54 protein-coding genes and 1 pseudogene (1 of these 55 only partly in view) are annotated in these 56835 nt (G+C 73.8%); 25 read left to right on the plus strand and 30 right to left on the minus strand.

Going from position 1 to position 56835, the window contains the following annotated elements; translation table 11 throughout:
• The first annotated feature begins 643 nt into the window (after positions 1 to 643).
• Positions 644 to 1300 carry a maleylpyruvate isomerase N-terminal domain-containing protein gene (locus F8568_RS00005; RefSeq protein WP_151589865.1) on the plus strand — a complete coding sequence of 219 codons (657 nt, stop codon included), beginning with the start codon at positions 644 to 646 and terminating at the stop codon, positions 1298 to 1300.
• A gap of 149 nt (positions 1301 to 1449) precedes the next feature.
• On the opposite strand, the gene F8568_RS00010 is transcribed toward F8568_RS00005, so the two are convergent.
• Both F8568_RS00010 and F8568_RS00015 read right to left on the minus strand, forming a co-directional pair.
• On the minus strand, positions 1450 to 1743 hold the full coding sequence (locus F8568_RS00010) for a winged helix-turn-helix transcriptional regulator (protein WP_151589867.1): 294 nt from the start codon (positions 1741 to 1743) through the stop codon (positions 1450 to 1452).
• 10 nt (positions 1744 to 1753) lie between these two features.
• Positions 1754 to 2662, minus strand: a complete 909-nt coding sequence (locus F8568_RS00015; RefSeq protein ID WP_151589869.1) for a LysR substrate-binding domain-containing protein — start codon at positions 2660 to 2662, stop codon at positions 1754 to 1756.
• 71 nt (positions 2663 to 2733) lie between these two features.
• On the opposite strand from F8568_RS00015, the gene F8568_RS00020 reads away from it, so the two are divergent.
• Complete coding sequence (locus F8568_RS00020) at positions 2734 to 3753, plus strand: YeiH family protein (RefSeq protein WP_151589871.1); 1020 nt, start codon at positions 2734 to 2736, stop codon at positions 3751 to 3753.
• A gap of 9 nt (positions 3754 to 3762) precedes the next feature.
• Here F8568_RS00020 and F8568_RS00025 read toward each other — a convergent pair whose 3' ends face one another.
• From F8568_RS00025 to F8568_RS00050, 6 genes are all read right to left on the minus strand, one after another.
• Positions 3763 to 4848, minus strand: coding sequence for a DUF5937 family protein (locus F8568_RS00025; protein WP_151589873.1), 1086 nt, complete (start codon positions 4846 to 4848; stop codon positions 3763 to 3765).
• Positions 4849 to 4858: 10 nt separating this feature from the next.
• A complete protein-coding gene (locus F8568_RS00030) occupies positions 4859 to 6790 on the minus strand; it encodes a CocE/NonD family hydrolase (RefSeq protein WP_202124329.1) in 1932 nt (643 codons plus the stop codon).
• Positions 6787 to 7683 carry a substrate-binding periplasmic protein gene (locus F8568_RS00035; protein WP_151589875.1) on the minus strand — a complete coding sequence of 299 codons (897 nt, stop codon included), beginning with the start codon at positions 7681 to 7683 and terminating at the stop codon, positions 6787 to 6789. Before F8568_RS00035 ends, F8568_RS00030 begins: the two co-directional genes overlap by 4 nt.
• A 27-nt stretch (positions 7684 to 7710) precedes the next feature.
• Entirely contained in the window at positions 7711 to 8460 is a 750-nt protein-coding gene (locus F8568_RS00040; protein ID WP_151589877.1) for an amino acid ABC transporter ATP-binding protein, read from the minus strand.
• Complete coding sequence (locus F8568_RS00045) at positions 8457 to 9257, minus strand: amino acid ABC transporter permease (RefSeq protein ID WP_328600647.1); 801 nt, start codon at positions 9255 to 9257, stop codon at positions 8457 to 8459. Before F8568_RS00045 ends, F8568_RS00040 begins: the two co-directional genes overlap by 4 nt.
• A gap of 198 nt (positions 9258 to 9455) precedes the next feature.
• Positions 9456 to 10367, minus strand: coding sequence for an NmrA family NAD(P)-binding protein (locus tag F8568_RS00050; RefSeq protein WP_151589881.1), 912 nt, complete (start codon positions 10365 to 10367; stop codon positions 9456 to 9458).
• 48 nt (positions 10368 to 10415) lie between these two features.
• On the opposite strand from F8568_RS00050, the gene F8568_RS49285 reads away from it, so the two are divergent.
• On the plus strand, positions 10416 to 10787 hold the full coding sequence (locus tag F8568_RS49285; RefSeq protein WP_202124330.1) for a MerR family transcriptional regulator: 372 nt from the start codon (positions 10416 to 10418) through the stop codon (positions 10785 to 10787).
• Positions 10788 to 10797: 10 nt separating this feature from the next.
• Here F8568_RS49285 and F8568_RS47540 read toward each other — a convergent pair whose 3' ends face one another.
• The 3 genes from F8568_RS47540 to F8568_RS00065 form a co-directional block, all read right to left on the minus strand.
• Positions 10798 to 11136: a beta-lactamase family protein gene (locus F8568_RS47540; protein WP_236008215.1), complete on the minus strand. Its 339-nt coding sequence runs from the start codon at positions 11134 to 11136 to the stop codon at positions 10798 to 10800.
• A complete protein-coding gene (locus F8568_RS47545; protein WP_236008217.1) occupies positions 11079 to 11384 on the minus strand; it encodes a serine hydrolase in 306 nt (101 codons plus the stop codon). The genes F8568_RS47540 and F8568_RS47545 overlap by 58 nt, the downstream gene beginning before the upstream one ends.
• Positions 11385 to 11487: 103 nt before the next feature.
• Complete coding sequence (locus F8568_RS00065) at positions 11488 to 13371, minus strand: ABC transporter ATP-binding protein (protein WP_151589883.1); 1884 nt, start codon at positions 13369 to 13371, stop codon at positions 11488 to 11490.
• A gap of 158 nt (positions 13372 to 13529) precedes the next feature.
• On the opposite strand from F8568_RS00065, the gene F8568_RS00070 reads away from it, so the two are divergent.
• The gene (locus tag F8568_RS00070; RefSeq protein ID WP_328600648.1) at positions 13530 to 14705 is read left to right on the plus strand and encodes an aminotransferase class V-fold PLP-dependent enzyme; all 1176 of its coding nucleotides are present in this window, start codon (positions 13530 to 13532) and stop codon (positions 14703 to 14705) included.
• A gap of 12 nt (positions 14706 to 14717) precedes the next feature.
• On the opposite strand, the gene F8568_RS00075 is transcribed toward F8568_RS00070, so the two are convergent.
• From F8568_RS00075 to F8568_RS00085, 3 genes are all read right to left on the minus strand, one after another.
• A complete protein-coding gene (locus F8568_RS00075; RefSeq protein WP_151589885.1) occupies positions 14718 to 15137 on the minus strand; it encodes a CBS domain-containing protein in 420 nt (139 codons plus the stop codon).
• Positions 15138 to 15226: 89 nt separating this feature from the next.
• A complete protein-coding gene (locus F8568_RS00080) occupies positions 15227 to 16243 on the minus strand; it encodes an LCP family protein (RefSeq protein WP_151589887.1) in 1017 nt (338 codons plus the stop codon).
• A gap of 2 nt (positions 16244 to 16245) precedes the next feature.
• A complete protein-coding gene (locus F8568_RS00085; protein WP_151589889.1) occupies positions 16246 to 16827 on the minus strand; it encodes an RNA polymerase sigma factor in 582 nt (193 codons plus the stop codon).
• A gap of 254 nt (positions 16828 to 17081) precedes the next feature.
• On the opposite strand from F8568_RS00085, the gene F8568_RS50100 reads away from it, so the two are divergent.
• Positions 17082 to 19220 carry a D-alanyl-D-alanine carboxypeptidase gene (locus tag F8568_RS50100; RefSeq protein ID WP_328600649.1) on the plus strand — a complete coding sequence of 713 codons (2139 nt, stop codon included), beginning with the start codon at positions 17082 to 17084 and terminating at the stop codon, positions 19218 to 19220.
• Here F8568_RS50100 and F8568_RS00095 read toward each other — a convergent pair.
• From F8568_RS00095 to F8568_RS00130, 8 genes are all read right to left on the minus strand, one after another.
• Positions 19217 to 20692 (minus strand): pyridoxal phosphate-dependent decarboxylase family protein, encoded by a 1476-nt coding sequence (locus tag F8568_RS00095; RefSeq protein WP_151589891.1) that lies wholly within the window; start codon positions 20690 to 20692, stop codon positions 19217 to 19219. The two genes, F8568_RS50100 and F8568_RS00095, sit on opposite strands and share 4 nt — an antisense overlap.
• Positions 20682 to 22049 carry an MFS transporter gene (locus F8568_RS00100; protein WP_151589893.1) on the minus strand — a complete coding sequence of 456 codons (1368 nt, stop codon included), beginning with the start codon at positions 22047 to 22049 and terminating at the stop codon, positions 20682 to 20684. Before F8568_RS00100 ends, F8568_RS00095 begins: the two co-directional genes overlap by 11 nt.
• A complete protein-coding gene (locus F8568_RS00105) occupies positions 22046 to 22651 on the minus strand; it encodes a TetR/AcrR family transcriptional regulator (protein WP_151589895.1) in 606 nt (201 codons plus the stop codon). Before F8568_RS00105 ends, F8568_RS00100 begins: the two co-directional genes overlap by 4 nt.
• A 91-nt stretch (positions 22652 to 22742) precedes the next feature.
• Positions 22743 to 24104, minus strand: coding sequence for a PucR family transcriptional regulator (locus F8568_RS00110; RefSeq protein ID WP_328600650.1), 1362 nt, complete (start codon positions 24102 to 24104; stop codon positions 22743 to 22745).
• A 128-nt stretch (positions 24105 to 24232) separates the two neighbouring features.
• Entirely contained in the window at positions 24233 to 24862 is a 630-nt protein-coding gene (locus F8568_RS00115; RefSeq protein ID WP_151589897.1) for a LysE family translocator, read from the minus strand.
• A gap of 77 nt (positions 24863 to 24939) precedes the next feature.
• Positions 24940 to 25551 carry a TetR/AcrR family transcriptional regulator gene (locus tag F8568_RS00120; RefSeq protein ID WP_151589899.1) on the minus strand — a complete coding sequence of 204 codons (612 nt, stop codon included), beginning with the start codon at positions 25549 to 25551 and terminating at the stop codon, positions 24940 to 24942.
• 160 nt (positions 25552 to 25711) lie between these two features.
• Positions 25712 to 26497 (minus strand): alpha/beta fold hydrolase, encoded by a 786-nt coding sequence (locus tag F8568_RS00125; protein WP_151589901.1) that lies wholly within the window; start codon positions 26495 to 26497, stop codon positions 25712 to 25714.
• 7 nt (positions 26498 to 26504) lie between these two features.
• Positions 26505 to 26966: a cupin domain-containing protein gene (locus F8568_RS00130; protein WP_151589903.1), complete on the minus strand. Its 462-nt coding sequence runs from the start codon at positions 26964 to 26966 to the stop codon at positions 26505 to 26507.
• 110 nt (positions 26967 to 27076) lie between these two features.
• On the opposite strand from F8568_RS00130, the gene F8568_RS00135 reads away from it, so the two are divergent.
• Positions 27077 to 27670: a TetR/AcrR family transcriptional regulator gene (locus F8568_RS00135; protein ID WP_151589905.1), complete on the plus strand. Its 594-nt coding sequence runs from the start codon at positions 27077 to 27079 to the stop codon at positions 27668 to 27670.
• 37 nt (positions 27671 to 27707) lie between these two features.
• Positions 27708 to 28781 carry a hypothetical protein gene (locus F8568_RS00140; protein ID WP_151589907.1) on the plus strand — a complete coding sequence of 358 codons (1074 nt, stop codon included), beginning with the start codon at positions 27708 to 27710 and terminating at the stop codon, positions 28779 to 28781.
• Here F8568_RS00140 and F8568_RS00145 read toward each other — a convergent pair.
• Entirely contained in the window at positions 28750 to 29226 is a 477-nt protein-coding gene (locus F8568_RS00145; protein WP_202124331.1) for a hypothetical protein, read from the minus strand. The two genes, F8568_RS00140 and F8568_RS00145, sit on opposite strands and share 32 nt — an antisense overlap.
• A 354-nt stretch (positions 29227 to 29580) precedes the next feature.
• On the opposite strand from F8568_RS00145, the gene F8568_RS00150 reads away from it, so the two are divergent.
• Positions 29581 to 30147 carry a DUF2752 domain-containing protein gene (locus F8568_RS00150; RefSeq protein WP_151589909.1) on the plus strand — a complete coding sequence of 189 codons (567 nt, stop codon included), beginning with the start codon at positions 29581 to 29583 and terminating at the stop codon, positions 30145 to 30147.
• An 89-nt stretch (positions 30148 to 30236) separates the two neighbouring features.
• Here F8568_RS00150 and galE read toward each other — a convergent pair whose 3' ends face one another.
• Complete coding sequence (gene galE / locus F8568_RS00155) at positions 30237 to 31250, minus strand: UDP-glucose 4-epimerase GalE (RefSeq protein ID WP_151589911.1); 1014 nt, start codon at positions 31248 to 31250, stop codon at positions 30237 to 30239.
• Between the two features lie 292 nt (positions 31251 to 31542).
• Between galE and F8568_RS00160 the strand changes: the two genes are divergently transcribed.
• The 9 genes from F8568_RS00160 to F8568_RS00200 all read left to right on the plus strand — a co-directional run bounded on the left by F8568_RS00160 (position 31543) and on the right by F8568_RS00200 (position 42124).
• Positions 31543 to 32208: a response regulator transcription factor gene (locus F8568_RS00160; protein ID WP_160573443.1), complete on the plus strand. Its 666-nt coding sequence runs from the start codon at positions 31543 to 31545 to the stop codon at positions 32206 to 32208.
• Positions 32209 to 32393: 185 nt separating this feature from the next.
• Positions 32394 to 33845: a YveK family protein gene (locus F8568_RS00165; protein WP_151589915.1), complete on the plus strand. Its 1452-nt coding sequence runs from the start codon at positions 32394 to 32396 to the stop codon at positions 33843 to 33845.
• A 3-nt stretch (positions 33846 to 33848) separates the two neighbouring features.
• Positions 33849 to 35006, plus strand: a complete 1158-nt coding sequence (locus F8568_RS00170) for a DegT/DnrJ/EryC1/StrS family aminotransferase (protein ID WP_151589917.1) — start codon at positions 33849 to 33851, stop codon at positions 35004 to 35006.
• Between the two features lie 2 nt (positions 35007 to 35008).
• On the plus strand, positions 35009 to 36220 hold the full coding sequence (locus tag F8568_RS00175) for an SDR family NAD(P)-dependent oxidoreductase (RefSeq protein WP_151589919.1): 1212 nt from the start codon (positions 35009 to 35011) through the stop codon (positions 36218 to 36220).
• Between the two features lie 8 nt (positions 36221 to 36228).
• Positions 36229 to 37449 carry a glycosyltransferase gene (locus F8568_RS00180; RefSeq protein ID WP_160573444.1) on the plus strand — a complete coding sequence of 407 codons (1221 nt, stop codon included), beginning with the start codon at positions 36229 to 36231 and terminating at the stop codon, positions 37447 to 37449.
• Positions 37446 to 38813, plus strand: coding sequence for an O-antigen ligase family protein (locus F8568_RS00185; protein WP_151589923.1), 1368 nt, complete (start codon positions 37446 to 37448; stop codon positions 38811 to 38813). The genes F8568_RS00180 and F8568_RS00185 overlap by 4 nt, the downstream gene beginning before the upstream one ends.
• Before the next feature lie 200 nt (positions 38814 to 39013).
• On the plus strand, positions 39014 to 40381 hold the full coding sequence (locus tag F8568_RS00190) for a lipopolysaccharide biosynthesis protein (RefSeq protein ID WP_160573445.1): 1368 nt from the start codon (positions 39014 to 39016) through the stop codon (positions 40379 to 40381).
• A 2-nt stretch (positions 40382 to 40383) separates the two neighbouring features.
• Positions 40384 to 41172, plus strand: coding sequence for a sugar transferase (locus F8568_RS00195; protein WP_151589927.1), 789 nt, complete (start codon positions 40384 to 40386; stop codon positions 41170 to 41172).
• Positions 41173 to 41197: 25 nt separating this feature from the next.
• Entirely contained in the window at positions 41198 to 42124 is a 927-nt protein-coding gene (locus tag F8568_RS00200) for a hypothetical protein (RefSeq protein WP_151589929.1), read from the plus strand.
• 43 nt (positions 42125 to 42167) lie between these two features.
• Here F8568_RS00200 and F8568_RS00205 read toward each other — a convergent pair whose 3' ends face one another.
• On the minus strand, positions 42168 to 42377 hold the full coding sequence (locus F8568_RS00205; RefSeq protein WP_151589931.1) for a hypothetical protein: 210 nt from the start codon (positions 42375 to 42377) through the stop codon (positions 42168 to 42170).
• A 116-nt stretch (positions 42378 to 42493) separates the two neighbouring features.
• Positions 42494 to 43669 carry a Rieske (2Fe-2S) protein gene (locus F8568_RS00210; RefSeq protein ID WP_236008218.1) on the minus strand — a complete coding sequence of 392 codons (1176 nt, stop codon included), beginning with the start codon at positions 43667 to 43669 and terminating at the stop codon, positions 42494 to 42496.
• Between the two features lie 651 nt (positions 43670 to 44320).
• On the opposite strand from F8568_RS00210, the gene F8568_RS00215 reads away from it, so the two are divergent.
• The 3 genes from F8568_RS00215 (at position 44321) to F8568_RS00225 (ending at position 46866) form a co-directional block, all read left to right on the plus strand.
• Positions 44321 to 45169, plus strand: a complete 849-nt coding sequence (locus F8568_RS00215; RefSeq protein WP_151589935.1) for a sensor histidine kinase — start codon at positions 44321 to 44323, stop codon at positions 45167 to 45169.
• Positions 45166 to 45813 (plus strand): response regulator, encoded by a 648-nt coding sequence (locus F8568_RS00220; protein WP_151589937.1) that lies wholly within the window; start codon positions 45166 to 45168, stop codon positions 45811 to 45813. Before F8568_RS00215 ends, F8568_RS00220 begins: the two co-directional genes overlap by 4 nt.
• Before the next feature lie 81 nt (positions 45814 to 45894).
• A complete protein-coding gene (locus F8568_RS00225) occupies positions 45895 to 46866 on the plus strand; it encodes a cytochrome P450 (protein ID WP_151589939.1) in 972 nt (323 codons plus the stop codon).
• A gap of 300 nt (positions 46867 to 47166) precedes the next feature.
• Here F8568_RS00225 and F8568_RS00230 read toward each other — a convergent pair.
• A pseudogene (locus tag F8568_RS00230) lies at positions 47167 to 47358 on the minus strand (zinc ribbon domain-containing protein); the annotation flags it as partial.
• Between the two features lie 129 nt (positions 47359 to 47487).
• Between F8568_RS00230 and F8568_RS00235 the strand changes: the two are divergent.
• The 4 genes from F8568_RS00235 to F8568_RS00250 all read left to right on the plus strand — a co-directional run bounded on the left by F8568_RS00235 (position 47488) and on the right by F8568_RS00250 (position 50532).
• Positions 47488 to 48828 (plus strand): sensor histidine kinase, encoded by a 1341-nt coding sequence (locus F8568_RS00235; protein WP_151589941.1) that lies wholly within the window; start codon positions 47488 to 47490, stop codon positions 48826 to 48828.
• Positions 48825 to 49490, plus strand: a complete 666-nt coding sequence (locus F8568_RS00240) for a response regulator transcription factor (protein WP_151541099.1) — start codon at positions 48825 to 48827, stop codon at positions 49488 to 49490. The genes F8568_RS00235 and F8568_RS00240 overlap by 4 nt, the downstream gene beginning before the upstream one ends.
• 137 nt (positions 49491 to 49627) lie before the next feature.
• Positions 49628 to 50269 (plus strand): response regulator, encoded by a 642-nt coding sequence (locus tag F8568_RS00245; RefSeq protein WP_151589943.1) that lies wholly within the window; start codon positions 49628 to 49630, stop codon positions 50267 to 50269.
• Between the two features lie 92 nt (positions 50270 to 50361).
• On the plus strand, positions 50362 to 50532 hold the full coding sequence (locus tag F8568_RS00250; protein WP_160573446.1) for a DUF397 domain-containing protein: 171 nt from the start codon (positions 50362 to 50364) through the stop codon (positions 50530 to 50532).
• An 18-nt stretch (positions 50533 to 50550) separates the two neighbouring features.
• On the opposite strand, the gene F8568_RS00255 is transcribed toward F8568_RS00250, so the two are convergent.
• The 3 genes from F8568_RS00255 to F8568_RS47550 are packed head-to-tail and all read right to left on the minus strand — an operon-like array spanning position 50551 to position 55524.
• A complete protein-coding gene (locus F8568_RS00255) occupies positions 50551 to 51885 on the minus strand; it encodes a serine/threonine-protein kinase (RefSeq protein WP_151589947.1) in 1335 nt (444 codons plus the stop codon).
• Between the two features lie 22 nt (positions 51886 to 51907).
• Complete coding sequence (locus F8568_RS00260; RefSeq protein WP_328600651.1) at positions 51908 to 53599, minus strand: serine/threonine-protein kinase; 1692 nt, start codon at positions 53597 to 53599, stop codon at positions 51908 to 51910.
• Positions 53600 to 53601: 2 nt separating this feature from the next.
• On the minus strand, positions 53602 to 55524 hold the full coding sequence (locus tag F8568_RS47550) for a serine/threonine-protein kinase (protein WP_236008220.1): 1923 nt from the start codon (positions 55522 to 55524) through the stop codon (positions 53602 to 53604).
• Positions 55525 to 55718: 194 nt separating this feature from the next.
• On the opposite strand from F8568_RS47550, the gene lysX reads away from it, so the two are divergent.
• Positions 55719 to 56835 carry the 5' end (the start) of a bifunctional lysylphosphatidylglycerol synthetase/lysine--tRNA ligase LysX gene (lysX, locus tag F8568_RS00270; protein ID WP_202124332.1) on the plus strand. Its footprint extends 2171 nt past the window's final position, so only the first 1117 of its 3288 coding nucleotides appear in the window; its start codon is at positions 55719 to 55721; its stop codon lies off the right edge, out of view.

Consider the following 56835-nt stretch of genomic DNA (forward strand, 5'->3'; position numbering starts at 1 on the left):
AGGGTGGACGAAGTCCATCGCGTAGCGACGCCGAAGGCGCCCTTGACTTTGGAGGGGCGGCCCCGTACGCAAGCGCCACCCCACCACCCGAACACCCCTCCCACCGACGCATCCGAACACCCCTCCCACCGACGCGCCCGATACGCCCGATGCGCCCGATTGATGCGCCTGATGCTTCCGATGCGCCTGATACCGATGCCCCTGATGCGCCCGATGCGCCTGCGCGCCCGAACACCCACCCGCCGACGCGCCCTGAACACCCCCTCCTACCGACGCGCCCGAACGCCCCTCCCACCGACGCGCGCGAACACCCCTCCCACCGACGCGCGCGAACACCACTCCCACCGACGCGCGCGAACACCCCTCCCACCGGCGCACCCGAATACCCTCCTGCCGACGCGCCCGAACAGCCTGAAGAGCATCCGAGCGCCCCTGAAAAAGAGCACCCGAACGCTCCTCTTGCAGGGCACCAGGATCATGCAGAGCGACCGCAACGCCTCCTAAGACCATTCGATCACCCCTGAAGACCACCCCGCGGCTCACCGGCATGAAGCCTGGCCCCCGCCCCTCTTCCTCTTGAGCGCCTGGGTTCTCCTGGTTGAGGGTTTGGTCGAGGGTGACGGGCGGGGCTAGCGTGCGGCGGGTGGATCTTTTCGAGAGCTCGTGGACGGCATTGCTCGCGGCGGTGGACGGTCTTTCCGACGAGGACTTCGAGCGGCCGTCGGGGTGTGCCGGGTGGCTCGTGCGGGACCTCGCGTGCCACCTGGTGATCGACGCGCAGGACGTCCTGATCACGCTGGTCACGCCCGCCGCGGCGGAGCCGACCGCGGACGCGGTGTCCTACTGGGACGTCGCCGATGAGCCGCCGACGGGCGACGATCCGCTCGACGCGCTGATTCCGCGGCTTGCCGCGGCGTACAGCGAGCCGCGGTGGCTGAAGTTCCATCTCGACGACGTCGGGTCCGCGGCGGGGCGGGCGGCGGGGCTGGCCGATCGGGCGGCGCGGGTGAGCACGCAGGACAAGGTGCTGACGGTCGCGGACTACCTGTCGGCGTACGTCCTGGAATGGACGCTGCATCACCTCGATCTCGTTGCGTACCTGCCGTCCGTTGCGGGGCCTCCGGCGGAGGCGCTCGCGGCGGCGCGGGCGTTGCTGGAGGGGATCGCCGGGGCGGCTTTCCCCGCATCGTTCTCCGACACGGACGCGCTGCTGGTCGGTACGGGACGGCGGGCGGCGTCGGGGGCGGAGAAGGACGCGCTGGGCGGGCTCGCCGCGAAGGTGCCGTTCATCCTCGGCTGAGCGGCCGCCCGCTCAGCGCGAGGTGGTGCGGGCCGGGCGAGCGCCTCGGCGTGCGGCCGCCGGTCATGACGTCGTCGGATCCGGTCGGCGGCGAGGGATCAGCGATCTTCGTGGCGGCCTGCTGTCGGGTTCCGCGGGCCGTGGGGTTTCTAGGCGGAGCGGGCGGCGAGCAGTGCGTCGGTGTTCTCCTCCGCCCAGCGGGACAGCGCGCCGATTGCGTCCGAGGTCGGTGGGGCGGTGCGCAGCTCGCGCCGCTCGACGAGGCCGTTGCCGGCGAGGCGGCGCAGGGTCCGGGCGAGCATCTTGTTGCTGATCCCGCCGATCTTCGCGCGGAGCTCGCCGTACCGGGCGGGGCCGGAGCCGAGGGCGGTGATCACGACGACGGACCAGGTGTCGGAGATCGGCGCGGGACAGTCGGCGAGGAACACGTCGTAGGCGACCACGTCCGGGAGGTTACGCCTTCCCGGCGGGGCGGCGGGCGCGGGCGAGGAGCGCGGCGGCGGGGCCGCTGAGGTCGGTGCCGGTCCGCCAGACGGCGCGCAGGGACCGTTCCACCGTCATGCCGGCGATCTCGATCTCGGTGAGGGTGCCGGCGGCGAGGTCGGCGGCCACGACGAGCTCGCTGATCAGGGCGGGCCCGGCGGCGGCGGCGACCGCGTTGCGGACGGCGATGCTCGACCCGAGTTCCAGCAGCGGCGGGACGGGCTGCAGGCCGTGCGCGGCGAACGCCTGCGCGGCGGCCTGCCGGGTGCCGGAGCCGGCCTCCCGGCTGATCAGCGGGGTGGCGGCGACCTCGGCCGGGTCGACGGGGCGGTGGCGCCGCGTCCAGCGGTGGTCGGGCGGCGCGACGAGGACGAGCCGGTCGCCCGCGACGGCGCGGGAGCGGAGCCCGGACGGCCGGCCGGGCGACTCGATGAAGCCGAGGTCGACCTCGCCGTGCCGGGCGAGGTCGCAGACCCGGGCGGAGTTGGTGACCTGGAGGCCGACGTGCAGGCCGGGGTCGGCGCGGCGGAGGTCGCCGAGCCAGCCGGGCAGCAGGTACTCGGCGACGGTGAGGCTGGCCGCGACGGACAGCTGCGCGGTGCGGGCGCGGTGGAGCGCGGCGGCGCCGTCGGTGAGGGCGGTGAGGTCGTCGAGGACACGGCGCGCCCAGCCGGTGACGAGGGCGCCGTCGGGGGTGAGGGCGGAGCCGCGGCGGGTGCGGTCGAGGAGGCGCAGCCCGAGCCGGCGCTCCAGCCGGGACAGCCGCTTGCTGGCCGAGGGCTGGCTGATGCCGAGTTCGGCGGCCGCGGCGGTGAGGCTGCCCTGGTCGGCGACGTGCACGAGCAGCTGGAGCGATTCCAGGTCCGGGGGTTGTGCCATGCCCTCAGGTTATGACGTGAGGCCGGATCGCCCGCTTCCGGCGCGGCCGGGGGTGCCGGAGGGTCGGTCGCATGAGCACAACGGCGGAGGCGGTGCGGCCGGAGCGGGTGCGCCCGTGGACGAGGCGGACGGGGCCGGGGGTCGCGGTGGCGGCGGCGGGCGCGGCGGCGGCGATGGTGATCAACGGGTGGGTGCCGGCGTTGAGCGCGCTGACGATGGCGGTGCTGCTCGGCGTGCTGGTCGGCGGGGCGCTGCCGGAGGCCACGGCGTACGGGCTGCGGTGGGCGACGCGGAGGTTCCTGCGGGCCGGGGTGGTGCTGCTGGGCCTGCAGCTCAGCGTCGGGGAGGTGCTGCGGCTCGGGCCGGGGATGCTGGCGGTGGTGGCGGTCACGGTCCTGGCGGGGTTCGCGGGGACGCTGGCGCTCGGCCGGCTGGTCGGGGTGCCGGCGGGGCCGGCGCTGATGGTGGCGACGGGGTTCTCGATCTGCGGCGCTTCGGCGATCGCGGCGATGGACAGCGTGGCGCGCAGCCGCAGGGAGGACGTCGCGACCGGCGTGACGCTCGTGACCATCTACGGCAGCGCGGCGATCGTGGCCGTCCCGTTCCTCGGGACGCACGTGTTCGGGCTGGACCGGGAGACGCTCGGGATGTGGGCGGGGCTGAGCGTCCACGAGGTCGCGCAGGTGGTGGCGGCGGCGTCGCCGGCGGGTGCGGCGGCGGTCGGGACGGCGGTGGTCGTGAAGCTGACCCGGGTGGTGCTGCTGGCGCCGATGGTCGCGGGAATGGGCGTGGTGGAGCGGCGCCGGGGCGTCCAGGCGGAGGGGAGGCGGCCGCCGATCGTGCCGCTGTTCGTCGTCGGGTTCCTGGTGCTTCTGGCGCTGCGCAGCGCCGGCGTGGTCCCGGGCCCGGTGCTGACGGGTGCGAAGGACGTCTCGACGGTGCTGCTGGCGGCGGCGATGTTCGGCCTCGGCTCGGCGGTGCGCGTCAGGGAGCTGGTGCGGACGGGACGGCGCGGGCTCGTCCTCGGCGCCCTGTCGACCCTGCTGGTAGGGACGGTCTCGCTCTCCGCGCTCACCCTCGTCCCGCGCTGACCGGGCGCCTCAGCGCATGACGGTGGTCAGCACGTCGGAGCCGAGCGACAGCAGGAGCTGCGCGTGCAGCCGGTGGTAGATCATGCGGCCTTCGCGGCGGGACGTGATGAGCCCGACCTCCCGCAGCCGGCGCAGGTGCCGGGACACCTGCGGCTCGGAGATGCCCGTCCGCTGCGCCAGCTCGGAGGTGGTGATGGGTTCGCCGAGCAGGTGCCGGCACATCTCGAACCGGCCCGGCTCGGAGATCGCGGCGAGCCGGTCGCGGATGAGGGACTGCCGGGCGGACGGGCGCTGCTCCCAGTCCCCGGCGATGAAGTGGACGACGAGCGGCAGCCGGTCGTCCCCGGTCTTGAGGATGAGGTGCGGCCAGCCGTGCAGGGTCGGGACGAGGAAGCAGCCGTGCTCGGCGACCTTGCCCGTCGCCGACTGGAGCTTGTCGTAGTGGACGCGGGCGGGCTGCTCGGTGACGGTGGCGGTCGGGCTGACCGAGGTCAGCACGGTCAGCGCGGACTCCTTGCGGAGCTGCTCGCGGACGGGCGCGGCGGTGTCCTTCAGCCGCGGCCCGATGCGGCGCCATTCGGCGTCGAAGAACGCGGCGGCGCAGCGTTCGAGGGTGTCGGCGAGGCGTTCCCGGAAGCCGTCCGGGTCCTCGACGAGGGCGCGGGCGAGCTCGCCGCGCGAGAACGAGCGGCGCTCGCTGGCCTTGACGAACGCGCGCCGCGCCGCCGGGTCGTCCAGCCGGTCCGCGCCCGGGAACGTCAGCCCGCGGATCGCGAACGCCGCGAGCCGGGTGAACTCGCCGGTGTCCAGACGAGCGAGCCCGTCCAGCTCGGCGGACAGTTCGCGGTCCAGCGGCCGGCGCATCGGCAGGAGCAGCCGGCAGCGGTAGCGGGCCCACAGCGGCGCGAACCGGTTCAGCTCCTGGACGAGCGGCTCCGGCAGCGCCTCCCGGGTGCGGGCGAGCCATGCCCGCGACTCGGGATGGTGCTCGGGCTCGGCGAGGGTGTGCAGGCACGCCATCAGCTCGGCCAGCGGCGACGTCCCCACCGCGAAGTGCGACGCCTGCGCCCCGTCCACGTCGAGCGTGACGACCATGGCCCGAATCCTAGCCGCGGCCGGGCCCGGCCCCGGACCCGTCGCCGAGGACGTGCACCGACAGCCACGACGGGTGCTGCGGCGACAGGTGCACCTCGTTGACGGCCACGACGCGCCGCCGCGCCGCCGCCTCCGGCCCGCCGGTGTTCGGGTTGACGTCGAAGCGCGGGAAGTTGCTCGACGACACGTCCAGCCGGATGCGGTGGCCCTCGGCGAACAGGTTCGCGGTGTCCGGCGCCGTCACGGTGATCTCGTAGACGGTGCCGGGCCGCATCGGCTCGGGGTCGGTGAACGAGTTCCGGTACCGGCAGCGCAGGATCCCGTCGGTGAGGTTCATCGCGTAGCCGTTGGGATAGTCGGCGTTCGGCGGGTGGACGTCGATGAGCCGGACGGTGAAGTCGGTGTCCGGCGCGCTCGACGCCACCGACAGCCGCACCCGGACCGGCCCGGCGATCGCGACGTCCTCCGCCAGCGGCTCGGTCTGGAAGACCAGCACGTCGGGGCGGGCCGCCAGCGGCAGGTGCGGCGGTTCGCAGCCGAAGGTGCCGTCGGTCGGGCACTGGTCGAACGCGCCGCCGTGCATGACGGGCTCGCCGGAGGTGATCTGCCCGCCGATCGTCGGGACGGGGTTCGCCGGGTCGAAGTCGTACTCGAGCCGGTCGTCGGCGCCGTCCTGCGGCGGGCTCGCGGTGAGGGACCCGTCCTGCCGCAGGTAGAGGCGGACGGCGGTCGCGTCCTGCGGCGGCCAGGTGGCGGCGGTGCGCCACCGCCCGCCGTGTTCGAGGCGCCCGTCCTCGTTGCGCCGGCCGCTGCCGCCGCCCATCAGGAAGTACTGGACGCGCGGGAAGTCCTCCTCCGCACCGCCATCACCGGACGCGTCGCCGAGGTGGCGGGCGAGCCAGCGGGCGCGGAACTCCCAGTAGTCGGGGGCGAGGTTACCGTCCAGGACGGCGCGGGGCCCGAAGTCGACGTCGCCGGAGTACCGGACGCTGCGGGCGCCGTGCGTCCACGGCCCGACGACCAGGTACGCGGGGCTGGACTTCGCCTCGGTCAGCGCGCGGAAGTTCTCCACGGCGGTCAGGACGTACGGGTCGTACCAGCTGACCATGTGCAGGCTCGGCACGTCCGGGAACCGGTCGTAGGAGCCGCGCCCGAACAGGCCGAGCCGCTGCCAGAACTCGCCGAACGCGCCGTGCTCCCACTGCTCGAGCAGGTACTCCTCGTACTCGGGGACGGCGCGCAGCGGGGACGCGCCGCGCCGCCACGGCATCGCGCGGAACCAGGCGGGCAGGTCCTGCGACTGCAGCGACGCCCGGACGACGGGGTCGCGGTGCGCGGCGGGGCTGTTCAGCGCGTGCCGGTACGCCCACGTCGCCTGCTTCAGCTCGAACGCGCCGCCCATCCGGATGCCCGCCTCGTACGCGCTGGCGAAGCCGCCGGAGTCGACGAACATCGCGGCGAGGTGGCGCGGCGACAGCGCGGCCAGCGCGGTCTGCACGTGCGCGGAGTACGACACGCCGGTGGTGGCGACGCGGCCGTCGCACCAGGGCTGCGCGCCGATCCACTCGACGGTGTCGTAGCCGTCCTCGGCCTCGCCGAGGTACTTGACGAACCGGCCCTCGGAGTCGCCCCTCCCCCGGCAGTCCTGGCGGACGACGTTGTACCCGTGCCCGACGAAGATCGCCGCGGACCGGTCCGGGAACACCGGCTCGCCGCGGCGGTCCAGGCCGTCGGACTCGCGCCGCGCCCGCCGCCCGTACGGGGTGCGTTCCAGCAGGACGGGCCGCGCCGCCGGCTCGCGGTCGGCGCTGTACAGGTCGGCCACCAGGACGGCGCCGTCGCGCATGGCGGTGCGCACGACGCGCCGCCACACCGACCCGCCGTCCGGCAGCGTGATCTCCTCCGCCTCCTCGGCGACGGCCCCCGATTCCATCACCGTCATGAAGAGGAGCCGCCCTGCCCGTTCCCGCCGTCCTGGGCGCCCGCGGCGGCCTGGCCGTTCCCGCCGGTCTGGGAGCCGAGCGCGGGCCAGATCTTCACCAGCTCCGGACGCGGCGCCTCGACGAACCACTTCTTGTAGATCTTCAGGAAGGTGCCGTCCTGGACCATCGCGCCGAGCTGCGCGTCGAAGGCCTGCTGGAACTTGGTGTTCTTCTTCTGCACGGCCATGGCGGTGGGGTGGTCGACGGGCGCCGACACCGCGGGCTTGAGGGTGCCGTACTTCTTCAGGTAGGCGTCGGCGTCCGGGCCGCCGACGACGAACGCGTCAAGGTTGCCCGACAGCAGCTGCGAGACCGCCGAGTTCTGGTTCTGGAACTGGACCTGCTTCGCGCCCGGCATCTTCGACTTCACGAACTCCTGCTGGACGGCGCCGGTGATGTCGCCGACCCGCTTTCCGGAGAAGTCGGTGAGCTTGGTGGCGGTGGAGTCCTTGCGGGTCAGGACGGTCGTGGTGCTCCAGTAGACGCCCTTGGTGAACGACACCTGCTTCTGCCGCTCCGCCGTGACGCCGAGCCCGCTCGCCGCCAGGTCGTACTGGCCGGACGACAGGCCCTGCAGCGCCGCCGGGACCGTGCTCGCCTTGTACTGCACCTTCAGCTTCAGCCGCTTGGCGACCTCGTCGGTGAGGTCGATGATGAAGCCCTGCGGCTTGCCGCCCTTGTCGGCGGTCGCGAACGGCGGCTGGTCGGTGGAGACCGCCGCGAGGACGGTGCCGGACTCCTCCAGCCCGTACTTGCCGTCCGTGCCGGAGCCGCCGCCGCAGCCGGCGAGCGTCAGGGCCGCCGCGGCGACCGCGCCGCCCGCCGCGAAGCGGACGCCGAAAGCCTTGTTCATCTGCTGTCCTGCCTTCTCGTGGGGGTGTCAGAGGACCTTGGAAAGGAACTCGCGGAACCGCGGGCTGGACGGGGCGTCGAGCACGGCGCGGGCCTCGCCCTCCTCGGCGATCAGCCCGTCGTCCATGAACATCACGCGGTCGGCGGCCTCGCGGGCGAACCCGATCTCGTGCGTGACGACGACCATCGTCATTCCGGTCCCGGCCAGCTCGCGCATCACCGCGAGGACGTCGCCGACCAGCTCCGGGTCGAGCGCGGAGGTCGCCTCGTCGAAGAGCATCACCTCGGGGCGCATCGCGAGGCTGCGGGCGATCGCGACGCGCTGCTGCTGCCCGCCGGACAGGTTCGCGGGCCGCTGCCGGGCCAGATGCCCGAGCCCGAGCCGCGCGAGCTGCGCGTGCCCGATCTCCTCGGCCTCCGCCCTGCCCGTCCCGCGGACGTGCCGCAGCGCGAGGGTGACGTTGTCCAGCACGTTCAGGTGCCCGAACAGGTTGAAGTGCTGGAAGACCATGCCGATCTTCGTGCGGGCGGCGTCCACGTCGACCTTGGGGTCGGTGAGGGCCGTCCCGTTCACGACCACGGTGCCGGACGTGGGGCTCTCCAGCAGGTTCAGGCACTTCAGCATCGTCGACTTGCCGGACCCGGACCGGCCGAGCACGCACAGCACCTCGCTCGGCGCCACGTCGAAGCTCACCCCGCGCAGGACCTCGGTGTCGCCGTAGGACTTGCGCAGGTCCCGGACGCTGATGGCCGTCTGCGCCTGCGTCGCCGTCGTCATGCCCGCTCCTTCACCGCGGCGCCCGCGGTCAGCTCGCCCGCGGCGCCCGCGGTACCGGTCCCGTCCTCCTGCGCGAGGGCCGCCGGCCGCCGCGCGCCGCGCCCGCCGCCCTCGCGCATCCGCCGGTCCAGCCAGTTGACGAGGTAGGTCAGCGGGATCGTGATCACGAGGTAGCAGAGCCCGGCCGCGACCAGCGCGGACGCGTTGTAGCTCGCGGCCTGCCGCTCCTGCGCGATGAAGTACAGCTCCCGCTGCCCGACGCCGAGGCCGAGCAGGTAGACCAGCGAGCTCTCCTTGATGTCGACGATGAACTGCCCGGCGAGGGCGGGCAGCACGTTCCGGATCCCCTGCGGGACCACGACCAGCCGCATCGTCTTCAGGTAGGTCATCCCGAGGCTGCGGCCCGCCTGCAGCTGCCCGGGCGGCACCGCCTGGATCCCGGACCGGAAGATCTCCGCGCAGTACGCCGCGGAGATCAGCCCGACCGCGATGACCGCGTAGCCGAGCGGGTTGCGGCCGAACGGCCGGACCCCCGCGGCGGGCAGCCCGAGCCCGATCAGGCTGACCGTCACGATCGCCGGCAGCCCGCGGAAGACGTCCACGTAGAGCCGGGCGGGCAGCCGCACCAGCCGCCGCCGCGACAGCAGCAGCACCGCCAGCAGCACGCCGGCGACCAGGCCGAACAGGATGGCCAGCACCGCGATCAGCAGCGTGTTGCGCAGCCCCTCGGTCAGCAGCGTCGGCAGGGCGCCGCGGATCTCCGACCAGTCGAAGAACGTATGCAGGAAGTCGCTCACACTCGCTCCGATCTCTCGGCGTCCACCGGCGGCCCGGCGCACCGGCCGGCCGTCCGGCGGCCCTCGGCCGACCCCGCGTCCGCCTCGGACGGGCGTCGCCGGTGCGCTCACATTAGGGGCAGGGTAGGCGACTGAACAGGATCGTTGCGCCAACGCGTTAATCATTGGCCGCACCCTCATATCGGTGCGCGGCGGCGGTCAGCCCCGCGCGCCGCCGAACTCGGCCGCGTGGTCGGCGGCCCACCTCGCGAAGGTTCCGGCGGGCCGGCCGGTCAGGCGCTCGACATGATCGGTGGTCCGGCTCGACGCCGGGCGGTGCAGCGAGGCGGCGACCAGCGCCTCCACCAGCCGCTCGGGACGTCCGTCCGCGAGCATCCGTGACCGCGCGAGGTCGGCGGCGACCGCCCGGAAGCGCAGCCGGCGCCCGAGCGCGGTGCCGAGGAGGGCGACCTGGTCGGCGCGGGTCAGTATCTCGGGCCCCGTGAGCAGGTACGGTCCGTGCCCGAGCCGGCCGCGGTGTCCGAGCAGGACGGCCACCGCCGCATCGGCGACATCGCGCTCGTCGACGACGGCCGTGCGCGCGATGTCCGGGCCCGACACCACGTCGCCCGCCCGCAGCTGAGGTGCCCAGCCACGGGCGTTGGACGCCAGCGTGTCGCTGCGCAGCACCAGGGGGCGCAGACCGGCATCGCCGAGCAGGGCTTCCATGTCCGCGTGCACCTGGACGATGGGATCACTCTGGCGGACGGCCTCGTCGTCGATGGCCGTCGAGGACAGGTAGACGACGCGGGGTGCCGCCGCGGCGAGTTCCGCGACCAGGGCCCGGGCAGGGGCGGAGTCGAGCAGCGGCCAGATCAGGAACACGGCGTCGACGCCCCGGAGAGCCGCGCGCATGGCGGCAGGGGCGGTGAGGTCGCCGACCACCCGTTCGGCTCCGGGCCGCCCGCTGCGCTGACCGCGCTGATCGCCCAGGCCGCGCACGAGGCGTTTCACGCGCGCGCCGTGTGCGGAGAGACGGCCGGCGACCTCACGGCCGAGGTTGCCGGTCGCACCGGTGACCAGGATCGTCGGACGGTGAGGGGAGCCCGTGGGGCCGGAGTTGTCAGGCATGATCGGGACGCTAGAGGTTCAGGTCGACATGAAGGCAAGGCGCGTGTGGTGAAGACGATCGGAGCGGTGGCCGCGGAACTCGGCATCGAGGCCCACGTGCTGCGGCACTGGGAGGACGTCGGGGCGCTCACCGTGCGCCGCGACCGCAACGGCTACCGCGTCTACGACGACGAGGCCGTGGAGCAGGCGCGCACGGTCCTCAAACTGCGGCGCGTCGGGCTGTCGCTGCCTGAGGTCATCGCGGCGATGGCGCCGGAGAAGTCGGCGGCGCAGGCGGTCGTGCAGGCGAAGATCGCCGATCTCGAAGGCGAGGTCGCCCGGAGACTGCAGGCGATCACCTTCCTGCGGCACACCGCCGAGTGCCGGCATCGGTATCTCGACGACTGCCCGGACTGCGCGGCCTTCGTCCGCGGAGCCTGACCGGGGGCCGCTAGTCGTCGATGGCGGCGTAGGCGGTGGTCCAGAAGTCCTGGAAGTGGTGCGGCGGCTGCGGGGAGGTCATGGCGCGCTGGGTGAAGACGGCGCCGATCATGTCCTCGCCGGGGTCGGCGTAGGCGGACGTGCCGCGCCCGCCCGTCCAGCCGAACCGGCCGGGGCGGACGAACAGGTCCTCGCGGCGGCCGTCGACGGCGAGGCCGAAGCCCCAGCCGCCCGAGCCGAGGAAGAGCCCGTTGCCCGCCTTCTGCTCCGGCGTCAGCCGGTCGGTGGTCATCAGCTCGACGGACGGCCGCGACAGCAGCCGCCCGCCCGGGCCAGGCGGAGCCGGCACTCCTCGACCAGGATCATCGCGGCGGCGGCGGTGACCGCCTTGGTGAGCGACGCGATCCGGAAGAGGGTGTCGCGCCGCATCGGGGCGCCCCCGCCCGCCTCGAGGGTGCCCGCCTCGATCACGTGCGTGTGGCCGCGCCGGTGGACGAGCGCGACCAGCCCGGGCAGCTCGCCGCGGTCGACGAAACCGGTCATCACCCGGCGCATCCGGTCCAGCCCCGGCGCGGAGAACCCGCCGTTGTCGCTCATCGTCGCTCCTCGCGTCGGCTCTTGCAGGTAGGTCGGCTCTTGCGGGTATGACCGTCCGGCGGCCCGGAACTCATCGCCGCCGCGCCGGATTCGGGCGGCGGGTTCAGCCGACGGGTTCGAGGGGCGGGCGGGTGTCGAACTGGGTCTCGTACAGGTCGGCGTAGCGGCCGCCCGCGGCGAGCAGCTCGTCGTGAGTGCCGCGCTCGACGATCCGGCCCTCCTCGACGACCAGGATCAGGTCGGCGGCGCGGACGGTGGACAGCCGGTGCGCGATCACCACGGCGGTGCGCCCGTCGAGCGCCTCGGCGAGGGCCTCCTGGACGGCGGCCTCGGACGTGGAGTCCAGGTGCGCGGTCGCCTCGTCGAGGATGACGACGCGCTGGCGGGCCAGCAGCAGCCGCGCGATGGTGAGCCGCTGCCGCTCGCCGCCCGACAGCCGGTAGCCGCGCTCGCCGACGATCGTGTCGAGGCCGTCCGGCAGGCCCTCGATCAGCGCGTCGAGGCGGGCGCGGCGCAGCACGTCCCACAGCTCGTCCTCGGTGGCCTCGGGGCGGGCGAGCAGCAGGTTGTCGCGGATCGACTCGTGGAACAGGTGCCCGTCCTGGGTGACCATGCCGAGCGTCGCGCGGATCGAGGCGAACGACAGGTCGCGGACGTCGACGCCGCCGAGCCGGACGGTGCCGGAGTCGGCGTCGTACAGGCGCGGCAGCAGCTGCGCGATCGTGGACTTGCCGGCGCCGGACGAGCCGACGAGCGCGACCATCTGCCCGGGCTCGGCGCGGAACGACACCTCGTGCAGGACGTCGACGCCGCCGCGGGTGTCGAGCGTCGCGACCTCCTCCAGCGAGGCGAGGGAGACCTTGTCGGCGGCCGGGTAGGCGAAGGTGACGCCGTCGAACTCGACCGCGACGGGACCGTCCGGGACGGCCCGCGGCTCGGGCTTCTCGGCGACGAGCGGGCGCAGGTCGAGCACCTCGAAGACGCGCTCGAAGCTGACCAGCGCGCTCATCACCTCGACGCGGGCGCTGGCGAGCGCGGTCAGCGGCGCGTACAGCCGGGTGAGCAGCAGCGCGAGGGCGACGACGGCGCCGGCGTCGAGGTGGCCGCGCAGCGACAGCCAGCCGCCGAGGCCGTAGACGAGGGCGAGGGCCAGCGCGGACACCATGGTCAGCGCGGTGATGAACACGTGCTGCACCATCGCGGTGCGGACGCCGATGTCGCGGACGCGGCGGGCGCGCGCGGCGAATTCGGCGGACTCGCGGTCGGGCCGGCCGAACAGCTTGACCAGGGTGGCGCCGGGCGCGGAGAACCGCTCGGTCATCTGGGTGCTCATCGCGGCGTCGTGCCGGGCGGCCTCGCGCTCCAGCCCGGCGAGGCGGGTGCCCATCCGGCGGGCGGGCAGCACGAAGACCGGCAGGAGCAGCAGCGCGAGCAGCGTGACCTGCCAGGAGATGCCGACCATGACGGCGAACGTCAGCAGCAGCGTCACCAGGTTGCTGACCACGCCGGACAGCGTGTCGCTGAACGCGCGCTGCGCGCCGATCACGTCGTTGTTGAGCCGGCTGACGAGCGCGCCGGTGCGGGTGCGGGTGAAGAACGCGACCGGCATCCGCTGGACGTGGTCGAAGACGGCGGTCCGCAGGTCGAGGATGAGGCCCTCGCCGATGCGGGCCGACAGCCACCGGTTGGCGAGGCCGAGCCCGCCCTCGGCGACCGCCAGGCCCGCGATCAGCACGGCCAGCCCGACCACGGTGGACGTCGCGGACCGGTCGACGATCGCGTTCACCACCCGTCCGGCGAGCACGGGGGTCGCCACGGCGAGCACCGCCATCACCACGCTGAGCAGCAGGAACGCGTACAGGGGCCGGCGGTGGGGGCGGGCGAAGGCGGCGATCCGGCGCAGCGTCGCCTTCGAGAACGGCCGGCGGTCGTCCTGGGCGTTCATGGCGTGGTGCAGCGACATCCACGCGGTGACTTCCATGTCCATGTCGGGCGGTCCTCAGTCGTCGTCGGCTCGGGAGCCCCATCCTGAAACCTCAACATTCATTGAGGTCAAGTCGTCGGCGGGGCCATCGTCGCGCGCGGGTACGACAATCCGGCGTCGGTCACCGATAATCCGAGTGATCGACGGCGGAGGGGAGCACCGTGGGGACCGGCAGCGGGATCGACGTCGAGAAGGCCCGGGCGGACACGCCCGGCTGCGCGCGGGTGGCGCACCTGAACAACGCCGGCGCCGCGCTGCCGCCCGCGCCGGTCATCGAGGCGGTCGCGGAGCACTTCGCGCTGGAGACGACGATCGGCGGCTACGAGGCGGCGGAGCTGAGGGCCGACGCCGTCGAGCACTTCTACGGCGCGGTCGCAGGGCTGATCGGCGCGCGCGCGGACGAGATCGCCTACGTCGAGAACGCGACGCGGGCCTGGGACATGGCCTTCTACGCGATCCCGTTCGCCGAGGGCGACCGCATCCTCACCACCACCAGCGAGTACTCCAGCAACGCGATCGCCTACCAGCAGGTCGCCGCCGCCAAGGGCGCGCGTGTCGAGGTGATCCCCGACGACGCGCACGGCACGCTGGCCCTGGACGCGCTCGAAGCGGAACTGGCCAAGGGCGCCGTGCGGCTCGTCTCGCTCAACCACATCCCGACCTGCAACGGGCTCGTCAACCCGGCCGCGGAGGTCGGGCGGCTGTGCCGCGAGCACGGCGTCCTCTACCTGCTGGACGCCTGCCAGTCCGTCGGGCACCTCGCCCTGGACGTCACCTTGATCGGCTGCGACATGCTGTCCGCCACGGGCCGCAAGTACCTGCGCGGGCCGCGCGGCACCGGCTTCCTGTACGTCCGGCGGGAGATCGCCCGGACGCTGGAACCGCCGTTCCTGGACCTGACCGCCGCCGAGTGGAAGGCGCCGGACGGCTACGAGATCCGTGGCGACGCGCGCCGCTTCGAGACCTGGGAGCGGTACGTCGCCGGGCAGATCGGGCTCGCCGCCGCCGCCGACTACGCCTCCGCGCTCGGCATCACCGCGATCGAGGAGCGCGTCACCTCGCTCGCCGCATCGCTGCGGCGGATGCTGGCCGGCCGGCCCGGGCTGACCGTCCTCGACCGCGGCGAGCACCCGTCCGGCATCGTCACCTTCACCGTGGACGGCCACGCGGCCGGCGCGGTCAAGGCGGCGGCACGGGCCCGCGACGTCAACGTCAGCGTGGCGCAGCCGCGTGCCCACGGGTACGACCCGCACGGCCTCGACGCCGCCGTGCGGGCCTCCGTGCACTACTACAACACCGAAGAGGACCTGGAGCGCCTGCTCGCGGCCCTCCCCTAGCAGCCCCGCCCGTCAGGTGTTGGGCCGGGCGGCGCTGATGTCGGCGAGCGCCGACGCGGAGTCCTTCTCCATCGCGAGGTCGCCGATGGAGACGATCCCGACGGGACGCCCGTCCTCCAGGACGGGCAGCCGCCGCACGGACCGCTCCCGCATGATCTGCGCGGCCTTGTCGAGCGAGTCGTCCGGCCCGATCGTCGCGGTGACGCTGCTGGCCAGACCGCCGATCGCGGCCCGCGCCGGGTCGCCGCCCGCGGCGAGCCCGCGCACCACCAGGTCGCGGTCGGTGACCACGCCCAGCAGCTCGTCGCCATCGGCGACGAGCACCGTGCCGATGTCCTCGTCGCGCATCGCCCGCGCCACCGTGACCAGGTCGAGCTCCGGGGACACCGACGTCGGCGAGCCGGTCATGACGTCGCGGATCTTCGTGGCCATTGCACACACCCCTCGTGGTCGTCCTGCCGGGAGTTGCGGCCCTACCCGGCAGGACGGCCCCCACTCATCGGGCCCCGCTGGGCCGGGCGCTACCTCCGGAACGGCGCGAACACCGTCCGGGCCCCCGACGGCGCCCACACCAGCCGGTTCGGATCGCCCGGCGCCGGACGCACCGGCACCGTCGTGTAGCCGACCCGTCCGGGGTCCAGGTCGCGCAGGCTCCGGGCGAGCGACTCCATCGCCTTCAGGTCCAGCGCCGGGGACGTCCGCAACGACCTGGCCGCCGCCGCCAGGAACCGCGCGAACCGCATCGGACTCTTGAGCTGAACGGCGTGCGCCTCGTCCAGCAGCGCCTTCATGAGCGCCTGCTGCCGCCGGACCCGCGCCAGATCCGACCCGTCGTCCCAGCCGCGGCGCGCCCGCACGTACGCCAGCGCCTCCGCCCCGCTCAGGCGCTGCCGCCCCGGCCGCACCAGCACCCGCCCCCGCGCGTCGGTGACCGCCTTCGGCAGCGTGAACGCCACCCCGCCGAGCGCGTCCACCATCGCCTTGAACCCGGAGAACTCGATCACGATCGTGCTGTCGATCGGGACGGACGCCGCCGACTCGACCGCCTTGCGCACGCACGCGGCCCCGCCGTCGGTGAAGACCGCGCCGATCACCGCGCGGCGCGGCGGAAGCGCCCGCCCGCCGGGCCCCTCGCAGGCCGGGACGCTCATCATCGAGTCCCGGGGGATGCTCACCACCGTCCCCGTCTTCCGGTCGGCGGGCAGGTGCACCATCAGCACCGTGTCCGCCCGCGCCGGGCCACCCGCACGCCGGTCGGACCCCAGCACGAGGATGTTCATCGCCTTCGCCCCGGCACCGGGCGTGCTCGACGCGACGGGCCGCGCCCCGCGCCCGTGCAGCACCAGCGCAGGCACCAGGATCGCCGCGGCGGTCACCGCCGCCACCACGCCGAGCACCGTCCAGCGCCCGCCGGGCAGTCGGAGCCCGCGGCGGCCCCGCGCCGCGTCCAGCAGCCGCCCGCGCTGCCGCGCGAGCGTCGCAGGCGGCTCGTCGCCCAGCTCGCGCCCGAGGTCGCGGAGCAGTTCCAAGTCGTCCACGGTCACTCCTCCTCGTCCATCGGGTTGGTGTCGCCGAGCGCCGCGCGCACCTTGCGCCGCGCCCGGTTCAGGCGGGACCGGACCGTGCCGACCGGTATCCCGAGGGCCCGCGCCACCTCCTCGTACGCCAAGTCACCCCACGCCACGAGCAGCAGGACGTCGAGGTCCCGGCGCGGCAGCCCGGCCAGCGCCTCGGCGAGCGCGGGACGCGACGCCCACGCCGTCACCCCGGCCGCGACCCGCTCCGCGGGGCCCTCGGCCGGGCCGTCCACGGGGCTGCGCCGCAGCGCCCGGTACCGCGCGGCCTCCGTCCGGTGGTGCCGCGCGACGAGCTTCGTCGCGATCCCGAACAGCCACGGCCGCGCGTCCCGCTGCGTCAGGTCGTAGCGGTGCCGCTTGCTGAAGGCGACGAGGAACGTCTCACCGACGACGTCCTCGGCGCCGTCCGGCCCCAGCCGGCGCGACACGTACCGGTAGAGCATCGCGGAGTAACGGTCGAACAACGCTGCGAACGCCTCGGGCTCGTCCAACGACCGCCCGATCAAATCGGCATCGCAGTCCGGAACCGTGGAGGGTGCGGTCATCGCGGACACCATGGCATGCGGACCGGCCTTCTGGTGGGGGACAGTGTCAGCGGTGTATCTCCGCAACCACGCCGCCGGGTTCACGGGCGTCCGGTGCCTTCGGTGGACGCTGCCATGCCGCCGCAGATCACCGATGCATAACAGCGCGAACCTCGCCGCTAAAGTTGGCATCTTTCTAGGTGCACGGGGGATCCACGCCTAAGGACCACCCCCGTCCGCATGCGTGATCATCGAGCCTATGAGGGGGCCGGCCCGTGAACGACGTCCCGAAGCGACCGGAGCCGGCCGACCGCCCGGAGGACGCCGAACACGAGCCCGGCCGGACCGCCACCGCCGAGTTCCGCATCCCCGCGCCCGCCCCGGCCAAGAACGCCTCGCTGACCAGGCCCGACATCCGGCGCCCGGCCAAGCCCGCCGAGGACTCGCCGGCCGAACCGGAAGGCGAGGACGCCTCCGGCGCGCAGGAGGACGAGGCTCGCGAGGAGACGTCCGAAGAGGGCACGCCGCCGGAGACGGAAACCGCGAGCGCGGACGAAGAGGAAAGCGCCGAAGAGGAAAGCGCGGAAGAGGCGCCGGAGACCGCGGACGCGCAAGCGGAAGAGCCGGGAACGGAGACCGCGGAGGCCGAGCCGGAAGATCCCGCCGAGCCCGCCGAGGCCGGGGACGAGGCGGAACCGCCTCCCGCCCCGGCGGAAGACGCCGAAGACACCGCCGAGCCGGAGGCCGCCGAGGAGGGCGAGCCGGAGAGGGGCGCGGCGGACGAGGAGCCGGCAGGCACCGAGGAGGACGAGCCGCCGGACTCCACGGAGACCGCGGCGCCGGAGCCGTGGGCGGGGGCACCGGCGGCGGTGACGCGGGTCGAGCGGCTGCCCGTCTCGTGGGAGGCTCCCGCGCCGGAAACCAGCACCGCACCGGGGCCGGCGGCGCCGGTGCGGCCGGGCGGGCAGGAGTGGCGGGAGACGCCGCGCCAAAGTCCCGCGCCCGCACCGTGGGAGGCGCCGCAGCAGGCTCAGTCGGCGCCGCAGCAAGCACCGCAGCAGGCGCCCGCGGGCGAGTTCCGGCCCGAGTCCGTCCGGTGGGACGCGCCGCAGGGCGCAGCGCCGCAGGGAGCCGCGGTGCCGGTGCGGCCTGGGCAGAGCGGGCCTTGGGAGGTCGCCGCGCCGCAGGCCTCCGCCCCGCCCGCCCCCGTGGCCGAGCGGCGTCCGAAGCGGCGGCGTCTGGCCATCGTGCTCATCGCGGCGCTGGTGCTGGTGGTGGGCGTGGTGGCCGGGCAACTGATCCGGCCCGTCCCCGACCCGGCGGTGAAGCTGAGCCTGGCGTCGAGCCACGTGTTCCAGGGCGCGGCGCCGTCGCTGCCGTGGCCGGCGGTGGGCCAGTCGGCGGTGTACGTGGACGGCCTCGGGACGATGGGGTCGTCCGGCGGGTCCGCGCCGACGCCGACGGCGAGCGTCGCGAAGGTGATGACGGCGTACGTGTACCTGCGCGACCATCCGCTGAAGACGGGCGAGGCGGGGCCGGTGCTGACGGTGTCGCCGCAGGGCGTGGCGGAGATCCCGGTGCGCAAGAAGCGCGGGGAGTCGCTGCTCGGCATCACGGCGGGTCAGCGGCTGACCGAGCGCAAGGCGCTCGAGGCGCTGCTGATCATCTCGGCGAACGACCTGGCGCACGAGCTGGCGCGCTGGGACTCGGGCGGCGACCAGCCGTTCGTCGCGAAGATGAACGCGACGGCGCGCGAGCTCGGGATGACCAGCACCCGCTACACCGACCCGAGCGGTTACGACGCGGGGACGGTGAGCACCGCTGCGGACCAGGTGAAGCTGCTGCGGGCGGCGATGCGGGTGCCGGCGTTCGCCGAGATCGTGAACCGGCGCGCGTACGTGCCGGACGACGGGAGCCCGGCGCGGCCGGGCGGGAACGTCCTGGTCGGGCAGTACGGGGTGGTCGGCGGGAAGACCGGCTACACCGACGCGGCCGGCGGGAACTTCGTGTTCGCGGCGCGGCAGAAGGTCGGGGGCGTGCCGACGCTGATCCTCGGTGCGGTGATGGCGCAGAAGTCGCCGAGCGCGCAGGGGGCGGTGGAGGCGGCCGGGCGGCTCATCCAGGCGGTGGAGGGCTCGCTGACGGCGGCGACGCTGGCGCCGAAGGGCGCGAAGGTCGGGACGGTCGACGACGGGCTCGGCGGGACGACGCCGCTGCGCGCCGCGTCCCCGGTGACGGTGGTCGGGTGGCCGGGGCTGCGGGTGCCGGTGGCGGTCCAGGGCGACCCGCCGCACCAGGGGGCCGCCGGCGAGCGGGTCGGCGAGGTGACGGCGGGCGCCGCGAAGGTGCCGCTGGTGCTCGGCTCGCAGCTGGACGAGCCGTCGTACCTGAAGCGGCTGATCCGGGTGAACTAACCGGCGTAGAGGGCGGACAGGAACCGGACGAGCAGGGCCTCGCGGGTGGCCGGCGGCAGGCCGTTGAGGACGGTGTTGACGACCGCCATCTCGGGGCCGCCGCCGTCGAGGTCGACGCCGACGGCGGCGAGCAGGCCGGTGAAGCCGGCGTCGTCGAGCGCGTCGAGGTCGAGGCCGGCGAGGGCGTCGAGGAGATCGGCGGGCACGTCGGGCGGGCCGACGGCGCGGGCGGCCTCGGCGGCGTCGGCGAGCGCGGACAGCAGCGCGTCGACGTCGCTGACGCCGGTGAGGGTGAAGTGCAGGTTCGGCGGGATGCCCTGGTAGGCGAGCTGCGGCTGGAAGAACCAGCCGCGGGCGCGGGCCTCGTCGGCGACGGTGAACACGTCGAGCGCGGGGTCGTCGGAGGCGACGGCGACCAGCGGGACGGCCGGTTCGCCGAGGACGCGCAGGCCCGGGATGGCGGCGACGCCCGCGATGAACCGTTCGGCGGTGCCCATGGCGGTCGCGGCGAGGTCGCGGTAGCCGCGCGCGCCGACGGCGTTGAGGGTGGCCCAGGCGGCGCCGAGGGGCCCGGCGCTCTTGCTGCTCTGGACGCCGGCGTTGATGACGGTGTAGCCGGGCCATTCGGCGGACGCGAAGTAGGCGGCGCGGCGGACGGACTCGTCGGCGAACAGCACGACGGACGCCCCCTTCGGCGCGTACCCGTACTTGTGCAGGTCGCAGGAGATGGACGTGACGCCGGGGACGGACAGGTCGAACGGCGGGACGGGGCGTCCGAGGTCGCGGAGCCAGGGCAGCACCCAGCCGCCGACGCACGCGTCGACGTGGCAGAGCACCCCGGCGGACGCGGCGATGGCGGCGATCTCCTCGACCGGGTCCATGACGCCCTGCGGGTAGGACGGCGCGGACGCGACGACGAGGACGGTGTCGGGGGTGATCGCGGCCGCGACGGCGGCCGGGTCGGCGCGGAAGCCGCCGTCCACGGGGACGGGGTCGACGGCGAGGCCGAGGTAGTGCGCGGCCTTGTGGAACGCGGGGTGCGCGGTGGCCGGCAGGACGATCCGGGGCCGTCCGGCGACGGGCCGGGCGTCCCGCGCGCCCTTCACCGCGAGCATGATCGACTCGGTGCCGCCGCTGGTGAAGATGCCGGTGCCGCCGCCGAGCCGGTCCGCGACGGCGGAGACGACGCGGCGCTCCAGGGCGACGATGCTGGGGAACGCGGTCGGGTCGAGGCAGTTGACCTCGAGCATCTCCCGGTAGGCGGTGGCGGCGAGGTCGTGCACGGCCTCGCGTCCGGTGTCGTAGACGTAGGCGGTGACGTGGCCGCCGCGCACGGGCAGGTCGGCGTCGCGGAGCCGGGCGAGTTCGGTGAGCAGGTCGCCGGCCGTGCGGCCGTGCTCCGGCAGGGCGGTCTCAGTAGTGCCCGAGGGGGGACCGCCCCCCGGGGCGGCTTCGGCGGGTTCAGACGGCATGGGGCTGTGCTTCCTCGGTGGTGCGGTGGGCGGCGGCGAGCCGGCGGTAGGCCAGCAGGAACGGGACGGCCAGCAGGAACAGCAGGGCCGGGACGATCGAGAACCCGACCGTCAGCCCGGTGAGGGCGGAGCCGGTCTGGCGGACCGGTTCGTCGAGGTCGGACGAGCGGAACGACGACACCGACAGGACCAGCGCGAACACGCCGGGGCCGAGGGCGAGGGCGCCGGTCTCGGCGGCCGTCCACAGCCCGGTGAAGGCGCCGGCCTGGGCCTGCCCGGTGCGTCCCTTGTCGGCGTGGACGGTCTCGGGCAGCAGCGACAGCGGGAACAGCTGGACGGCGGCGTAGCAGACGCCGGTCAGCGCGGCGAGGAGCAGCACGCCGGGCCGGGACCCGGCGGAGATCGCCGGGTAGGACGCGAAGCCGGTGGCGGCGAACATGACGAGCGCCGTGCCGTAGCAGGGGACGATCCCGTACCGCACGGACATCTTCCGCCAGAGCGGGACGGCGACCGCGCTCGGCCCGACCATGCACACGAACATCGCGGAGGTGAGGCCGTAGTCGTCGAGCCGGTAGGTCGCGACGTACGGGGCGCCCGCCAGCATGATCGCGACCGCGAGGGTGTGCGCGGCGCAGCCGCCGAGCAGCGCGAAGAACGGGCGGTTGCCGCGCGCGGCGCGCAGCGCGGCGACCAGGCCGAGGGGCCGCGGGCCCGGGGTGGACGGGATCCACCGGTTGGCCAGCGCGCTGGTGACCAGCGCGGCGCCCATGACGGCCCCGATGACGGCGCCCATCAGCGCGTATCCGCCGCGTCCTCCGCCGGCGGAGTCCGACAGGGCGGGCGCGAGGCCGCCGGCGACGAGGATGCCGAGGGTCAGGCAGACGACCCGCCACGCCATCGCCCGGCCGCGCTCGGACGGCAGGTCGGAGATCTCGGCGGGCAGCGCCACGTACGGCACCTGGAAGCAGGCGAACGCGCTCGCCGCCAGCAGGAACGCGACCGCGGCCCAGCCGGCGCCGAATCCGGGCGAGTCGACCGGGACGGCGAACATGGCGGCGAACAGCAGCGGCAGCGCCGCGCCGCCGACCAGCAGCAGCCGGGTGCGGTGGCCGGTCCGGACGGCCTCGCGGTCGCTGGCGGCGCCGACGACCGGGTTCAGCACCACGTCCCACGCCTTCGGGACGACGAGCACCGCGCCCGCGACCGCCGCCGAGACGCCTAGGACGTCGGTCAGGTAGTACAGGAGCAGCAGGCCGGGGACGGCGGAGAACACGCCGGTGCCGACGGACCCGACGCCGTAGCCGAGGAGCCGCCGCCGCGGCACCGCCGCGCTCGCGGTCGCGGTGCGCGCCGTCACAGCGCGGCCCTGGCGTCGAGGTTCAGCCCGGCGAGGACGAGCCGGTGCAGGTTGGCGCGGAAGCGGGCGAGGGCGGCGGGGTCGTCCATGCGGTGCCGGCGGCCGTCGCCGCGCAGGACGCCGCCCTGGCCGAACCCGTGGGTGGACCAGATGACGGTCCAGGCGACGTACTCGATGTCGGCGCCGTCGCCGACGGCGTCGCCGACCGCCTTGACGACCGCGTCCATCAGCGGTTTTACGTAGCGGTTCTCGAGGTCGGCGATGTCGGACGCGTCCGAGAGCCAGCGGTGCATCCACAGGGCGGGGATCTCGGGATGGGCGGCGCAGAAGTCGATGTAGCGGTCGACGAGGCCGAGGATCCCGGCGGCGTCGGGCGTGAGGTCGGCGAGGGCGGCTTCGAGGGCGGCGCGTTCGGTGCGGTGGGCGCGTTCCATCACGGCGAGGTAGAGGTCGCGCTTGCCGCCGGTGTGGTAGGCGACGGTGGCGATGTTGAGCCCGGCGGCCTCGGCGATCAGGCGGGTGGAGGTGCCGTCGTAGCCGAGTCCGGCGAACAGCCGGGTCGCGGCGACGAGGATGCGCTCCCGGCCGGAGTCGCTGGTCATGGCAGCACCGTAGGGTCCCGCCGGGCTCTTGGTCAATCGCTTGATGGAAGGGACCGGGCGACGCGGCGCGGACCCGGCGCTCGGTGCGCGGCTACTGCTCGCCGGCGGGGGCGTCCTGGCCGCGGCGGCGCGGGCCGTCCAGCGCGATCACGTCCGCGCCCTGCCGGTCGTCCGGCGGGTCGGTGAGCCAGACGGTCAGCACCATCTCCATCTCCAGCCGCGTCTCCGGGTCGTACAGCCGGTCCCCGAACAGCTCCTCCAGCTGGTGCAGCCGGTACCGGACGGTCTGCGGGTGGACGTGCAGCCGGCTCGCGACCTCGGTGGCGTTGAACCCGTTCTGCAGGCACGACAGGAGCGTGCGCATGAGCCGCTCGCGGTGCCGCGGCCGGACGGTCTTCAGCGGCGCGAGCCGCAGGTCGGCGATGGCGCGCACCAGCTCCTCGTCCTTGAACACCACCAGCGCCGGCATGTGGTCGGCGCAGCGGATCAGCCGGTCGGAGGCGAGGATGCCGCGGCGCGCGAGCGGCAGCGCCTCGCGGGCCCAGCGCAGCGACTTCGCGGCGTCCTCGGTGCGGACGGTCGGGCCGAGCGCGGCGACCCAGTCGCGCAGCGCCGACTCCAGCATCCGGCCGCGTCCGGGCCCCTCGGGGTCCGGGACGAGCAGGCACGGCTCGCGCCGGTTGACGTCGGCGAGGACGTCCGGCGGCAGCGACGGGTGCGAGAACGGCTGCTGCCCCCGCTCGTACAGGACGACCGCGGCGACCGTCCGGGGGACGCGCCACTGCGCGAGCCGGGCGAGGTCGGCGACGGCCTGCGGCGCGGCGGGCGGCTCGGCGAGCAGCATGTCCAGCAGCCGGCGGCGGCGGTGCTCCAGCTCGCCGGCCTCCTGCTCGCGGGCCTTGGTGTACCCCTCGGTGGCGGCGCGGGCGATCTCGTCGAGGAACGCGAAGATCGCCTCGGCGATGCTGGCGAGGGTGCGGCGGGAGATGTTGTACCGCTCGGACTCCGACGCGAGCCGCCGCCAGGCGACGCGGGCGCCGAGCCGCAGCGAGGTCTGCAGGATGTCGAGGTTGCGGCCCTCGCGGGCCTCGGCCCAGCCGATCTCCCGGTAGACGGCGGCGACGGACTCCCAGGAGCTCTCCGGGTCCATGATCAGGTCGACGAACTGGCGGAGCGCGCCCTCCACGGCGAGCCGGACGAGGCGGGCGTACTCCTCGTCCTGCGGGCGCGCGTACTCGGGGATCCCGGCGAGGATCTCCTCGATCATCTCCTCGGCGAGGGCCTCCAGGTGCGGCCGGAACATCTCCGACAGCTCGCTCGGCACCCCGGCCCACGGCTTCAGCGGCGAGCGGGCGCCGCCGTCCGCGGCGGGCTCCCCGCCGGCCTCCCCGGGCCCTCCGGACGCCCCGGCCCCGCCGGCCCCGCCGGCGAAAGCCTTCAGGCTCGTCGTCACCTTCGCACCTCCCGCCCCCGATTGGGTCGCTCCGGAAGTTACCGAGCCGTCGGGCGGCGGGCTGCACGGTCGGTGACGCATTGCGGTGGGACGCTTATAAGCCGACTGACAAAGCGTTCATCGGAAACCTATGGACGCCGGGCGTCCGGCCCGGCGAGCACGGCGGCGGCGCCGAGGCCGAGGCAGACGAGCCCGGTGGCGTACCGCTGCCGGCGGCGGAACCCGGGCCGGGCCCGCAGCCATCCGCCGAGGGACCCGGCGGCGACCGCGTAGACGAGATCGGCGGTCAGCCCGATCAGCGCGGTGACCAGGCCCATCACCGCGATCTGCAGCGGGACGGCACCGGCCCGCCGGTCGGCGAACTGCGGCAGGAACGCCAGAAAGAACAGCACGACCTTCGGGTTCAGCACGTTCACCAGCACGCCGTCGAGGTAGACGCGGCGCAGCGGGCGGGGGCGCAGGAGCGGCGCGTCGTGGCCGTCGCCGGCGCGGAGCGTCCGGTAGGCGAGGAAGACGAAGTAGGCGGCGCCCACGTAGCGCAGCACGCCGAACGCGGTGGCGGACGCGGCGACGAGCGCGGACAGCCCGGCCGCCGCGGCACCGATGTGCACCAGCATGCCGGACTCGACGCCGAGCGCGGACACGACGCCCGCGCGGCGCCCCTCCCCGATGCTGCGCGCGGTGATGTACAGGTGGTTGGGCCCGGGGATCGCGACGAGGGCGAGCGCGGCGAGCAGGAACAGCGGTGGGTTCGTCACCCGCCGAACGCTACGAACCCGATGGTCCTCGCAACAGGGCCAATAGGGCGCACGGAAAATGGACCAATATGGCCTGATCAGGCCGTCGTCGTGCTCGCCAGCGCGCCGGCGAGCACGAGCCGCCCGGACGTGCGGACCATGTCCCTGATCTCCTCGGTGGGCCGGCGCAGCGAGGCCAGGCTGACCAGGGCGGCGAGCAGGATGTGCCCGAGCACGACCTCCACCTCGTCGCGCGCGGGCACCGGCTCGCCGATCGCCGCCGACAGCCGGTCGCGGACGAACAGGAACAGCACCGTGCGCGCGTCGTCCACGCTGGAGTCGTCCGAGGTCACCGCCTGGATGATGGCCGAGGTCAGGGTCCGCTCCTGCGCCGCGACCTCGACGATCCGCTCCAGCAGCGCGGTGAGCCGCTCGACCGGCGTGTCCCCGACCGCGAGCGCGTCGATGTCGCCGGTGATGCGGTGCGCCCAGGTCGCGGCGACCTCGGTGAGCAGGTGGTCCTTGGTGGCGAAGTAGCGGTACACGGTCGCGCGGGCCACCCCGGCGCGGTCCGCCACGTCGTGCATGGTGACGGCCGGGTAGCCGCCCTCGCGCGCGAGATCGCGCGCCGCGTCGATCAGCCGCTCGCGCCTGGCCTGCTGGTCCTTGGTCAGCGTCCGCGTGACGGTGAACCGCACATCGCCGCTCAAAGCGCCTCCTCGCTGTGACCGTCCCCCATTCTCCCGCACCTTCGGTCTTTTCGCTCCGCCGGGCCGCCCGCGGGCGGCCCGGCGCGGCGTCGGGCGCGGCCGGTCCCTCTGGTTCTCACCTACCGCTCGCTCGGCAGGGACGCCAGCTTAGACGGCGGTCTTACGCGCTCTTCACCGCGGCCTCCGCGAACTCCTCGACCAGCGCCAGCAGGACGCCGGGCGCCTCGATCTGCGGCAGGTGCCCGGCGCGCTCGATCACGTGGAAACCGGCTCCCGGGATGGCGTCGGCGTACTCCCTGCCGTAGGCGGGCGTCACCATCCGGTCGGCCTCACCCCACACCACCAGCGCCGGCGTGGAAACGGCCGCCAGCCGTTCCTTCAGGCTCGGGTCGGCCATCGACTCCCCGCCGTAGACGCGCAACGCGTCCCGGTTCCCGGCCGCGATGCGCTTCTGCTCGTCGGGGAGCGCGGAAAGGTCGATCCGGAACGCGTCCGGATTCGCATAGCTCAGGTCGACGACCTGGTCGAACGTCAGCGAGAAGAAATCCGCGACGGGATGCTCGGCGCTTTCCAGGCCGACGGCGTCGAGCAGCACCAGCGCTTCCAAACGCTCCGGCGCGGCGAGAGCGAGCTCCGCCGCCACCCACCCGCCGACCGAACTCCCGATAACGGTCGCATTCTCGACTTCCAGATCCTCCAGCAGCCGCGCATACACCTCGGCGAGCCCCCGGACCGAATCGAGTCCCTCCGGACGCGCCGTACCGCCGAACCCGGGGTGGACGGGCGTGAGGACGCGGCGCCCCCGCCCGGCCAGCATCCCGGCGAAACCACTCACTGAAACGGGTCCGGCGCCACCGTGCAGCAGCAGAACCGGCTTTCCCTCTCCGCTTTCATCAACGGTCAGCGGAACGTCCCCGAAGGACGTGGACTGCAGGTACTCGGGCATGGGACTCCTATTCGTCGTATTCGGTCGCCGGCTCGGTGGCGTAGCGCTTCATGACCTCGACGCTCGCCTCCGGCGTGAACTCCACGCCCGACTCGATCATCGCCTTCAGGTCGCGGAAGTACTGGACGTAAAGGTCGGGGGTGAAGGTGTTCAGCAGCACGAGCGGCTCGTCACCGGGATTGGCGAACGTGTGCGGCGCGCCCGGCGGGATCATCGCGAGCGTCCCGGCCGGGACGTCGTAACTGGCCTCGCCGACCGTGAACCGCGCGGTGCCCGACACCACGTAGAAGCCCTCGTCGTGCCGCGCGTGCCGGTGCTGCGGCGGCCCCTCGGTGTGCGGGGCGACGGTGATCTCGCCGATCCCCAGGCGGTGACCGGTCGTGGTGCCGTCCTCCAGGATCCGCATCGTGGTGGTCCCCAGCCGCACGCTCTCCCCCTCGTCCGGCCGGACGATCGCGACCCTGCCCATGGCGGCTCCTTCCTTCGTGAGAGTGCTCTCTCATGACGATAGGGTGCCCGCATCAGTTCATGCAAGTACACTCTCACAAAGAAAGCCATTTCTCAGGAAGGAGCCGGACGATGGAGGCCGAGACCGCCACCGGACGCGCGAACCAGAAGGCCCGGACGCGCAAGGCGATCGTGGACGCCTGCCGCGACCTCGCCCGGTCCGGCGCCGAGGTGACGATGCCGCGGGTGGCGAAGGCCGCCCTCGTGTCCGAGGCCACCGCCTACCGCTACTTCCCCGACCTGACCTCGCTCCTGCGGGAGGCTCTCGTCGCCGTCTGGCCCGGTCCGGAACAGGCCCTCGCCCCCGTCGCCGCCTCCTCCGACCCGGTCGAGCGGGTCGCGTTCGCCACCGGCTACCTGCTCCGCCACGTCCGCGCCCACGAGGCCGCCGTCCGCGCGATGATCTCCACCACCATCACCGCGCCGGCCCGCTCCGGCGCCCGCCCCGGCATGCGGTTCGCGCTGATCGACCGCGCCCTGGCCCCCTTCGCGGACCCGTCCCCCGGCGCCCTGGCCCGCCTCAAGCACTCCCTCGCCCTGGCCTGCGGCGCCGAGGCGTTCTTCGTCCTCACCGACCTGTGCGGCCTCTCCCCCGACGACGCCGTCGCCACCGCCGTCGAAACCGCCGCGACCCTCACCCGAGCGGCGTTCGCCGCGCAGACGTAGAGTCCATCGCAAGAGATCCGCTCGTCCGGGGGCCGCCGTGGCGTTCATCATCACCTACCTGCTCGGAGCCGCCAGCGCCCTGCTCGCCCTGCTCGCCGCCCGCGCCGTCCGGCGGCGCCCGCCCGCCCTCGCCGCGCGCGACCGGCACCTGGCCGAGCTGGACGGGGTCACCACCGAACTCGGCGAGGAACTCGCCGCGCTCGCGTTCGACCCGACGGCACCGGGCGTCCCCGCCGAATCCGTGGCCGACTACCGCCGCGCGCTCGACGCCTACGGCGAGGCCACGCAGGCCCTCACCGCCGGGGACACCGAGCGCGCGAACCATGCCCTGGCCACCGCCAGAAACGCGCTGACCAGGCTCGATGCCCGCACCCACGGCCTACCGGTGCCCATCGACGTCTCCCGGGCCATCCGCGGCCGCGGCGCGCCCGCGCCGGACCCGCACCTGCACGGCCGCTTCGCCTACTCCGGCGACCTCCACCGCACCTACCTCTTCCCGATCGACTGGCCGCGCCCCGGACGGCCCGCGATCGTGGAGATGACCAGCAGCGGAGCCGGCAGCACCGAGTTCAAGGCCGTGTCCATCACCTCCCCGGAAGCGCCGGGCGATCCCCTGCACGTCTTCGTCCTGAACGACACGTCGCGGCAACGGTCCTACCTCCCCGCCACCTCCGAGACCGCCGCGCCCGGGCCGACGCATTTCGAGGTCTCCCCCTGGTCCCCGCGTACCGGAAAAGGGTCGTGGTCTCTGCGGATACGGCCGATCGACGACGCGATCGAACTGGACCGGGAATGCGCCGGACTCGGATCGGAAGTGCTCGTCCACCGCGCGGACTCCCCCGCCCTACTGGGAATCCACATCGAGACAGAGCGGGCCTGGACCGTCCGCTACCGGTGCCTGAAGAAGCATCGGCGCGGGGAGCGCTGCCCTTACACCAGCATGTCGGCGGTCATGCGGGGCTCGTCCGGCGCGCTGAAAAGCCGTCCCATCTGCGGCCCCGGATACCTTGTGGTCGACGCCCACGATCACGCGAAATGGTCCCTGTCCATTTCGGCGAGGCCTACCCCGCCAGGCCGCCTCACCGGACTACGGAAACGCCTCGGCCTCTGACGCCCGCCGTCATTCCCTCCAGGGAATCGCATCCCCGCACGCGGGACCGCAGGTTCTCGTCGAGGGTGATGATCTCGAGGCCGCCGCCGACGGCCTCGCCGGTGGCGATCGAGACCATTGACCAGCGGAACGCGATGATGTTCGGCATGAGGACGGCGGGTTCCGCGGCGGCCTGGAAGGTGTGCTCGCCGGGCTCGATGAACATCTCGTAGGCGCGGGACACGCGGGTGTTGAGGCTCTCGTGGCCGCGGACCTCGAGCGAGGGGTGCGGGATGCCCAGGTTCGCGGCGGCATCCCGGGCCTCCTGCGGCGGGTTCACCAGGACCTGGAGGCCGTCGGGCGCCCACGGTTCCCGGATGAGGGCCCACCGCGCCTCGGGGTCGGGCTCGTTCCACTGCGCCATGTATCGGTCGGTCCACCGCTTGAGTTCGAGCGTTTCGTCCATGGAGAGCAGTCAATCCGCGCGACGCAGAAGCAACTTCGCCCCATCCAAGTAAGCCATCCGCGAACGCAAAGTAGCTATTAACCTACGGAAACTGCCGGTGCGGCCGTTGCTGCTGTGGGTCTTCGCGCTCGGGCCGGAGCGGCAGGTCAGGGTCGCGGCCGGGGTTCGTCCGCACGGCGGCACCTGGTGTTACCACGTCGCCGGTCAAGGGTGCGAAAACCCTGCTCGGGGATGCGCGGTGGGCGGCGGAGCGGGTCGACGCGTTGCTCCGCGGCCGGATGTTCCCGGCCCGGGACGCCGGGAGAGGCCAGGGCAGGGTAGAACGGAGCGGTCACGGGCGGAGGGCGTGAGGGCATGCGGGAGCGCGGCGGCGGGTGGGTGCCCGTCCGGGTGAGCTGGGACCGGGACGACCGGCATCGGCGGCTTCGCGCGGTGGCGGTGGCGGGGCTGGTGGCCGGGGCGCTGATGGCGGTGTTCGGGCTGCCGCCGATCGCCGTGCACAGCCCGCTCCGGCTGATCGGCATGGTGTGCCCGCTGTGCGGCGGGACGCGGGCGGTGCAGGCGCTGATGCGCGGGGACGTCGCCACCGCGTGGCACTACAACCCGCTCGCGTTCGCGGTGGTGCCGGGCGCGCTGCTGGTGCTGGTCAGGTGGGGCGCGGGGCTGGCCACCGGACGCTGGGTGAACGTGCACGTGCTGCGCCCGGCCGCCGTCTGGGCGCTGGCCGCCCTGGCCGTCGCGGCGCTGTGGGCGTACCAGGCGTCGCACGCGGCGATGCTGCGCAGCGACGACGGGAGCCTGCGGCACCAGGTGATGGGCATGGGCCTCGCGACGGTCGTCGCGGCGGCGGCCGCGGCGGTGCAGATGCTCGTCGTGCTGCCGCTCGTCCGCCGGTTCCGTGCGGGGCGGCCCCGCGGCTGACGCCCGCCCTCGCGCTCCGGCTCGTCCGGTCCCTCCTGCGGAAGGGTGGAGGGACCGGGCGAGCCCCGGGCGGGCGGGCCGGAGGCCGATCAGGCGACGTCGAGCTCGCGGCGGCGCTCGGCCCACTGGAGGGAGTGCCGGATGGCGTCCTCGATGGTGTACTCGGGCTTCCAGCGCAGCAGCTCCCACGCCTTGGCCGGGTTCACGAAGGCGCCGACGACGTCGCCGGGACGCGCCGGCGCCTCCTCGGCGACGAACGCCTCCCCGACGACCTCGCGGAACGCGTCGACCAGCTCGCGGACGGTGGTGCCGTCGCCGGTGCCGAGGTTGATCACCTCGTAGCCGGAGCCCTCCCCGGCCGGGCGCAGCGGCGGCACGATCGCGTCGAACCGGTCCGCCGCCTCGCAGAACGCGCGGGCGATGTCCCAGACGTGGATGTAGTCGCGGATCGCGGTGCCGTCCCGGGTGTCCCAGTCCACTCCGGTGATCTTGAACGGGACGCCCAGCTCGTACGACTCGATCATCTTGCCGAGCGCGTGCGTCGGCTTGCTGCTCTGCAGGCCGGTGCGCAGCTGCGGGTCGGCGCCGATCGGGTTGAGGTAGCGCAGCGAGACGACCCGCAGCGAGGTGGCCCGGCAGACGTCCTCGAGCATCAGCTCGGCCATCATCTTCGAGCGGGTGTAGGGGTTCTGCGGCTCCAGCGCGGAGGTCTCCGTCACCGACAGGTCGGCCTCCGGCCGGTACATGCCCGCGGTCGACGCGAAGATCATCCGGTCGCAGCCGTTGCGGACGAGGTGCTCGGCGAAGTCGCGGGTGCGCCCGAGGTTGACCCGGTAGTAGCGGAGCGGGTCCTTCATCGAGTCCGGCACCACGATCAGCGCCGCACAGTGCACGGCGACGCCGATGTCCGGATGCTCCCGGAAGATCGCGTCGACGAGGTCCCCGTCCCCGATGTCGCCCTGGTAGAAGATCTTCCCGTCGGTGAACTCCTGCCGGCCCGTGACGAGGCTGTCGAGCACCACCGGCGTGATCCCGCGTTCGGCGAACGCGGACGCGATCGTGCTGCCGATGAACCCGGCTCCCCCTGTGATCAGGACTTTCATATGGCATCCCCTGCGCCGGTGCGTCCCTGCTCGGTCACGCACAGGATCAGCAGCGGGTCGCGGATGGTCAACGGGCCGCACTTCAGCTGACCGGGTCCGGACGGCGGTGAACCGCCGGCCGGTGCGGGGCGTCCGCGCACGGTATCCTCGCGCGCGCCCGCCACCTGCGGAGATCTCCGCGCGGGCGCGCGGGCCGGGTTCGGTGCCCGGTGCCACGGCCGCCGCCGCATGTCCGAAACGACTACAGCGTTTGCAGGATCCGGATCGCGTCCGCACCGGTCATCGTCGGTGGATGCAACCGATCCGGGTCCTGATCGTGGACGACCACGCGCTGTTCGCCGAGGCGCTCGCCGCCCGGCTGGGCCGCGAGCCCGATCTGGTGATCCTGCCGATCGCCGCGGACGCGCGGCGCGCGCTGGCGCTCGCCGGCGCCGAGCGCCCGCAGGTGATCGTGCTGGACATGACGCTGGGCGCGGAGAGCGGCCTGGACGTCCTGGACCGCGTCCGCGAGGACCACCCGGACGTGCGGGTGGTGGTGCTGACCGCGATGAGCGACCTGGACACGCTGGTGCAGGCGGTGCGGCGCGGCGCGGTCGGCTGGCTGTCCAAGACCGAGGGCGCGGACCTGGTCGCGCGGGTGATCCGGTCGGCGGCGCGGCAGGGCGGGTGGATCCCGCCGGACGTGCTCGGCGAGGTGCTGCGCCGGCTCGTCGCGGGCGACCCGCGGGACGCCGGCGGCGCGCGGCTGCTCGCGGAGCTGACGCCGCGCGAGCGCGAGGTGCTGCAGTGCATGGTCGACGGCCTCGGCCGCGCGGAGATCGCCGAGCGGCTGGGGCTGTCGGCCAACACCGTCCGCACGCACACGCAGAACCTGCTGGCCAAGCTCGACCTGCACTCGGCGCTGGAGGCGATCACGCTCGCGATGCGCGCCGGCATGCGCCCCGGCGCCGGCCCCTGACCGGCGATGCGTTGACTTGCGGCGAGTCGTCGTTATCCGACCGCCCATAACGACGACTCGCCGCAAGTCAACGGGTCGGGTCTGGTGCAAACGGCGTAGTGGGGGGTCGTCGTTTGGGCGATTCGGGCGGCATCGGGCCTTCCTACGCTCGGCCGTACGAAGCCGGAGGCCCGGAGGGGAGACCCGTGGAGATCGATGAGGTCGCGGCGCGCGTCGCCCGCAGCTACTGGGCGCTCCTGCTGCTCATGACGGTCGTCCCGCTGGTGCTGGTGGGCGGGGTGATGAGCCGGCAGGACCCGCCCGCGGTCGCCAAGACGCGCCTGCAGGCCACCGCGAAGGCCGCGGACGCGGCGGCCGGGGACGCGGGCGTCAGCACCGAGGTCAGCCAGGTGAAGGCGTTCGCGACCAGCGACAACCTGCTCGCCGGGGTGCTGGGGCAGCTGCACCTGCACCGGTCGACGACCAAGCTCGCGAAGGACATCGGGGTCGCCGGCCTCGGCACCTCGACGGTGGTGGAGCTGTCGGTGAAGGACAAGGACCCGCAGGCCGCCCGGAAGCTGACCGACGCGATCGGCGCGGCCGTGGTGAAGGAGATCAACGACTCCAACCAGGGCGCGATCGACCAGCAGCTCGCCGACATCGACAAGCGGATGCACGACCTGGAGAAGAAGCTCGGGCCGCTGTCGCGGCGGGCCGGCGCGCAGCCGAACCCCGACATCGGCGCCGCGAACGAGCGGGAGCGGGTGCAGGCGGAGCTGACCGACCTGCGGTCCAACCGGTCGGACCTGCAGGCGCAGCTGCTGGCGGCGGGGAACGCCTCGGTGGTGCAGCCGGCGGTGCTCGCGCCGAAGAGCGACCCGGCGGTCATGATGGCGGTCGTCGCGGGCCTGGTCGGGCTGGTCGCCGGGATCCTGATCGCGGTCGTGAACGAGATGGCCCGGCCGACGATCCCCGGGCAGCGGCGGGTCGCGCGGCGGCTCGGCGTCCCGCTGCTCGGCTGGGCGGACCGGGGCCCGGCGGAGCTCGCCGACCTCGGCCGGCGGGTCCGGCTCGCCGCCCGCAAGGAGGAGGTCGGGCAGGTCACGCTGGTCGGCGCGCCCGGCCCGCTGCCCGCCGACCTGGTGTCGTCGGTGGCGTCGGCGGTGTACGGGGACCGGACGAAGGTGGTCGGCGCCCGTCCCGTCCGGCAGCGTCCGGGCGACGGAGACGGCGGCGGCACCGTCACGGCCGCGGCGAAGCCGAAGAGCGGCGAGCCCAAGCCCGGCAAGCCGGACAAGGACGGCGGGTCCGGCGACGAGCCGGGCGACGGCCCGTCGCTGAACAGCTCCGGCCCCGGCACGGGCAAGAGCACGTCGCTGGTCCGCGCCGGGGGCGGCACCGCCGTGATGACGAAGAAGTCCGGCGAGGCGGTCTCCCCCTCGGAGATCACCCAGCCGGTCCCGGTGCCCGCGCGCGCGGTGTGCCACGTGCACGCCTTCGAGGACATCGATCCGGGCTCCGACGACGAGGTCGGGGTGGTCGTGGTGGTCGGTCCGGTGACGCGGGTGTCGGGACTGGAGACGGTCCGGGACCTGGTCGCCGCGTCCGGCTGGCCGCTCCTCGGTGTCATCGCCACGTCCCGCAAGATCAAGGGGTAGCAGATGAGTTCAGCCGGTCAGTCCACCGTTCCGTTCACGATCCCGTCGCTGGCGGGCGAGGTGTCGGACGCCGTGGTGAAGGTCCTCGACTCGGGGTGGATCACCACGGGGCCGCAGACGGCGGCGTTCGAGCAGGAGTTCGCCGACTACCTGGGCGCCGCGCACGTCGTCGCGGTCGCCTCGTGCACGACCGCGCTGGAGCTGTGCCTGCGCGGGCTGGAGCTGCCGCCGGGGTCGGCGGTGCTGACGCCGAGCCTGACGTTCTGCGGCGCGATCAACGCGATCCTGCACGCGGGGCACCGGCCGGTGCTGGTCGACATCGACGAGGACACGCTGGTGCCGAGCCCCGAGACGGTCGCCGCGGCGGCCGCCCGGGTCGACCCGGCGGCGATGATCGTGCAGAACCAGGGCGGTTACCCGGTGGACGTGGCGGCGCTGGCGGACGCGGCCGGGCTGGACCGGACGCGGGTGATCGAGGACGCGGCGCACGGCCCGGGCGCGGCGCGCGGCGGCAGGCCCGTCGGGTCGGAGTCGTTCGCGGCGTGCTTCTCCTTCTACGCCACCAAGAACATGCCGATCGGCGAGGGCGGCGCGGTCGCGACGAGCGACGAGGGGCTGCAGGAGAAGGTCCGCGCGATGCGGCTGCACGGGATGAGCAAGGACTCGTGGAAGCGGTACCTGCCGGGCGGCAGCTGGCGGTACGACGTGAAGCGGGTCGGGCTGAAGGCGAACATGACGGACGTGCAGGCGGCGATCGGGCGGGCGCAGCTCGCCGCGCTGCCGGAGTGGCAGCGGCGCCGCGCCGAGATCGTCGCCGGCTACGACGAGGCGTTCCGCGACCTGCCCGGCCTGACGCTGCCGCAGCGCGACCTCGGCGGGATCCAGCACGCCTGGCATCTCTACCAGGTGCGGGTCCCGGACCGGGACGCGGTGAGCGCGGAGCTGGAGGCGGCGGGCGTGTCGACGTCCGTCCATTTCATCCCCGTCAACCAGATGACGTCGTACCGGGACATCCTGGGCGCGGACGAGTGCGCGCGGGTGCCGGTGACCGACCGGGTCGGCGAGGAGCTGCTGTCCCTTCCGCTGTATCCGGGGCTGACGCCCGACGGGCAGGACCGCGTCATCGCCGCACTCACCGAGGCGCTGCGGGCCCGGAGCTGACCGTGCGATGGTTCCCGCCGCGCCCGGGCCGCCGGGCGGCGCCGCCCCCGCCCGTCCCGGTCAGCCCGCTCGCGCTGCTGATGGGGCGGGACGAGGTGGCGCTCGCCGGGCTGCGCGGGCGGCGCCTCGTCCGGGGCCGGCGCGTGCTGGTCACCGGTGCCTGCGGGACGGTCGGGTCGGCGCTGTGCCGGCAGGTCCGGCGGCTGGAGCCGGCGGCGCTGTGCCTGGTCGACAAGGACGCGGCGGGGCTCGCCCGGCTCGGCCGGGAGCTCGCCGCGCAATCCGGCGGGGACGCCGGGGTCACGCTCGCCGCGGTCGACGTGCGCGACGGCCGCCGGGTCGACCGGGTCGTCCGGGACGCGCGGCCCGACCTGCTGTTCCACACCGCGGGCCAGAACGAGCTGGCGAAGGTGGAGCGGGACCCGTGCCGGGGCGTCGCCGACAACGTCGTCGGCACCCGGCACGCGGTCGACAGCGCGGTCCGGCACGACGTGCAGCGGATGGTGTTCGTCTCCTCCGACAAGGCCGCCGAGCCGACCTCGGTGTTCGGCGCGACGATGCGGCTCGGGGAGCTGCTGCTGCAGACCGCGACGGGCGGCCCGACGTGCTTCGCGGCGGTCCGCGTCGGCAACGTCATCGGCGAGGCGGGCGCGCTGCTCAGCGTGCTCGCGCACCGCATCTCCTCCGGCGAGGTCGTGACGATCACGCATCCGGAGGTGGCGCGGCACTTCATGACGGTGGCGGAGGCGGCGGGGCTGCTGATCGAGGCGGCGGCGCTGGCGGAGGAGGCGGAGACGTTCGTGCTGGACATGGGCCGTCCCGTCCCGGTGGTGGAGCTGGTGCACCGGTACGCCGAGCAGCTGCGGCTGCCGGAGGTGACGATCCGGTTCTGCGGGCTCGGGCCCGGCGAGAAGCTCGCGGAGAAGGCGTTCGCCGACTCCGAGCGGCGGATCCGCACCGCGCATCCGAAGATCTGGGCGACCCGCCCGGCGCCGCCACCCGCCGGGCTGCCGCAGCTGCTGGACGAGCTGGCCGCGGCGGCCGGGGCCGGCGACGACGGCCGGGTCCGGCTGCTGCTGCGCCGGCTGCTCCCGGAGTACCACCCGGTGCGGCGCCCGCTGCCGGCCGGCGCCCCGCCGCCGCCCGGTCCTTCTTGCCTCTGTGACGCCCGTCCGTTTCATCCAGGGTGCAGCCCCGACCCTCCCGGCCTGTGAGGTGCGCGTTGAGTACGACCAGGAAGCTCCGAGTCGCCACGGTGATCACGCGGTTCAACGGCGGCGCCGGCCAGGTGGCGCTGAACGGCGCGCTGGCGCTGCCGGACGAGGAGTACGAGCGCGCGATCGTCACCGGCGGCGTCGGCATGGACAGCGAGGCGCGCGCGACGAGGGACACCGTCCTGTACGGGGACGAGGCGGTGGCGAACGCGGCGGCGGGCGACCTGACGCCCCGCGCGCACGCCGCCGGGATGGAGATCGTGCAGGTGGGGCCGCTGGTCCCGCAGATCTCGCCGCGCGACGACCTCGCCGCGCTGAAGACGCTGACGCGGGTGCTCGCCGAGGGCCGCTACGACGTCGTCCACACGCACAGTGCGAAGGGCGGGGTGATCGGGCGGGTCGCGGCGGCCCGCGCGGGCGTCCCGCGGATCGTGCACACCTGGCACGGGTTCCCGTTCAACGAGTTCCAGTCGTGGGCGCGCCGCACCGTCTACATCCGGCTGGAGCGGATCGCGGCGAAGCGCACCGACGCGTTCCTCGCGATCGGGTCGGAGACGGTGACGACCGCGCTGCGGCTCGGCCTCACCACGCCGGAACGGGTCCGGCTGTCGTGGCCCGCCGTGGACGTCGACGCCTACGCGACGGCGGCGGGGTCCCGGGCGCAGGCCCGCCGCCGCCTCGACCTGCCGCTCGGCGTGAAGGTCGCCGGTGCGATCGGCCGGCTGACGTTCCAGAAGGGCCCGGAGATCTTCGCCAAGGCGCTCGCGCGGCTGCCCGACGACGTGTTCGGGCTGTGGGTCGGCGGCGGCCCGATGGCCGCCGAGCTGGAGGCGCTGACCGCCAAGCTCGGCATCGGGGAGCGGATGCGCTGGCTCGGGCACCGCGACGACGTCGCCGAGGTGCTGCCCGCGTTCGACCTGATGGCGATGCCGTCGCGGTGGGAGGGCCTGCCGTGCGTGCTGGTCGAGGCGATCGGCGCGGGGATCCCGCTGGTCGCCACGGCCGTCCCGTCCAACCAGGACCTGGTGCTGGCCGGGGAGACCGGGATGCTCGTCCCGCCGGAGGACCCCGAGCAGCTCGCCGCCGCGATCGGCGCGCTGCTCGACGATCCGGCCGCCGCCGCGCGGATGGCCGAGCGGGCCCGCGGCCGGATCGGCGACTGGTTCTCGCCCGCGCATCTCGGGACCGTCCTGGACGAGACCTACCGAGGAAGCTCCAAGCGCCCATGACCGCACTGACCAAGGCGCCACCGGGCGCGCCGCCGGACGCCGGAGCGCCCGCCGGGCCGGACGCCCCGGCGCTGCGGCGGCGGTGGCCGCTGACGTCGGTGGCGCTGGTCGCGGGCATCGCGTCGCTGCCGATGCTGATGCCGGCCGGCCTGCCGCCGGGCCCCGGCAACACCGGGCTGCCCGACCTCGCGCTCATCGCGCTGTCCGCGGTGACGCTGCTGTGGGCGGCCACCCGCAGGCTGCCGGTGCGGTGGCCGTTCCTGATCCCGACGCTGATGACGATCATCGCCGGCGGGATCGCCGCGGTCGTCAACGACGCGGGCACGCTCACGCTGGTCAAGGACCTGTTCGTGCTGATGTGGGCGGTGTGCATCGCCAACCTCGGCCGCGAGCCGGGGACGCTGCGGCTGGCGCTGCGCGCGTTCGTGGTGATCGGCACGCTCTACGCGGTCATCGAGATCCTCGGGATGGTCCTCGGGATCGAGGCGATGTCCGGCAAGCAGCCGGACGGCGAGCGCGCGATGTTCACCTTCGGCGACGCCAACTACGCCTCGAACTGGTTCATCTGCGTCTTCTTCATCACCCGCGCGGCCCGGTACCCGCGCAAGACCTGGCACCGCTGGACGGTCTGCGCCGTCCTGCTCACCGCCGAGGGGCTGACCGGCTCCAACGGCGGGCTCCTCGCGCTGTGCGTCGCGCTGCTGCTCGGCTACCTGTTCGGCCTGATCCGCCGGGGCAGGGCGCACCACGCGATCGCGGTCGGCGCGCTGGCGTTCTTCGTCGCGGGCGCGGGCGTCGCCGTCGTCACCACCGTCGACATCCAGCCCTACCTGGACCAGGCGAGCCAGATGTCGCCGGTGCTGCGCGACTCGATCGGGCGCACCACCGGGGAGAGCACGGAGTCGCGCAGCTCGGTGAACGCCGCGACCATCCAGATGCTGCGCGAGCAGCCGCATCCGTGGGGCATCGGCCCCAACCAGACGCGCCCGCAGATGCTCGCGCGGCAGTACGGGTACGTCCGCGAGGCGCACAACGACTACATCGCGGCCGTGCTGGAACGCGGGTTCCTCGGCGGGATCGCGCTGGTCACGCTGCTGTTCGTGCTGATCATGCGGTGCGTGCGGATCGCGCGGCGCGGCGCCCTGACGCCCGAGTACGCGGCGCTCGTCCCGCGCCCGGAGATGTTCGGCGCGCTCCTCGCGGTGTTCCTGGTGTCCGCGCTCTTCTACCAGACACTGCACTACCGGCACGGCTGGGCCTTCTTCGGCCTCGTCGCCGCCCTCGACCTGTTCGGAAGGCGCGCCGACCCGGGCCGGCGCCCCAAGCCAGACCCGGACGACCCCGCCGCGGAGGGAGCCCGATGACCGACACGAACGCGGTCGACCCCCAGCCCCAGGCCTCAGCCCTCAGCGACCCCGGGCGTTGCGATCGCGATGCGAAGCCAGGTTCGAGCTTGCGAGAACCTGATCGCGCAGCGAGCCCCCAGGCGAGTCGGAGCGATGCAGCGATCGCCGCGCCGCCCGCCGAAGGAGGGCCCCCAGGGCCCGACGCCAAGGGCGACGCAGTGGACACTGCCGATGCCGGACGGCTGCGGCGGCGGCTCCTCGCGCTCGTCGCGGGGAACATGGCGGGACGGATCGGCGCGCTCGCCTCGCTCGGCATCGCGACGATCCTCGTCGCGCGGATCGGCGGCCCGAAGCTCGTCGGCGCGTTCACGCTCGTGCGTATCCTGCCGGGGCTGCTGTGCCAGCTGTCCAGCGCCGGGCTCCCCGGCGCCGCGCCCTATTTCCTCGCGCGCGACTCCTACGACCAGAGCCGGGTGCGGCCCACGCTGGCGTGGCTGACCGTCATCGGCGCGGTGCTCGGCGGGGTCGGCTGGCTCGCCCTCAGCCCGCTCGCCTACCTGGTGTTCTTCAAGTCGTTCGGCATCTGGATCACGATCGCCGCGGCGGCCCCGTCGTTCACCCAGGGGTTCGTCTCGGTGGGCAAGGGCCTGCTGCAGGGCACCGACGACCAGCCCGGCGCGAGCCTCGCCATCGCGGTCGAGGAGTTCGTGTTCGTGCCGATCTACCTGGTGCTGCTGACCGGCTGGTACGGGCCCGGCGCGCTGATCACCGGGCTCGTGCTCGCCGACGTCGCGGCGGCCGCGTGGATCGCGCGGCGCCTGGCGACCCGCGGGTTCTTCCGCGGCTGGGGACGGCCCGACCGGCGCCTCGGCCGCACGATCGCCGGGTACGGGGTGCGCGGCTACGTCGGGCAGCTCATCGACCTGCTGCAGCTCCGCTTCGACATGGCGCTGCTCGGCGCGCTCGCCGGCCCGAAGGTGCTCGGCGTCTACACGGTCGCGAGCAAGTTCGCCGAACTGGTGCAGCTGCCCGGCCTCGCCGTCAACTACGTGCTGTACCCCGACTTCGCCAAGGAGGACCGGGCGAAGGCGACCCGCCGCACCGCCCGGCTCATCGTGCCCGCGCTCGGCGTGTCGGTGGTCGCCGCGGTCCCGCTCGCGCTCATCGCCGGGACCGCGCTGCCGTGGATCTTCGGGGACGTGTTCGACGACGCGGTCGCGCCCACCTACATCCGGCTCGCCGGCGTCGTCACGTTCGGCGTCACCGGGCTCATCATGGCGTACCTGTACGGCGTCGGGCGGCCCGGCGCCGCGTCCACCGGGCAGGGCATCGGGCTCGTGGTCGTCGTCGTGCTCGGCGCGATCCTCATCCCCCGGCACGGCGCGGTCGGCGCGGCGATCGCCACGTCGGTGTCGTTCGTCGCCACCACCGCCGCGCTGCTCGCCTGGTTCCAGCACGTCCGCAAGACCGCCGTCCGCGAACCCGCTGCCGGGCCCGAGGCCGGGCCCGGCGCGGAGCTCGCATCGGAAGCGCCGGGCGCGGGGCTCGCCGCGGCCGACGACCCTGCTCCGCACAGCAAGGGGTGACCATGTCCGAGGACAACACCGAACTCGACAGCCGGCCCGTCGACCCGTCCGACGGCATCGCGCCGTCGGCGGCGCGCCGCGCCCTGGACATCGCCGGCGCGGTCACCGGGCTGCTGCTGCTCAGCGTCCCGCTGGCGCTCATCTACCTGCTGGTCCGGCTGTCCAGCCCCGGGCCCGGGGTGTTCCGGCAGACCCGCGTCGGGCAGGGCGGCCGGCCGTTCACCATGTACAAGTTCCGGACGATGCGCCAGGGCGTCGGCGGCCTCACCGTCACCGCCAACTGCGACCCGCGCCTCACCCGGATCGGCAAGCTGCTGCGGCAGTGGTCGCTGGACGAGCTGCCGCAGCTGGTGAACGTGCTGCGCGGGCAGATGACGCTGGTCGGGCCGCGCCCCGAGACCTACGACCTCGCCGTCCACTACGACCCGGACTCGCGGTGGATCTTCGACCACCGGCCGGGCCTGACCGGGGTGTCGGAGGTCCGGTTCCGCGACTTCGACGTGCTCGGCCCCGGCGAGGAGGTCGACCTCGTCAACTACATCGAGCGGATCGTCCCGGCGCGGGTCGCGGTGGACGCGCTCTACCTGCGCGACCCGTCGATGCGGCAGACGCTGCGCGCGCTCTGGGACACCGTCAAGCACATCCTCGGGTTCACGATCCCGCCGCTGCAGGTGGCGCCGGACGGGACCGTCGAGGAGGCGCCCGAGACGGCGCCCTCGCCCGCGGCGCCGCAGCGCCCGGCCGACGCGCCGGCGCGCACGCCCGCCGAGGAGCCCGGTTCCGCGGCGTAGCCGTCCGCGTCAGGGAAAGGGAGACATGGACATCCGGGACGTCCGGTTCAAGGTCTCGGCCGTCGCGGCCGCGGTGGTGCTGATGGCCGGGTTCCTGCTCTACCTGCAGCACAGGTCGTCGTCCGGCGGGGACGAGCCGTACACCGGCCCGCCCGCGACGCCCGGCAGCCCCGCCGCGCAGCCGGGCCAGACCCGCCGCATCGCGCTGAACACCCAGCCGTCGGACTACCCGCGGCTGAAGGAGCTCGGCTACGACCTGGTGGACGCCAAGCCGGACGACTCGCTCGTCGCGGGCGTCCCCGCCGGAATGCAGGCGCTGCTGTGGGTCGGCAACTTCACCTGCGGTGACTTCGACCTCGACTACGGCGAGTTCACCAGGGCGGTGCAGCGGTACGGGCACGACCCGAAGGTGTACGGGTGGTACCTGTCGGACGAGCCGGACACCGGGCGTTGCCCGAAGGTCGCCGGGGAGATCCGGCGCCGCGCCGACTACATCCGGCAGAACGCGCCCGGCCAGGTCTCGTTCATCTCGCTGACGGACTGGCCGATGCGGCAGCTCGCGCCGAAGCGGGTCGGCGTCGACCTCTACGGCCTCGACCCCTACCCCTGCAAGGGCTCGTCGGACGTGCAGGACTCCTGCAACATCGGGGCGATCGACCGGATGGTCCGGATGGCCGACGACGCCGGCATCCCGCGCGCGCGGGTCGCGCCCGTCCTGCAGACGTTCGGGCAGAGCTGCACCAAGGGCGACAAGGAGTACTGGCTGCCGACCCAGGCGCAGTTCCGCAAGATCCTCGCCCGCTGGGACAAGCTCGCGCCGCGCCCGAAGCTGGAGATCTCCTACTCGTGGGGCCACCAGTCCGAGTGGGCGTGCCCGTCGCTGGCGGACGCGTCCGGCGGCGCCCACCCCGACCTGCAGAGCATCATGAAGGCCCGCAACACCGCGAAGTGAACCGCGCCCGAAGCGAGCCCCGCACCGGGTGGACCCGGAGGCGTCAGTGCTTGGGGTGGTCGGCGACCGCGGGATGCGCGTCGGGGCCCAAGGGCACGTTGAACGCGCCCATCTTCAGAGCCAGGGCCTCCCCGCCGGCGACGAGCAGGACGAACACCACCGCCATCAGCCCGAGCTGCGCCCGGTTCGGCTTCTTGAACGTGAGCCTGCCGCCCAGTTTCCCACTGAAAGCCGCCCAACCACCGCGTTTCACGCGCGCCACTTCAACCCCCCAGTTACCGCAAGAAATCTAACACAACACGGCACCGCAGCCGGGCCGGACACGCCCCTGTCGGCGTGGTCCGGCCCGGGCCCGGGACGGCCGTCCGGTCAGGACACGCGGCGGCTCGTCAGGTTGGCGGCGCGGGCGTTCACGCACGCGCCGGTGGCGAGGTCGAACGCGAAGTTGTGCGCCAGGCAGTGCACCTGGCCCTCGCGGATGACGGCACCGACCGACAGGTCCTCGCCGGCGTGCGGGCAGTACCGGGGGATGTCGTAGCACCCGCCGGCCCACTCCACGGTGATCCGCTCGCTCTCGTCCCGTCCCGTCTCGTATGCCTCGACGGCGTTCAGCGCGGGCGCGTTCGCGTGCTTGAGCAGCCCCACCAGGTAGTCGTTGTAGACGTCCGGGTCGCGGTACAGGCTGAGCCGGAACGAGATGAGCAGATCCTCCCAGGCCATCCGGCCGGTCAGCACGGAGTCCAGCCAGCGGCCCGCGGTGGTGATCCGGTAGTGCGGGCGCGCGTCCGGCGACGCCTTCCCGACCGTCAGCCCCTCCGGGGCGAAGTCCACGTCCCAGACGCCGCCGTTCGGGCCGGTGATCTCGAACCGGACCAGCATCGCGATCTGCCGGAGGAAGTAGTCGCTGAGGCCGCCGAGGTGCTCGAAGTGCGCGACGAACCGGTCGTACAGGCCGGGGCCCGGCTCCGGGTACTCGGCGAGGACGCCCTCGATCAGCTCCTTGCGGTCCTCGGCGTACTGCTTGAGGTAGGCCGGACGGTCGTCGTCGGCGAAGGAGAACTCCGCCGAGACGGGGTCCCGGACGATCTCGCCGGTGTCGAGGTCGACGCGGTCGCCGGGCTTGAAGTAGTCCCAGCGCTGCCGGGGCAGGTGCTCGCGCAGCCACTCGGTGGAGGCCTCGGGGTCGCAGAAGGCCCCGTCCCGCTGGCCGAGCACCCAGTTCAGGTGGTCGACCTCGCCGTCCAGGAAGCACGGCGGCCCGGCGAACGGGACCGCGAGCTCCGGCTGGGTCTGCCGGACGAGCCGCTGCGCGGCGCGCAGCTTCGAGACCCGCTTGTCCATCGAGACCTTCGCCATCTCCTCGGGCGGGTACTCGTAGCAGATCGGGTGCCAGGACGCGCCGGAGGTCTGCAGCGCCATCAGGTCGAGCCGGCCGCCCGCGAGGTGCTTGGCGCGGCGGGCCTGCGCGGCGGTCAGCCGGGCGTCGTTGCAGTGCAGGAACCCCCGGCCGTCCGCGACGATGAGAAAGGCCGCGTCATGGCACATGGGGGAGAGTTCCGGAATGACCGTTATCCAGGATCCCTGATTGTCGAGGGGGAATTGCTCCCAGGGTTCTATCTCGATTACCTGGCGGGAACCCGCGGCTTCCGCCATCCGTTCCCGGAAGGCCGGGCCCGGATAGCGTGGAATGAGGATCCGGGTCCGCTGCGGAAGCCGGCCGATGACCCAGGGGTCGAAATGATCAAGATGCTCGTGCGAGACCGCAACCCAGTCCGCGGCGAGCAACCGATCGACGTCGAGGTGATCGTTTCTGGGGTACTGGTGCCAGGCCCCGATAAAGGCCCCCGTCGGAGCGAGCCACGGGTCTGCGAGCAGGTGGAACGCCCGGGCGTGCACCGACACCCCCGCGTGTCCGATAAATGTGACCGTCGGCATACCGCGACTGTCCCTCGCCGGCTCCGCCGGCGCACCCGCCCGAATGCGCAAAGCGGCTACGCCGTAGGCATGAAGAAAATGCCACAAGCCGAACTGACAATCCTGACTTAGACGCCCGGAGAAAGACCCGAGTTTACCCGGATCCGACTATGTCCACTTCCGGTCAGGCACCGGTCTGTTGCGGTCAATTGACTGGACACGAGCGGGCACGCGGGGTGACCGTCGAAGGCGGTGCTGGTAAATAGGGACGGGGGTCCATTCATGATCAACGGGCGGTCACGATCCTCCCCCGGTGCCGGCGCGGGCGTGGGGACGCTCGCCGCCGCTCCGGTCCGGGAGGACGGGCGGGAGGCCGTGCGGGAGGACGTCCGGCCGGACCCGCCGGCCGCGCCGGAGACGGCCGACGAGCACGCCCTGTGGAAGCGGCGGCTGCGGCACGACATCCGGCACGAGCTCGGCACGATCATCATGCTGGCGTCGGCGGTCGTGGTCGCCGAGGACGTCGGCGACGGCAGCCGCGCGCGGATCGAGCAGCTGCTCGGCGAGACCCGGTGGCTCGACCACCTGCTCCGCCGGCTCGACGAGGACGACGACGACCAGCCCATGCCGAGCCCCGAGCGGATCCGGGTGGACGAGCTGACCGCCGAGGTCGTGACCGGCATGCGGCTCGCCACCCCGCACGAGGTCTGCTTCGGCGGCGGCGAGGCGTGGGCGCACATGGACCCGGTCGCGCTGTGGCGGGCGGTCCGCAACGTGCTCGACAACGCGTGCCGCGTCGCCGAGGGCCGCGTCAACGTCCGGGTCGAGGCCGACCAGGGCTGGGTCGTCATCCAGGTCGACGACGACGGGCCCGGCTTCGGCGCGGGTCCCGGCAGCTCCGGGGCGCGGCGCGGGCTGGCCTCGCTCGGCCTCGGCATCGTCCACGACCTCATCTCCGGCTACGGCGGCAGCCTGGAGATCCGGACCTGCGAGATGGGCGGGGCGCGGGTGCGCATGCTGCTGCCCTCGGCGCCGCCGCGCGACGCCGCACCTCTCGAGCCGGCCCCACTGGACATCACACCGCCGGAGCCCGCGCACCCGCACGCCGACGACTGGCGGCCGCACCCATGAGAGTGATCATCTGCGACGACCACGCCGTGTTCGCCGACTCGCTGTCGCTGGTGCTGTCGGACGCCGGGCACGTGGTGGTCGGCGTCGCCTACTCGCCGGAGGAGGCGCTGCCGGTGCTGCGCGGCCGGCAGGCCGACGTCTGCCTGATCGACCTGCAGTTCCCGTCCGGCACCGCGCTGGACTGGATGCCGCGGCTGCGCACCGCCGCGCCGCAGACCCGGTTCGTCGTGCTGACCGGGTTCCTGGAGCAGCACGTGCTGGACGCGGGCGTCGCGGCGGGCGTGCGCGGGTTCGCGCACAAGGGCCAGCAGGCCGGCGACATCCTCACGGTGCTGCGCCGGGTCGCGGCCGGGGAGGTCGTCGTCGACCAGGTCGCCAGGGCCGGCGCCGTCCGTCCGCGCAGCCAGGCGCAGCGGGTGGCGCGGTTCCTCACCCCGCGCGAGCGGGAGGTGCTGACCCGGCTCGCGCGCGGCGAGTCCACCCAGGCGCTGGCGAAGGCGATGGGCGTCACCCGCAGCACGGCGCGCAGCCACGTGCAGAGCGTGCTGAGCAAGCTCGGCGTGCACTCGCAGCGGGAGGCGGTCATCGAGGCGGCCCGGCACGGGCTGGTCAGCGTCGAGACGGGTGAGTGGCTGGCGGGCTGAAACGCGGCGGGGGACGGCCGCATCCGGACATCCGGGTGCGGCCGGGACGCGTTAGCGTCCACCTGGGAGGGAGGGGTTCCCATGCCTCGACGGGGAGGCGCGCTGCCCGTCTCGGACGCCGCGGTCCTCGGCTGCGCGGACGCCTTCGCGCGCGGCGTCCCGCACGACCGGCTCGACCGGCTGCGCTCGCGGACGCCGGTCGTCTGGCAGGACGCGGACGCGGCGGAGCGGCCGGGCGCCTGGGCGGTGCTGCGCTACGCCGACGTCCAGCACGCCCTCACGCGGCCCCAGCTGTTCGTGCCGGAGGACGACGGCGTCCTGCACGGCCCGCGGACGCCCGAGCCGTACGGCGCGGAGCGGCCCGCCGCCGGCGCGGGCGGGCGCGGTGGCCGGCGGGCGGGCCGCGGCGACCCGGACGCGGTCCCGGACGACGAGCCGGTCCGCGCGCCGATCGACATGGACCCGCCCATGGCGGCGATGCTCGACCGGATCCCGCCCGGCGAGGCGGTCGACTTCGTCCGGCAGGTCGCGCACGACCTGCCGGAGACGCTGCGCAACACGCTCGCGGGCGGCTTGCACGCCCTGCTGCGCCATCCGGACCAGTACGCCCGGCTCCGCGCGGACCGCGCCGACGAGCGGCTGGTCGACAGCGCCGTCGAGGAGATGCTGCGCTGGTGGACGCCGGTGCTGCAGGTGCGGCGGCGGGTGCGGCGCGCGACGGAGGTCGGCGGGGTGCCGCTGCTGCCGGGCGAGCGGGTGGCGCTGTGGCTGGTGTCGGCCAACCACGACGAGGACGTCTTCCGCGAGCCGGGCCGGTTCGTGCCCGAGCGGTTCGTGCCGGAGCGGACGGCGCAGGGCGGCCGGCCGCACCTGTGCTTCGGCACCGGCAGGCGCGCCTGCCTGGGCGCGCGGCTCGCCCGGGTGCATCTGCGGGCGTTCCTGGTCGCGTTGCTGGAGCGGCCGGCGCTCGCGCAGCCGGCGGGGGAACCGGTGATGTCGCGGTCGAGCGCCCGCCACGGTTTCGAGTGGCTGCCGATCCGCTGGACCGGCTGAGGACGGGCCCGAGCGCACTGTGCGCCACCTCACCGGAGCGCGGCATCGTCGTGCCGCTTGCGGAGCCGCCGGTGCGCGTGGACACGATGCCGGTCCCCGGCGCCCGGCGATGCCGAAGCAGTGGCGCGACCGGCAGCCGGCCGTCCTGGGTGGCTCAGCGCCCGTCTGAGAGGCGAATGACCGGCGGGCGTACCCCACCGGGAGTAGGCGCGCTGCCTCCTCCCGGCCGACGTGCCGCCGCGCAACCGGTGGCTAACGTGCAGATTTGACATCCTCCCGCTCGTCAACGAGGGGGGATTCCTACGGCTCGCGCCGTGGGGTTTTCTGCTTCGTCGCCGACTGCCCGCCCGGAGTTCTCCGTTGAGGTCTTACACCGGCTCCACAGACAGACACCGCCAGCCCGGCGGCCAGAAGATTCTTTGCCGCGTTCACGTCCCGGTCATGGATCGTCCCGCAACCGCACGTCCAGGTGCGGACGTTCAAGCGCGGGTACTTGGAAGAGCAACCTGCGGGTCAGAGCACTACGACCCGCCCTGGTGGCGCATCGCAGCTTCCTGCCCCGCTCCGCAGGAGTCCGTTTCCTCCGCCACCTGAAGGCGGGGGTTTCCACGGAGGTTTCCGATGAGCACTTCGCCGCCGCCGGGTGCGGTCCGGGCGCACTGGCCGCGGCCGTCCGCGTGGCCCGTCTGGGTCGTCCCGCTGCTCGTGCTGTTCGTCGAGTTCTTCGGCACGATGGCGGCGCAGCACGGCGCGACCCGGGACCGGACCTGGAACCGCGGCGAAGGCTGGGGGCACGGGCCGGGCTGGAGCGACGGCTCCTCCGGCTACGGCCTCACGCACCTGGACGCGCTCGGCTTCGCGATCATCCTCGCCGGCCCGGCGGTGCTGCTGCTGCGCCGCCGGTACCCGGTGCCGACGCTCGGGGCGACCGGCCTGCTCACCGGGCTGTACTTCCTGCGCGCGTACCCGTACGGGCCGGCGTTCGCGGCCGTCGGCGTCGCGATGCTGGGCGCGATCACCGCCGGCCACCGGCTGGTGGCCTGGGCCGGGACGGCGGTCTCGGTGGCGGTGTACTTCGGCATCACCGCGCTGATCGGGCTTCCGTTCGGGGAGCGCGGCGCGTCCGGCCGCCCGTTCCCGGTGGAGGAGCCGAGCGTCGGCGGCGTCAGCGTGGTCGTCGGCTGGTCCCTCGCGGTGCTGGTCACGGCCGAGCTCGTCCGGATGACCGGGCAGCGGACCGCCGAGCGGGCCCGCACCCGGGCCGAGGAGGAGCGCCGGCAGGCCAGCGAGGAGCGGCTGCGGATGGCCCGCGAGCTGCACGACGTGCTGGCGCACAACATCTCGATGATCAACGTGCAGGCGGGCGTCGCGCTGCACCTGATGGACGGCGACCCCGAGCAGGCCCGCACCGCGCTCGCCGCGATCAAGGAGGCGAGCAAGGAGGCGCTGACCGAGATGCGGTCGGTGATCGGGGCGCTGCGCGCGCAGGGCGAGACCGCGCCGCGCTCCCCCACCGCCGGGCTCGGCCGGCTGGACGACCTGCTCGCCCGCGCGCGCTCCGCCGGTCTCGCGGTGGACGCCGAGATATCCGGGGAGCGGCGCCCGCTGCCCGCGGGCGCCGACCTCGCCGCGTTCCGGATCGTCCAGGAGTCGCTGACCAACGTCACCCGGCACGCCGGTCCGGGCCCGGTGACGGCGCGGGTGCGGATCGCCTACGGTGAGCGGGAGATCGAGGTGCGGGTCGAGGACGACGGCCGGGGCGTGTCCCTGCTGGACGACCATCCGGGCGGCAGCGGCATCCGCGGCATGCGGGAGCGGGCCGCCGCGCTCGGCGGGACGTTCGAGGCGGGCCCGCGACCGGGCGGCGGGTTCGCCGTCCGGGCGACGCTGCCGCTCACCGGCGGGCCGGACGACGCAGACGGCGACGGCGCCGGGACTCCGGCGGAGAGGGGCGGTCGATGATCAAGGTGCTGCTCGCCGACGACCAGGTGCTGGTCCGGGCGGGGTTCCGGGCGCTGCTGGACGCCCAGGACGACATCGAGGTGGCCGGCGAGGCGAGCGACGGCGAGGAGGCCGTGGCGCAGGCGCGCCGGCTGCGCCCGGACGTGATCCTGATGGACATCCGGATGCCCGGCCTGGACGGTCTCGCCGCGACCCGCCGGATCGCCTCCGACGAGCGGCTCGGCGACGTCAAGATCGTGATCTTGACCACGTTCGAGCTGGACGAGTACGTGTTCGAGGCGCTGCGCGGCGGCGCGAGCGGGTTCCTGGTCAAGGACACCGAGCCGGTCGAGCTGATCCACGCGGTGCGGGCCGTCGCGGCGGGGGACGCGCTGCTGTCACCGGGCGTGACCAGGCGGCTGATCGCCGAGTTCGCGGCGCGGGCGAAGGAGCCGGCGCCGTCGCCGCGGCTGAACGCGCTGACCGACCGGGAGCGCGAGGTGATGGCGCTGGTCGGCGAGGGACTGTCGAACGAGGAGATCGCGGCCCGCCTGGTGGTGAGCCCGGCGACGGCGAAGACGCACGTCAGCCGCACGATGGTGAAGCTCGGCGCGCGGGACCGGGCGCAGCTCGTGGTGTTCGCCTACGAGTCGGGACTGGTCAAGCCGGGCTGGCTGCCCTAGAAAGGGACGGGCGGTCCCGTCCTCCCCCCGGACGGGGCCCTGCCTGGAAATTCGCACTCTGTCGCGATTCACTGTCCCCGTCCGGGGTGGCATGACAAGGTGGAACGCGCAGGCCGTCACCGAAGCGAAGGAGTCCGGTGCCGCACGACACGAGGATCCTCGCCGTCGACGACCGCGAGGAGAACCTCACCGCCCTCGCGGCGGTGCTCGACGCGCTGCCGGTCGAGGTGGTGCCCGCCTCGTCCGGGCAGGCGGCCCTCAAGGAGCTGCTGGGCGACGACTTCGCGCTGATCCTGCTGGACGTGGTCATGCCGGGGATGGACGGCTTCGAGACCGCCCAGCACATCAAGGCCCGGCCGCGCACCCGGGACATTCCGATCATCTTCCTGACCGCGGCGGGCGGGGAGAGCGAGCAGGCCTACCGCGGCTACGCGGCGGGCGCGGTCGACTTCCTGACCAAGCCGTTCGACCCGTGGCTGCTGCGCGCGAAGGTGTCGGTCTTCGTGGATCTGCACCGCAGCAACCTGGAGCTGCGGCGGCAGGCGGCGCTGCTGCGCCGCACCCTGGCCGAGCACGGCGCCGAGGCGGGCGAGACGGGCCAGACGGGCGAGGCGGCGGACGCGGGGAGCTGCGGCGGGCTGCTGCCGGCGCTGGACGAGCGGCTGTCCCGGGTCGAGGACGCGCTGGCCCGGATGCGGTCCGGTGAGCCGGCCGACGATCTCGAGGCGCTCGTCGCCGACCTGCGGCTCGCCCTCGACGCGTTCTCGGCCGGGACCTGACCCGGCGCCGGAACCGCGCCGAGCCCCCGCGAACCCCTGCCATGCCGGGCTTACGGCGCCCGTCAGCAGTCACTTACAGTAGTGAATTTCCGGTGCAGGTCTCCGGGATCAAGAACGCGACGATCGAAGTGGCCGCCCTGGGCACCGGTTCCATCGGCATCCGAGACAGCAAGGACCCCATGGGGCCTCGCCTGTCCGTGACGCAAGCGGACCTGAAGGACCTCATCGAGCGCATCAAGGCCGGCCGGCTCGCGCTGCGGTGAGCCGCGATAACCGGTCCGCTACGGCAGCACCAGGCTCATGACGGCCATGGTGGCGGTGTGGCCGGTGCCGGCGAAGCCGAGCGCGTCGACGTGGAGCTTGCGGCGCAGGATGAACGCGCCGAGCAGCACGGCCGCCACCACCAGCACCACCGCGATCACGATGATCATGATCGTCTTGCGGCGCTCCGCCTGCCGGACGTCGTGCACGGGCGGCGGAGGCGGCTGCTGCCAGTTCGCGAAGTGCTGCGGCTGCTCCCACGGCGGCGGCGTCTGCGGCACGTGCCGCTGTGCCTGGTGCGTGGGCGGGTGCTGCTGCGGAGGCGGCGCCCATTCGGTCTCCAGGAGCGTCCGCTCCTCGCGCTCGGGAGCGGGACCGCGCTGCGACGGGTAGCGATCGTGGCCGCCGTCCGGGCCCGGGTCGCGGCGGGTGACCGGATCCAGCTCCTCGGGGTCGAGCACGGTCTCCGACGCCTCGTCGGTGCCGTAGTAGCGCGGCGGGCCGTCCATCACGGTGTCGTCGGCGCCGGTGACGGGCGGCGGGGGCGCCGTCGCGACCTGCGTCAGCAGCGGCTGCGCCTGCGACGCCGTCATCCGGTTCACCGGCTCGCGCGCCAGCAGGCCGTCCAGGACGCGGGCGAGCGGCCCCGCGTTGCGCGCCGGCGGGACCGGCTCCGACAGCGCGGCCTGCAGCGACGCCATCGCGTCCGGGCGCTCGTACGGGGAGCGGCCCTCGACCGCCGCGTACATCGTCGCGCCGAGCGCCCACAGGTCGGACGCCGGGACCGCGCGCTCGCCCTGCGCGCGCTCCGGCGGGATGTACGCGGGCGAGCCCATGACCAGGCCCGTCTGGGTGAGGGTCGCGTCGCCCTCCACCTGCGCGATGCCGAAGTCGGTGAGCACGACCCGGCCCGAGTCGGTGATCAGCACGTTGCTCGGCTTGACGTCGCGGTGCAGGATCCCCTTCTCGTGCGCGTGCCGCAGCGCGCCGAGCATCTGCAGCCCGATCTCGGCGACCCGGCGGTGCTCCAGCGGGCCCCGGTCCAGCAGGTCCTGCAGGGACGGGGCGAGGACCAGCTCCATCACGATCCACGGCCGGTCGGACTCCTCGACCACGTCGTGGACGGTCACCACACCGGGATGGTTGAGCCGCGCCGACGCCCGGGCCTCCCGGAACGTCCGCTCGTACAGCACGGCCCGCTCGTCGTCGTTCAGCCCCGGCGGGAGGACGACCTCCTTGACCGCGACCTCGCGGTCGAGCATGACGTCGAAGGCGCGCCACACGGTGCCCATCCCGCCGCGGCCGACCACCGAGTCCAGCCGGTAGCGGTTGCCGAGCAGACGTGCCTGTGCCATCTCTTCCTGGTCCCCCTGGTGCTCATCCCGCCCCTGAAGGAGAGAACGTGCCGAGCACATTCTGCACGAGATGCTCTTTCGCCCCCCACTGGGACGAGGGTAGCGCCACCACGACGGCATATGCCTGGCCGTTCACGATCACGCCGCGGTCGAGGGCGTGGGTCGTGCCGACGGAGCGCGACCAGGTGAACTCGATGTCGGCGGCCCGGTGGACGCCCACGCTGGACTGCCTGACCTCGCCGACCTGCTGGAAGTTCGGCAGCAGTCCGTCCGCGATCGCCTGGTCCTTCCACGTCACCCAGTGCTGGAACGGGTCGCCGGTCCACTGGGTCTTGTCGACCTGGACGTAGGCGTGGGTGACAGGGTCGGTCCACACGACGCCGCGGCTCGTCGACGACCGCGTCCATCCGTGCGGCACACCGATCGTGTAGCCGGGGCCGGCCACCCGGCGGAGGTTCGCGGGCCACTTCGAGGCCGTCGCCGTCGGCCGCCGCGACGCGGGGGACGACGGCGCGGGGTTGCTCGTGCCCCCGGCGGCGGCGGGCTGCTCCTTCGTCGCGTCCGCCTTGGGGTCGGAGCCGTCGTGCGGCCAGAAGATCAGCACGGCCGCCGCGACCGCCGCCGCCAGGACGACCGACCCCGCGAGGATCGGCAGCACCGGCGACCGGCGCTTCGGCGCGACGCCCATCGTGCCGGGTCCGCCCGGCATCGGCGCCCACTGCTGCTGCCCGTTCGTCCCCGGCGGGTAGTGCGCCGTCATGTCCGGCACGGGCGGCGGGACGGGCGGCGGGGGCGCCGCCTGCGTCGGCCCGCCCCCGGACCCGGGGCCGGCGGACGGCGCCGCGCCGTCGGCGACCGTGGCGTGGCTCCACGCGAGCTGCGCGGCGGCCTTGTCCAGGACGTGGCCCGACGCGATCGCGGCGAGCGCCTCCTCGGCGGCCTCCGCGCCCATCCGCCGGACCGGGTCGCGCTCCAGCAGCCCGAGCAGCACCGGCTCCAGCGGCCCCGCGTTCTTCGGCGGCGGCACCTCCTGCGTCATCACCGCCGCCAGCACCGCCATCGCGTCGCTGCGGTGGTGCGGCGCCTTCCCCTCGCACGCGGCGTACAGGGTCGCGCCGAGCGCCCACAGGTCCGACGCCGGGATCGCGCGGTCGCCGTTGACCCGCTCCGGCGACATGTACGCCGGCGACCCCATGATCAGCCCGGTGCCGGTCAGCGTCGCGTCGCCCGCCATCTGCGCGATGCCGAAGTCGGTGAGCACCGCCCGGTCGTCCGCCGCGACCAGCACGTTCGCGGGCTTGACGTCGCGGTGCAGGATGCCGATCGCGTGCGCGGCGCGCAGCGCCCCGACGATCTGCCGGCCGACCGCCGCGACCCGCCCGGGCGGCAGCGGGCCGTCCTCGTCCACGATCTCCTGGAGCGAGCGCGCCTGGACCAGCTCCATGACGATCCACGGCCGGTCGTCCTCGTCCACGACGTCGTGTACGGTCACGACGCCCGGATGGTTCAGCCGCGCCGACGCGCGCGCCTCGCGCAGCGTCCGCCGGTGCCGGTTGTGGCGCTCCTCGTCGCTCAGCCCGGACGGCAGCAGCACCTCCTTGACCGCGACCTCCCGGTCGAGGGTCTCGTCGAGGGCCCGCCACACCGTGCCCATGCCGCCGCGTCCCACCACCGCCAGCAGCCGGTAGCGTCCAGCGAGCAGACGGTTCTCCACCTTCACCCCTCCGCCGGCTTGAAGTACTGGTACACCGGCTGCAGCTCGGCGAACGTCTTGTCCCAGGCGTCCTGGGGGGCGCGTAGCAGGATCGCGTAGCCGTGCCCGTTCGTGACGAACCCGCGGTTCAGGATGTGCATTCGGCCGCCGTCGCCGTCGAAGGTGAACTCCCAGTCGGCGGACTTGTCGCCGTTCCCGGTGTCGGGGACGGGCGGGTGGTCGCCGGTCGGCGCGATCCTGAGCTTCCTGTAGCCGGGGAAGCCGGAGCCGCCGTCCATCCGCCGCCAGTCGCCGATGGCGCTCTTGCCGGGGCTGCTGGTCTGGTCGATCTGCAGGTAGGTCCGCCGGTCCGGAGCGTAGAAGTAGTCGCTGGTCCCCTTGTGCTCGGGGCCGCTCCAGCCGTCGGGGATCAGCACCGAGTAGCCGGAGCCGTCCTTGTGGGTGCGGAAGCCGGCCGGCGTCGCGCTCGACGAGGCCGACGGCTTCGCCGAAGTCGCGGGCGCGGACGGGTGCCCGGTCGCGGGCGGCGGGCCGGCGTTCTTCTTCGGCTTGCCGCCGTCGCCGGAGCTCGCCCACGCGATGCCGGCGACCACCACGATCACCAGCAGCACGAGCGCCGCGACGATCAGCACGTTCCGGTTGGAGGCCAGCGCGGGCCGCCCGGACGGCGCCGTCGGGCCGCCGGGCGGCGAGGTCCCGGCCGGCCGGGTCTCGGCGCCCGCCGACCACGACTCGACCCGGTTCGGGTCTGCACGGTTCGGGTCGGCACTGCTCGAATCGGCATGGTCCGAGGTGGTACGGCTCGGGTCGGCAGGGTCCAGGGTGGTACGGCTCGGGTCGGAGCGCGCGGCGGCCGTGGGGACGTCGAACCGGGTGAGCTGGTCGGGACGCGCGTCCGCGGACTCGGCCCGCGGCGCGGCCGTGCCCTGGCCGCCCGCCCATGGCGCCGCCCGCGTCGCGTCCGGGGCCGGATCGGGGTCGGGCTGCTGGTAAGGGTCGGACTGCTGGTAAGGGTCGGGCAGGGCGCCGCCGGGCGCCTCCTCCACCGGGTACTCGACGGCCATCGTCCGCTGCGTGTCGATGGTCTCCTGCCGGACGATGTCGTCCAGCAGCGCGCCGGCCTCGATCGCCTCCATCCGCTGGTCGGGGTTCTTGCGCAGCAGGCCCTCGATCACCGGGATCAGCCGGCCGCCCTTCTCCGGCGGGTCCGGCTCGTCGGAGATCACCGCGACCAGCGCGGCCATCGGCTCGGGGCGCTCGAACGGCGACTTGCCGTGCAGCATCGCGTACAGGGTGACGCCCAGCGACCACAGGTCGGAGGCGGGGCCCGCGGTGCGGCCGCGGGCCCGCTCGGGAGCGATGTAGGCGGGCGAGCCCATGACGAGGCCCGTCTGGGTGAGGGTCGCGTCGCCGGACGCGGTGGCGATCCCGAAGTCGGTGAGCACGGCGCGCTCGCCCGTCCGGGCGGTGCCGGTGATCAGCACGTTGCTCGGCTTGACGTCGCGGTGCAGCACGCCGGCCTGGTGCGCGGCGTGCAGCGCGGCCAGCATCTGGCGGCCGATCTCCGCGGCGCGGCGCGGCTCCAGCGGCCCGTCCTGCTTGATCACCTGGTCCAGGGAGCGGGCCTTGATCAGCTCCATGATGATCCAGGGCCGGTCGTCCTCCTCGACGACGTCGTACACCGTGACGACGCCGGGGTGCCCGAGCCGTGCCGCGGTGCGCGCCTCACGGAACGTACGCTTATGGTGGACAGCGCGTTCCTCGTCGGTAAGGCCGTGCGGCAGGATGACCTCCTTCACCGCGACGTCTCTGCCGAGGACCTCATCGTGTGCCTGCCAGACCGTCCCCATGCCGCCTCGGCCCACCTGTGTCACCAGGCGGTAGCGGCGGGCGAGCAACCGCTCACCGGTGGTCTCATTTGGCATATCCGCGACCATATCGACTTTTGCTGACAACCTTGGATCGAGCTTGCAAGCGACATCCCCCCACCCGTACGACGTCCGGCGCCGCGCCGAGGTTCGCCGGCGGGCGGGCGGGCCCGGACGGGAGCGTGGTCCGCGTGACAACCGGTATGAATAAGCCCGGTACGACCAACAGGGCCGCGCGCGACGGGGGGACCATGCCGGAAAAGGGTCTACTGGGCGAATGGCGACGCCTGCTGCAGGCCGCGCCGACCATCTTCTTCTGGTACACCCGTCTCTCCGGGATCCTGTCGCTCCTTGCCTGGGTCTCCTATGGTCTCATCCTCGAGATAGCCGATATCTGGGCCCTGCGATGGATCGGCTACCTCGGATGGTTCCCCAGCGTGCCCATCGGCATGCTGTGGATCCTGCTCTCCATGGGCATCCGCCGCCGCAAGAAGGCCGCCTGGCGGATCCTCGTGCTGATCTTCTGCCTGCCCGCAGCGGTCGGCGTCAGCACCGTCCTGACGACCCTGTTCGACCCGTCCGAGCCCACCTCCATCGGGGAGTTCGTCACCGCGGGCGTGTACGTGGCGGTCCTCGCCCTGCTGGTCTCCGCCCGCGGCCAGTTCACCACGCTGCCCGACCGGGCCAACCGGCGGCTCGCCGCCATCGTCTTCACCAGCCTGCTGGTCGTGACCTGCGGCATCGGCACGTTCCTGGTCACCCTCACCGACGCCAACGCCAAGGGCGACTTCTGGACGCACCCGCTCTACGCGATCTCGCAGACCGTCCTCGGGCCGCGCGTCACCGGCAAGCCGATCGACGTGTCCGTCCCGTTCTGGGTGGACGTCATCCTGTGGGTGCTCGGCACCGGGCTGATGATCGCCACGTTCTGGGCGCTGTTCAAGCCGGGCCGCCGCGACCCCGTCCTCAGCCCGCCCGAGGAGCTCGCCGCGCGCCGGCTGCTCGCCGAGTACGGCGAGCAGGACTCCCTCGGCTACTTCGCGCTGCGCCGCGACAAGGACGTGATGGTCGCACCGAACGGCAAGGCCGCCATCGCCTACCGGGTCGAGGGTTCGGTCTCCCTGGCCAGCGGCGACCCGCTCGGCGACCCCGAGTCCTGGGACCAGGCGATCGAGGCGTGGCTGGAGGAGTGCCGCGAGCACGCCTGGATCCCCGGGGCCGTCAGCGTCGGCGAGCGCGGCGCGCACGTCTACAAGCGGCACGGGTTCGACGCGCTCGAGCTCGGCGACGAGGCGATCGTCGACCTCACCGAGTTCAACCTGGACGGCCGGGAGATGCGGCAGGTCCGGCAGGCCGTCCGGCGGGTCG

Source organism: Actinomadura physcomitrii (assembly GCF_008923205.2).
In the GTDB taxonomy this organism is placed as follows: Bacteria; Actinomycetota; Actinomycetes; order Streptosporangiales; family Streptosporangiaceae; genus Spirillospora; species Spirillospora physcomitrii.

Coding starts and splice junctions, on each gene's coding strand:
- F8568_RS00015 (WP_151589869.1), bottom strand. CDS start 2,662: ATGGCACAACCCCCGGACCTGGAATCGCTCCAGCTGCTCGTGCACGTC.
- F8568_RS00020 (WP_151589871.1), top strand. CDS start 2,734: ATGAGCACAACGGCGGAGGCGGTGCGGCCGGAGCGGGTGCGCCCGTGG.
- F8568_RS00025 (WP_151589873.1), bottom strand. CDS start 4,848: ATGGTCGTCACGCTCGACGTGGACGGGGCGCAGGCGTCGCACTTCGCG.
- F8568_RS00030 (WP_202124329.1), bottom strand. CDS start 6,790: ATGACGGTGATGGAATCGGGGGCCGTCGCCGAGGAGGCGGAGGAGATC.
- F8568_RS00035 (WP_151589875.1), bottom strand. CDS start 7,683: ATGAACAAGGCTTTCGGCGTCCGCTTCGCGGCGGGCGGCGCGGTCGCC.
- F8568_RS00040 (WP_151589877.1), bottom strand. CDS start 8,460: ATGACGACGGCGACGCAGGCGCAGACGGCCATCAGCGTCCGGGACCTG.
- F8568_RS00050 (WP_151589881.1), bottom strand. CDS start 10,367: ATGCCTGACAACTCCGGCCCCACGGGCTCCCCTCACCGTCCGACGATC.
- F8568_RS47545 (WP_236008217.1), bottom strand. CDS start 11,384: ATGAGCGACAACGGCGGGTTCTCCGCGCCGGGGCTGGACCGGATGCGC.
- F8568_RS00065 (WP_151589883.1), bottom strand. CDS start 13,371: ATGGACATGGAAGTCACCGCGTGGATGTCGCTGCACCACGCCATGAAC.
- F8568_RS00075 (WP_151589885.1), bottom strand. CDS start 15,137: ATGGCCACGAAGATCCGCGACGTCATGACCGGCTCGCCGACGTCGGTG.
- F8568_RS00085 (WP_151589889.1), bottom strand. CDS start 16,827: ATGACCGCACCCTCCACGGTTCCGGACTGCGATGCCGATTTGATCGGG.
- F8568_RS00095 (WP_151589891.1), bottom strand. CDS start 20,692: ATGCCGTCTGAACCCGCCGAAGCCGCCCCGGGGGGCGGTCCCCCCTCG.
- F8568_RS00105 (WP_151589895.1), bottom strand. CDS start 22,651: ATGACCAGCGACTCCGGCCGGGAGCGCATCCTCGTCGCCGCGACCCGG.
- F8568_RS00125 (WP_151589901.1), bottom strand. CDS start 26,497: ATGCCCGAGTACCTGCAGTCCACGTCCTTCGGGGACGTTCCGCTGACC.
- F8568_RS00130 (WP_151589903.1), bottom strand. CDS start 26,966: ATGGGCAGGGTCGCGATCGTCCGGCCGGACGAGGGGGAGAGCGTGCGG.
- F8568_RS00135 (WP_151589905.1), top strand. CDS start 27,077: ATGGAGGCCGAGACCGCCACCGGACGCGCGAACCAGAAGGCCCGGACG.
- F8568_RS00145 (WP_202124331.1), bottom strand. CDS start 29,226: ATGGACGAAACGCTCGAACTCAAGCGGTGGACCGACCGATACATGGCG.
- F8568_RS00150 (WP_151589909.1), top strand. CDS start 29,581: ATGCGGGAGCGCGGCGGCGGGTGGGTGCCCGTCCGGGTGAGCTGGGAC.
- galE (WP_151589911.1), bottom strand. CDS start 31,250: ATGAAAGTCCTGATCACAGGGGGAGCCGGGTTCATCGGCAGCACGATC.
- F8568_RS00160 (WP_160573443.1), top strand. CDS start 31,543: ATGCAACCGATCCGGGTCCTGATCGTGGACGACCACGCGCTGTTCGCC.
- F8568_RS00170 (WP_151589917.1), top strand. CDS start 33,849: ATGAGTTCAGCCGGTCAGTCCACCGTTCCGTTCACGATCCCGTCGCTG.
- F8568_RS00185 (WP_151589923.1), top strand. CDS start 37,446: ATGACCGCACTGACCAAGGCGCCACCGGGCGCGCCGCCGGACGCCGGA.
- F8568_RS00195 (WP_151589927.1), top strand. CDS start 40,384: ATGTCCGAGGACAACACCGAACTCGACAGCCGGCCCGTCGACCCGTCC.
- F8568_RS00200 (WP_151589929.1), top strand. CDS start 41,198: ATGGACATCCGGGACGTCCGGTTCAAGGTCTCGGCCGTCGCGGCCGCG.
- F8568_RS00210 (WP_236008218.1), bottom strand. CDS start 43,669: ATGTGCCATGACGCGGCCTTTCTCATCGTCGCGGACGGCCGGGGGTTC.
- F8568_RS00215 (WP_151589935.1), top strand. CDS start 44,321: ATGATCAACGGGCGGTCACGATCCTCCCCCGGTGCCGGCGCGGGCGTG.
- F8568_RS00220 (WP_151589937.1), top strand. CDS start 45,166: ATGAGAGTGATCATCTGCGACGACCACGCCGTGTTCGCCGACTCGCTG.
- F8568_RS00225 (WP_151589939.1), top strand. CDS start 45,895: ATGCCTCGACGGGGAGGCGCGCTGCCCGTCTCGGACGCCGCGGTCCTC.
- F8568_RS00235 (WP_151589941.1), top strand. CDS start 47,488: ATGAGCACTTCGCCGCCGCCGGGTGCGGTCCGGGCGCACTGGCCGCGG.
- F8568_RS00240 (WP_151541099.1), top strand. CDS start 48,825: ATGATCAAGGTGCTGCTCGCCGACGACCAGGTGCTGGTCCGGGCGGGG.
- F8568_RS00255 (WP_151589947.1), bottom strand. CDS start 51,885: ATGGCACAGGCACGTCTGCTCGGCAACCGCTACCGGCTGGACTCGGTG.
- F8568_RS47550 (WP_236008220.1), bottom strand. CDS start 55,524: ATGCCAAATGAGACCACCGGTGAGCGGTTGCTCGCCCGCCGCTACCGC.